Here is a 57,671-nt window from a genome sequence, read left to right as displayed (position 1 = left end):
AACGCCGTTGATACGTGCATAACTCCAAACTTAGCAATCTCAGAAATAGAAGCCCCTTTTAAATGATAAGCGATTGATAAAATATGATGCTCATTAATGTTTAAATCGTAAGGCTTAATCCACTGTTGCCAATCTTTCTCTACACATTTCCATAACGCTTTCGATAATTGAGCAATGCGTTGGCTGAAAATCATCGCTTCTTTTACCGAGTAATCTTTTTCTCCACTTTTCATTTACTCACCCACTTTAACATTCTTTTTCATTACTATCTATTATGCCAGTAAAATAAAAATTAATAAAGTCTTTTTGTGAGAATTGTGAAAATTTTTCGGAAAAATGACATTCTATACAAATCATGCATAACCATGGAAGCGTTTTATGAGTCGCGAATACATGTGTTGTCCATACATGTTAATTGATAACATATATTGTAAATGCATAAAAACACGGCATATCTGTGTGATATGCCGTATTAAGGTCAATTTATATAAAAAATATTTGTTATATGCAAAAAACTAAGCAGGAATTTGTTTACGCTTTTTCTGGAACAGCTTCTTGTAGTTTCTCAATTGATTTTTGAATGTCCAAAATCTCTCTCTCGATGTGTCGCTTGTTTTGAGAAATATCTTGCTTCCAGTTCGAAATTGTATCTTGCATATCTTCTTTTAATTCTTGAAACACTTCTTTACCTTCTGAAGCAGTTTCAACGATTTGACGTTTTAATAATTTTGTATCAGCTGTAATATCAGCTAAAGTCTTTTTAATATCATTTCCTTTTTCTTTTAACTTACCGCGCATTGCTTTGCCAGAAGAAGGAGTAGAGAAAAGAACGGCTAGTCCAGCAACTGCTCCGCCGCAAATGACGCCTGTAATAAAGGATTTAGCTTTTGACATAAAAGGAGACCTCCTTATTTTTTGTTCGTATTCATGATGTGAAAAAATATGCATATCTTTAAGACAAGGGAAAGAAAAGTGTGCGGTGCACATTCCCTAGCATCTTGAGTGAAGAAACAAGCCGTGCAATATTTAATCACGTTAGGAAATTGGCTTGTTATGTATTACTTCTTATTATAGTGTCACTATTTCACACTATTTGCAATTGTACTTGCGATGTTTTGTAAATTTTCCATTGTGTATTCATTTTGATGTGATTTCCAAACAGCACCGAAACCATCGTTTTCACCGTAGCGTGGAATTAAATGAAGGTGGAAGTGGAACACAGTTTGTCCAGCTTTCTCGCCGTTATTGTTAAGTAGGTTAAAGCCAACTGGATTAAACTCTGCTTTAATCGCATTTGCGATTTTCGGAACGACAGAAAAAATGTGTGATGCGATTTCTGGCGTTAACGCAAAAATGTCTTGTTTGTGAACTTTTGGAATAACTAGGGTATGTCCTTTTGTTACTTGACTAATATCTAAAAATGCAAGCACATGTTCATCTTCGTATACTTTTGAGCAAGGGATTTGCCCGTCAATAATTTTACAAAAAATACAATTATCCGCTGTATGATTCATTGATCTCATCCTTTCAAGTATCCTTAGCCGTATTTTACCATAATTACATAAGAGAACAAACACGAAAAACAGGAAGCTGACTCAGCTTCCTGTTTTCTGAAGAGGGATTGAAAAAGCATTATCGTAATTTACGTTTCGCAGACACCTCATTTATTTAAGAAATGCACGGTAAATCGGCTAAAGTTTCTGCCGCAGACACCCCATTTTCAAGTGAAATGAATTGCAATCTTTTATAAAATGAAATTGTTTATTTTTTAAAACAGTATATGCTCTTTCGGAGACACCCCGTTTCGAAAATGAAACAAATGATCTGGTTATGTGTAAATTTCTTTGTCCAACATGGACACCCCATTTCATGATGACTTCACTATGTTGTTGTACTCATCAATAGGTGGTTGCTTTTTCAATGTGTTCCTTCTTCAATAATTATGATGTCCGCTTTCGTAAAAATATATGCGAACAAATTTAAATTTTTTTTGAACGCATCGATACTATGTAGTACAGCGTAATTTTTGGTAAGATGAATATAGAACGAATATAAATGAAGAAAGTGGTGTCGTATGAGCGAGTTATTGCGTGTAGAAAATGTTACAGGAGGATATACGAAACGACCTGTACTAAAAGATGTTTCGTTCTCTGTTAATAAAGGCGAACTTGTCGGCTTAATCGGTTTAAATGGAGCGGGTAAAAGTACGACGATTAAACATATTATCGGTTTAATGGAACCGAAAAAAGGAGCTGTCACAATTAATGGAAAAACAATTCGTGACGATATGACAGCGTACCGTTCTAGTTTTTCGTTCATCCCAGAAACACCAGTATTATATGATGAGCTAACGCTAGAAGAACATTTGAAGTTAACAGCGATGGCGTATGGTGTAGATGAAAAACAATATGAAGAACGCGTAGGACAACTATTACAAGAATTTCGCATGAAAAATCGTTTAAAATGGTTTCCGTCTCATTTCTCAAAAGGGATGAAACAAAAGGTAATGATTATGAGTGCGTTTTTAGTGGAGCCATCTCTTTACATTGTGGACGAACCTTTCGTTGGGCTTGATCCGTTAGCAATTCAATCACTCCTTCAAATGATGGATCAAATGAAAAAGAGCGGCGCGGGCATTTTAATGAGTACACATATTTTAGCGACAGCAGAGCGTTATTGTGATTCATTCATTATTCTGCATCAAGGTGAAGTGAGAGCGAAGGGAACATTATCTGAACTGCAATCACAGTTTAATATGCCAGGTGCAACGTTAGATGATATTTATATTGCATTAACGAAGGAAGAAGATTATGAATAGCACAGCATTATGGAAAGAACGATTTCGTCACTTTCTAAAAGAAGTTCGTACATATAGTAAATACGTATTTAATGATCATTTAAAATTTATTTTCGTATTCATCATCGGCGCAGGAGCGTACTATTACCAGCAATGGTTACAAACGTTAACACCTTCGTTTCCGGCGGCGCTCGTTATGGCAGTGTTGCTTGGACTCGTATTAACGGCCGGATCAATCCAAACGTTATTAAAAGAAGCGGATCTCGTTTACTTGCTGCCAGTTGAACAAAAATTAAAACCATACTTTACAAAGGCGTTTCTTTTTACGTTCATGATTCAGTTATACATAGTCGCCATCGTAGCGGCAGCGCTTGCTCCGTTATACTTCCAGCAAATGAAGCAAACAGGAGCGGCTTACATATGGATTGTACTCGCGTTTGTCATTGTTAAAGCGTGGAACTTATTCGTAGCGTGGGAAAAGTCATTTTTAACAGACCAAAATATACAAAGAGCTGATTGGTTCATTCGTTTTATTTTAAACGGCTTATTTGTTTATTTCCTTGTAGAGCGTACTTCCGTTATGTTTATTGGTGGAATCGTCCTTCTCATGGTGTTATACCTCGTAGTACTGCATCAAATGGTGAAGGGAAAGCCGCTAAACTGGGAGTATTTAATTTCTGAAGAAGGTAAGAAGATGCTGCTGCTGTACCGCATCGCGAATATGTTCGTTGATGTACCAGCATTAAAAGAGAGAGTAGCACGGAGAAAATGGCTTGATTTCATTCTTTCGATGATTGGTGAGAAGCGTACATATTTATACTTATATACGAGAACGTTTCTACGATCTGGTAACTATTTCGGTTTATATGTGCGTTTGCTTGCACTTGGAGGAGTTATTTTGTACTTCATTCCGTTTTTATATGGACGATTTATCGTAAGCCTTATCTTCCTATATTTAATCGGTTATCAGCTATTAACTTTATGGAAACATCACCGCATGAAAATTTGGCTTGATTTGTATCCAGTAGGGGGAGAAGAGAAGAAGAAAGATTTTCTTACTTTATTAAATGCAATTCTTCTTACAGGTAGCGTTATATTTACAATTATATTTGCCCTTGCTACGAAAGATTTCATGATGACGGGAATTTTACTAGTCGTAAGCATAGTATTTAGTATCGGTTTCGTTTATCAATACGGGGCGAAACGTATTGAGCGTTTAAATTGAAGGGAATGAACCTATGATTACATATGAAGAAAAGGTTATAAAAGAACTGGAGCAGTGGAAAGCTACATTCATGAAAGATTCTTCTATGATGACACGGTTCTCAAAGAAAGTGCAGACAAAAGTACAACAGCTTATTCCGGCGAAAGTGCAAAAAGTATTAACGGAAACGATCCGGATGATGGTGCAAACGATTAGTGCCGGATCAAACTTTATAAAGCCGAAATTAAAAGAGACGAACTGGTCGTTGCAAAGACGAGACGATGAAGTACGTAAAAAAATGGATGAGTACAAAAAAATAGCAGCGGCAGAAGGGGCAGGGACGGGAGCTGGCGGTATTCTCCTTGGCCTTGCGGACTTTCCGCTTTTACTCGGCATTAAAATTAAATTTTTATTCGATGCAGCAACGTTGTACGGATTTGATACGAGCAACAAAGAAGAGCGCCTTTTTATCCTTCACGTCTTTCAGCTTGCCTTTTCAAGTGATGACCACCGAAAAGAAATATGGAAAGCAATCGAAACGTGGGACACAGAAGAAGAAAATCATATGGATTGGGAAAAGTTCCAAACAGAGTACCGAGACTATATCGATTTAGCGAAAATGCTTCAGCTCGTACCAATAATTGGTGCCCCAGTCGGTGCATATGCGAACTATCAACTATTGCAAAGACTCGGAGAAGTGACAATGAATTGTTATCGTATGCGATTGTTAAATAGGAATTAAAAAGAAAGCATCCTAAATTTTGATTTAGGATGCTTTCTTTAGAAGTTAATGCCGATATAGCTAACTCCGACTACAATCAACACGATAAAGAGTACAATGATGAATGGAAATCCGCTCTTACCAGCCTGTCCAGCTTCACCACCGCCAGTGCCGCCACTACCACCTTTACCACCAAGTCCCATAGGAATATCCTCCTTATTGTTATATGTTGCTTTTACTTTATCCCGCTTTAACGGGCAGTAAGACCCCCACCTCAAAATGCAGCGAAAGCAAAGAAGTTAGGTGGGGGGCGGGCTGCCCATAAAAGTCCGATTGGTGAGGGCTAATAATCAGTGGGGGATGAAGAAAACCCCCACTGATTAAAGTTTCACTTTATACTTTCTGTATTTACCAATAAATTCCTCCTGAAGAGCTAACTAACTTGCAAATCATTTCGTGTTATTTTACAATTTGCTTACCGACCGGTAAGTAAAAATAAGTGAGGTACAGCATGACAAAGAATTTACAAACATCGCAAAACATTGTAGAGGCATCATTTAAACTTATGGCAGAGCACGGTATTGAGAAGATGAGTCTTTCCATGATCGCGAAAGAGGTAGGTATTTCAAAACCGGCTATTTATTATCATTTTTCTTCTAAAGAAGCGTTGGTCGATTTTTTATTCGAAGAAATTTTTTCTGGGTATCATTTCGTGAGTTATTTTGATAAAGAACAATATACGAAAGAAAACTTTGCAGAAAAGTTAATTTCAGATGGTTTACATATGCTCTCTGAGTATGAAGGGCAAGAAGGAATATTACGCGTTATAAATGAATTCATCGTAACTGCATCGCGAAATGAAAAGTATCAGAAACGCTTATTTGAAATACAAGAAGATTTCTTAAATGGATTCCACGATTTATTGAAGCGAGGTGTGGAACTTGACGTTGTTTCAAAACATGGTACAGAAGAAAACGCGCATACGTTAGCGCTCGTGATCGATAATATGAGTAATTACATGTTAATGGGATTCGAGTTAAAGTATAAAGAAATTTGGATTCGAAATGTGAAAAACGTCATGAAAGGGGAATAAGGATGAAAATGCAAAAAAACTGGTGGCTCGGTTTTCTCGGATTTATTGGGGTGTATAAAATTCCAGGCATGATTGAAGCTTTTCAAACGGATGGAAGTTGGATGAAACTAATCGGTTTCATTTGGTTACTTTGGTTCGGATATTTTATTCCGGAGAAGAAAGAGAATAAATAATAAAATTTCAATTTTATGTAAAGTTATGTAAAATATAGATTGAGAGTATTCATATATTAGATTAATAGATTCGGAGTGGTTACATGGAGCCATTGAAAAATGAAATTCACCCTGACATGGTCAAGGTGTGGAAAGTTAGGGCTGTAATGGAGGAAGGGATCGGTATTCTCATCATTTTAGCTTACCTTTTCCTCATGATAAAGTTTGACTGGTGGGCGTGGATTTTGTACGTGTTAATTGGATTAACGGTTGCACTAGCACCATTGGAGTACTTCGTATTCCCGAAACTTCGTCAGCGTTATTATAGCTATCAACTAAATGAAGAAGAGCTTGAAATTCAGCACGGTCTTTTCGTTGTAAAGCGCGTATTAGTACCGATGATTCGTGTACAACACGTGACAATTGAACAAGGTCCGATTATGAGAAAATATGGCTTAGCAGAATTGCACATTTCAACAGCAGCAACTTCTCACAGTATCCCAGGCTTAACGATGTATGAAGCAGAAATGTTGAAAACGAAAATCGCAGAATTAGCGAAAGTGAGTGATGAGGATGTATAAGAGGCAACATCCAATCACAATGTTATTAGAATTAAAAATAACAGACTTTATCCCACTCATTATTTTCATGTTTAGCTTAAACGGAAAGTTCCCGTTTTGGTATTTAATTCCCGCTGCATTCGGTTTACTCACCGTTTTTTCAGCGTTTGAAAAATGGTATTACACAACGTATTGGGTTGAAAATAACGTATTACATGTGAAGCAAGGGCTCTTTGTGAAGAAGGAGAGCTACTTAAATAAAGAACGTGTGCAAACGATTAATACAAGTTCTAACGTGTTATATCAAATGCTTGGCTTAAAAAAGATTCAAATTGAAACAGCTGGCGGAGGCGACGATGCAGAAGTTAGCTTAGCTGGTATTACAGTAGAAGAAGCAACAGAGCTTATTGCCATGCTAAATGAGCCAACTCCAGAAGTGAAAGCAGAAGAAACATTAGAAGAAGTAGTAGAAAAAGAAATCATTACAGAAGAAAAACAAGCGACAGAATATAAACTAACTTGGAAAGAAATTTTATTAGCGTCTGTTACATCCGGTCAGTTTGGACTATTATTCTCGTTAATCTTCTTTGTGTATCATCAAGTAGATGAGTACATTCCGAAATGGATAGAGAATAGCGTCAAGTCGTATGTAATGGAACATGATATATATGGCTGGATTTTCATGATAGCTATTCTGCTCGTCCTTTCGTGGGTTATATCTACAATCGGTTATGCGCTAAAACATGGAGATTTCACAGTCAATCGAAGAAATGATGAAGTCCGCATTTCGCAAGGATTACTTGAGAAAAAGGAACTCGTCCTAAAATTGCACCGCATTCAAGGTATTACGATAAAAGAAAGTATTTTACGTCAGCCATTCGGTTATTGTGCTGTGCAAGTAGAAGTGATTCAAAGTAAAGGAATGGGTGACGAGAAAGAAAAAGTTACACTGCATCCTATCATTCGAAAAGATCGCGTACAACAGTTACTCGCACATTTACAACTACCATACGAACTGAATACAAACATTATTTCATTACCAAAAGCAGCATTACGCCGCTATCTTATTGATAGTTTCATTTTCTTCGCTATGCTAGCAATCCCGCTTACTGGAATAAGTATATACTTTGAAAAGTATTACATCATGTGGGCATTCATTCCGCTTGCGATCCTCTTTTTTACACTTGGATACGCAACATTTAAAACGAATGGTTACAGTGTAAACGAGGAGCAAATTACGCTTGTATATCGCAGCGTCGGCAAATATACAGGACTTGTTAGAAGAAGACACATCCAATCAATGGAAAAGACACAATCCTATTTCCAGTGCCGAGCGGATTTATGTACGTATAAATTTTCTAACGCATCATCAAATTATAAATTAGAGCATACGAGAGTAGAAGATGCGGAGAGAATGCAGGATTGGTATAAGAAGAGAATAAGTGAGAATTAACTTGAAAAAGCTTGCCTATTATGAAAGGCAGGCTTTTTTTGTTATAGGAAAATGAGGGGGTTAATCCATATATTAGTACAGCTCACATATATCTAAAAAAGTAGTATACTTCTATTTTAGGAAAATCTGTGGAATTTTTAATATAAATGGTATACTAATATAGAAAAATTATTAGGAGGCTATATATGATAAGTCAGTTAAAAAGAAAAGCACTTGATGCATTAAAAGGAAAATGGGGGTTAGCGGTAGGGACAACCCTATTAGTCGGAATCCTTATTGGAGCTGTTGAAATGCTAACCACAGGTATTTTCTCGATGTTTTGGGGTTGGGAAGAAGCAAATGAGTCGCTTACGGTAACTATTATTGCAATGCTTGTTATCGGTCCGTTAACAGTGGGTGCTTATTATTTTGTTTTAAATGTAATTCGTGGGACTAATGCTCGTATTGGTCATATATTTAGATGGTTTAACGATGGAAGTAAGTTTATGAAATCGTTTTTAACATATTTACTAATGAATGTGTACTTGATTCTATGGACATTACTTCTTATTATTCCAGGTATTATTAAATCATTTTCTTATTCTATGACATATTTTATTTTGAATGATCATCCAGAATATACAGCGAATCAAGCGATTACTGAAAGTCGTCATATGATGAATGGACATAAAATGGATTACTTTTTACTATGTTTAAGCTTCTTAGGTTGGTTCATTTTAAGTATTCTTACTTTAGGAATCGGTTTCTTATGGTTAGTACCATATTTCTACACGACATCAGCTACATTTTATGAAGAGATTTCAAAAGAATATTATAAAAAAGAAGACACTAATTTCTAATAATCGCCTGTCCCTTAAAGAATATAGGGCACAGATAGTTTAGATGTTCTGTTTACTCAGGATAAGGTATAGGTTTTTATATAGAAATTACGCCCTCTATGTTTTAGCATAGAGGGCTATTTTTTTATCCCTCATTAACGGGCAGTAAAATCCCCACCTCAAAATTCAGCAAAAGCAAAGAAGTTAGGTGCGGGTCGGGCTGCCCGTAAAAGCCCGATTGGTGAGGGCTGATAAATACCCCCACCGATTAAAGTTTCACTTTATGTGAAAATAATGAATAATATATGAGGAAGGAAAAGGAAGGTGAATGAGTGTGAGCAAATTTTTAATACCGTATTCATTTTCTATATTAAGTTCCTTTATTTCAGCAACGGCGCTTGATTTATTTGATAGGGTGGGAAGAAATGATGAGATGACTTCCCCGAACATAATTGGAAAGATAATTCAATCTACTGCGCAAATGGGAGTCCTTACATTGTATTTCGGAGTACCTATTATTTTAGGTGGCTGTCTACTTGGTGAGCTATTGTTTTCGTAACGGTAGGAATTCCAACTACATATGCAGATTCTAATACTTTTTTCATGGAAATCACTATGATTTGCGCTGTTACATTTTTTGTGGGCCGGAATATATGGGAGAAAAAATAAATGAATAATGGAGTGACAGGATGAAATATACATGTCTATGCTGCGGGTATAGAACAATAGAAGAAAAACCACCAGGTACATATGAAATTTGTAATATATGTTATTGGGAAGATGATGAGGTTCAGTTTAACAATCCTGACTTTGAAGGCGGGGCGAATGAAGTCTCGTTAAGACAAGCACAGAAAAACTTCATTGCATTTGGTGCTTGCGAGGAATGTTTTGTGAAATTAGTTAGAAAGCCGACTAGTGAAGATGTGAGGGATGCTAGTTGGAAGCAAATTTGTTAAATAAAAATGTTATTACTCAATTTAACAAGAGTAATAACATTTTTTTATGCCATGATGAAAGAATTAACGTCGTTTTATAAGATAAAACAATAAAATAGAAAAGAAATAAAGTTTTCGTTTTTGGAGATTATGAATTATTAATTTGATGATATAGCTGATTCCTTTTATGGAGTTATAAAAAAACAGTATGGTTTCTAGAGATGTGAACAGAGGATTTGAATTGATTTAAAGTTGATGGAACAAAATAAGACTAATTGAGCAAAAAAACTTGCAAAACTAAAAGGGGAGTTGTATATTAATTGACGTATCAAATGTTGATATGTCAATTAACGTTTGATAAGAAAGAAGGCGGAATTTCATATAAGCTACAAAGTTAAAGCAAAGATAGTATAAATTTGATATTAGTGAGTAGAGGGGGCAGAATAGTTTGGAAATCATCGCAGCTATTTTAGTCGGGATCGTAGCATTAGAACATTTATTTATCATGATCCTCGAAATGTTTTTTATTAATTCAAAAGTGGCAAAACGTGCTTTTCAATTACCGGAGCATTTAGAAGGAGATCGAAACGTAGCCATTATGTTTGCAAACCAAGGTTTATATAATGGATTTTTAGCCGTTGGTCTCATTTGGGGACTTATACTTGGTCTCAATTCAATTGGTTATATGGTTCAATTATTCTTTATAATATGTGTGGTAGTAGCAGCTCTGTTCGGCGGTTTCACATCTAATAAATCAATTATTGTGAAACAAGGGCTTCCAGCTATATTAGCGTTGATTGCCCTTTTAATTGTGATATAGAACCAAAGCGTTTTAATAAAAGAACTCATTTTTGAAAAATACGCTATTCTTTCTGCAGGCTTATAGGAAAGAATAGCGTATTTTTTTCATTTTTATATCCTTCAACTTAAGAAATTTATAACATCCGAAAATAATAACTTTGTACTTTTTCACTTAGAAATGTAAATTCCCTCTTTTTTGGGCGTAATTGTTATGAAAATACGTATTACATGAAGGATTGGAACAGGATTAACGCTTTAAAATATAGAAAGTGGGGAAAATAATGTAAAAAAATATTGTATGTTTAAAAACTTTGTGTTACATTTTTGTTACAATAAAGTTACGATATGTGACTTTTATTACGATTTGTTTTCTGATATTTTTCGGTATGTTACGGATTGAGGTTCGTATCCATCAACCGAGAATATATAAAGTTTAAAAACTACCAAAATAAAAATAGTTTTCCTATGTGTATAAGAGTGTGTGTAGTAAAGAGCCTGGTGAGAGCTTTACGCACATGATTAAAATTCCTTTCTGTCTTAAAAGAAGAAAACCAACTACCAACTATTTAGGAGTTTTAAGTAATGATAGTAAATGAAATGTACTTCCTTTCCCACACACAAAGTACATCTTTACTTGCAGTCTAATTACTACACAGATTTTTATACATATGACGTTATTGTTTTAGGAATACATAGGGGGAGAAACATTGAGGAAGTTATTAACGATAATTGGGATTACATTTTTCATGTTAGCAGGATGTAGTAATGGAGATTTTGAAAAAGAAATAGATGCAGGGAAGACAGCGTTAACGAATAAAGAATATAAAAATGCTTTATCATCATTTGAACGAGCGCTGGATGAGAAAAAAGACGATTCAGATGCAATAGTGCTTGTAGAACAAACGAAAATCATGATGGAAGCAGTAAAGTTAAAAGAAGAAATAAAGATAGAAGAATCAATTCAGTCATTTGAAAAAGTAGAGAACATGAAGGATGGAAATACTACGCTTATAAAGCAGGCCAAGGAAGAACGAACAGCATTACTAGCCATTTTAGAACAAAAAAAGAAGTATAGCGAGCAACTGACAAAAAGTGAAGAGTTAATAAATAAGAAAAATTATGCAGAAGCGAAAGAGACATTAAATAAGCTAGTTTCAGAAACAAAAAATAACAAGAATCTTGAAGAATATAATAAAAAAGCGGTAGGATTAGTTACTAAAATGAATGAAGAAGAAAAAAATGCAAAGAGTGAAGCTGCAGCGAAGGAACAAAAAACAAATGCAGTAATGAATCAAAAGGTAGCAACAGAAAAGAACCAAAGTGCATTTACTTTTGAGAAAGCGAAAGAATATATTAAAAATGAATATAAAGAAGACTATGATTACACGCTAGAAAATACGCAAGTAGAGAATGGAAAGAAATATTATCAAATTAGAGTGCGTACGACATATAAAATAGAAGGCGCAGCTGGATCAGGATTTACTGGCGTATTCAAAGTATTCGAAGATGGTACAATTATTGAAATGCACTAAATTGATGAAAAAGGTATCCTCAAAGTATATGAGGGTACCTTTTTTAACATAAAAAAAAGCATCTAGCAAAAGTACTAGATGCAAATAAAAACACAAGGGAAGATAAATATCTTCCCGTTTCCCGTAAGTAATTATATCAAAAAATTTATAAAAAACTAGCTTTATTTTTTATATAACTGATGTGTAAAGCTATGAAAGTATAAGATTACACTATTTTCATAGTGTTTTATTGGAAAAAGGAGCTGCGTATATGATTAATTTTAAACCAGAAAATTTAAACCAACTATTAAAAGTGATGCTAATTAGTGCGAATAAATCTTATGATGCGATTAAAGATTATGAATTTACGGGAGAAGCAGTAGTATTCCGTGTAGATTTCGAATATATTGACGTTTCTTTAATGATTGTAGATATGTTAGGAAGATCGGCTTCTAAATTTAACATTTTGCCATATGCTAAACCAGATACAAATGAAATAGATTACATTCAGTTTCAAGTGTATTCGATTAATGAAGGGAATTTCAAAGAAATAATCGATACGATGTAGATGAACTATAATTTTACAAAAATGTATAAACAAACTAATATGTAATTAATACATTCATATAATTGGAGTGATGAGATGCAGCCGTTAGAAAGAGAGATTCATTCTAATATGCTGAAAGTGTGGCGAATTCACGCTTTAATTGGAGCGGCAGTTATACTAGCAGTCGTAATTGCATATTTCTTTTTTATGATCAATTTTAATTGGTGGGGTTGGTTGTTTGGCTTATTAGTAACAGGCGCTATTGCATTTATCCCGCTTGATTATTTTGTGTTTCCAAATTTACGTCAACGTTATTATAGTTACAGATTAAATGAAGAAGAGATTGAGATTCAAAAGGGAATGTTCGTTGTAAAACGCGTACTTATTCCGATGATGCGTGTGCAGCACGTAACGATTGAACAAGGACCGATTATGAGAAAGTATAATTTAGCAGAATTACATATTTCAACAGCGGCAACTTCTCATAGTATTCCAGGCTTAACGAAAGAAGAAGCAGAGCAGCTGAAAAGACAAATTGGAGAACTTGCGAAAGTGAGTGATGAGGATGTATAAGAGGCAACATCCAATCACGATATTGTTAGGTATTCGAATTGCGACTTTGTTGCCTTTTATTTTTCTTGTTTTATTTAAATCAGATGGCCAAGTAAAACCTTGGTATTTCTTTCATCTCGTTCTTTTGGCTATATTATTTATTATGGCAATTTTCTCAGCGATAAAATGGTATTTCAAAGTGTACTGGGTTGAAAATAATATTTTACATATAAAGCACGGTGTGTTTGTAAAGAAAGAAAGTTACTTAAATAAAGAACGTGTGCAAAATATTAGTACATCTTCTAACATCATTTATCAAATACTTGGGCTTACAAAGTTAAACATAGAAGTAGCTGGCGGCGGTACTGAACCGGAAGTGATGTTAGCTGGCATTAGAGAAGAGGAAGCGAAGGAACTGATTGCTTTATTAAATAAAAAAAGAAGCGCTGCGAGTGAAGAAGTACACATGGCAGAAGAAAGTAAGACGATTTATCAGTTAACGATGAAAGAGATTTTAGTAGCTTCCATTACATCTGGTAGATTCGGATTAGTGTTTTCAGGATTACTTCTTATTTACACAGAGTTTAATCAATTTCTACCAGAATGGCTCATCAATAAAGTAGAAGCGTATGTGATGAATAACGGTGTATATGAATTAATCGTTATGGCCGCAATTTTAATGGCGATCTCGTGGGTCATTTCGACAGCTGGTTATGCGTTAAAATATGCGAACTTTAAAATAGAGCGAAAAGGAAATGAAATTCGCATCGTACAAGGGTTATTCGATAAGAAAGAGTTCGTTTTAAAACTACACCGTATTCAAGCGATCACTGTGAAAGAAGGAATTCTCCGCCAGCCTTTCGGTTATTGCTCTGTCGAAGTGGAAGTTATTCAAAGTATAGAAACAGCTGGAAATGAAGTGATGTTACATCCCTTTATGAAAAAGAAAGATGTCCAGCAGTTACTTACATATTTGCAGTTGCCGTATGAACCGGAAGAGAAAATCGTTCACTTACCGAAAGCTGCATTACGCCGTTACATAATAATGGGTTGGATTACAAGTGCGGTGCTTGCGCTGCCAATCATCGGTGCGAGTATATATTTTAAACAAAATATTGCGTTATTCATCTTGATACCACTATTTATCATGTTTACGTTACTTTCATATGCTCGGTATAAAAGTGGTGGATATGTGATACGGGAAAATCAATTAGTCATGGTATACCGCGGCCTTGCAAAATATACAGGAATCATGCGAAGAAGGCATGTTCAAGCAGTAGGATACAGTCAGTCGCATTTTCAAAAGAAAGACGAGCTATGTACAGCTGTCGCATCGGTAGCGGGGCATCCTTACAAAGTGAAGCATATGCAAAAAGAAGGTGCGCTTCGTATATATAATTGGTATAAAGAAAAAGGGAACACCGGTACGTAATGGTGTTTCCTTTTTTCTGTCGTGATAAGTCGATATATTGAAAAAATCGTCGATATAATTTCATGTACCGTATACCGGGAGGAACCACAGTACAAAACCCCTAAACTAACACATCAAAAGTAGTCACAAATGACGGGCGAGAGAAAATACTTTTCTGCTGCTCTGCATGTGGATGTGCTTGAGCCGGAGCCGGAGCTTGTCCTTCTGCTTGTGCAGGGCGTTTTTTATGAGCGTTTTCGAATGAACGTGATTCTGTCCAGTCTTTAAAGTTTTGTTCTGTTTCCCACATCGTTAAGATGACGTATGTATCGTTACTTAATGGGCGTAGAACGCGGATCGCTTGGAATCCTGGTTCGTTTTCAATAAGACCTGCGCGGTTTTTAAAACGGTTTTCAAATACTGGGCGACCTTCATCTGTTACAGAAATGTTGTTACAAACGATGTAGCCAGGTTGTCCTTTAAATTCGCCAACAGCGTCTAGTACATCATATTGAAGAGACCCTTCTACAGATTCTTCTGTATTTTCTTTATAAAACATATTTTTTTCATCATTTTTTGCAGTGAAATGTGCTTGTTCTAGAGGTGTTTCGTATGAAATAATAGCCTTCATTTTAATGCCCCCTTAATCGTTTGTTTCTATTATATCAACTCTCTTAAAAAACTTCGAAGATTATATACATAAAGATACTTCTTTTTCAAATAATAAATGTACCATCATTTGGAAAGAAGGCCGATGTATGAAGAAAGTAAAGTGGACTTTATTAGGTGGATTAGTAACGCTATTATTAGCGATTGTAATTTATAAACTTATCGTGTTAGCTGGTGGCTATATGATGGATGAAAAGCAGCTCGTTTTCCACTCTTCATCACGTATCGTTGACCAGAAAGGGAAAGAAATTACGAAATTATACGTAGAAAATAGAGATCTCGTACCAATCGAGCAAATTCCGAAATACGTGCAGCAGGCGTTTGTTGCGGTAGAGGATTCTCGTTTTTATGAGCATCAAGGAATTGATTACCCGTCTATATTCCGTGCTCTTTATAAAGATACGTTAGCTGGAGATAAGGTTGAAGGCGGTAGTACGATTACGCAGCAACTTGCTAAAAACGTCTTTTTAACTCGTGAAAAAACAGTTACGCGCAAGTTGAAGGAAGTCGCAATTTCTCTTCAATTAGAGCAAAAATATACGAAGCAACAAATTCTTGAAATGTATATGAATCATATTTATTTTGGCCATGGAGCTTACGGTATTCAAGCAGCAGCAAAATTGTATTTTAATAAAAATGTAGAGGATTTAACAGTAGAAGAGGGCGCAATGCTTGCAGGTCTTCCGAAGTCGCCAAACGGATATTCACCGTATTTTTCACCAGAGAAAAGTAAAGAGCGCCGTGATCTCGTATTGTCACTTATGCACAAACAAGGCTATTTGACTGCCGAAGATAGTGTGCGTTATCAAGGTAAGACAATTGCTTTATATAAAAACTTGGACGAAAATGAACTCGCATATATGCCGTATATTGATATGGTCATAGATGAAGCAGCACGTTTATACGGATTGTCTCATCAAGAAGTACTTCGAGGAGGATATACGTTTGTCGTACCGATGGATGAAAAGATTCAAAAGGTAGCGTATAACCAGTTTCAAGATGCAAGGAATTTCCCTGGTAAAGAAGAGGGGGCGCAAGGTGCTTTTTTATTAATGGATAATCGTACAGGCGGAATTAAAGCGGCGATTGGCGGAAGAAAGTATGTCCCGAGAGGGTTCAATCGTGTTTTTGCAAAAAGGCAGCCTGGTTCTGTTCTAAAACCACTTATCGTTTATGCGCCAGCACTCGAAACAAAAAAGTATAATCCGTATTCTTTATTAACAAATGAAAGACATTCCTTTGAAGGGTATGAACCTCGAAATTACAATCATGAGTATTCGAAAGAAATGACGATGTACGATGCGATTTTAGAGTCAGCAAACGTACCTGCAGTTTCTCTATTAAACGAATTAGGGGTTGAAGAAGGAAAGCAATATTTAGAGAAAGGTAATATTCATATTGCTGATGCAGGTTTAAGTACAGCGCTGGGCGGATTGAAAAACGGTGTTTCCCCATTTGATCTTGTGAAAATGTATCGTGCATTTTTAGCAAATGGTGATATTATTGAGCCGCACGTGATTGATAAAGTGTTAAATAGACACGGCGCAGTCATTGGAGAATCGCCAAAAGTAGAAACGAAAATTTTCTCGAAACAAACGGCTTGGTATATGACGAAAATGCTTGAAGGAGTTGTGAAAGAAGGGACGGCGAAAGCCGGTGTATATAACGGGGCGTTAGCTGGGAAAACAGGTACAACTTCCTTACCAAATGACGATAATGGAGCGAGAGATATGTGGTTCGTTGGCTACACGCCAAATCTAGTAGGCGCTGTTTGGATTGGTTATGACCGTACGGATCAAGAGCATCAGCTGCAAGGAGAAAGTGCATCAGCAACGAAATTGTTTAAGAAAATTTTAATGAAGGCAAATGTAGAACAGAAAGAGCAGTTTAGGAAGCCAGAAGGTGTGGAAACAATCGGTGCTCCGATTCGTCTGCGCAAAATTGAAGATGTGAAAATGAAATTAGCGTTTAGCCCTTTCGGTTTATTTAAAGCGAAACTAAGCTGGACACCACTTCCTGATGATAGGATTATGTATCGTATTTATAGAGTGGAAAACGGAGTCCATACGCATGTAGGCACTGTAAATGGTGCCGGAGAATATGAAGAAAAGTTCGTTAACATCTTTTCAAAACCGAGCTTTTATGTTGTGCCATATAACAAACAAACGAATCGCGAGGGAGAAAAGTCAAAAGTAGCTAAACCATAGTTTTTCTCTGTGTTATAATAAGAATGTTGTGAAAATAGTAAGCGTTTTTAAGAATGTTTGTGTCAATTTAATGAACAACGTACATAATATTATGCATTTTGTTTTTACAAGCTGTATAGTAAAAAAAGATAAATATCGAACGTATTCGAAGCATTGGTAAGGAAGGGAGCAAGGGTCTTGGTAAGAACTATAAATGAGACATTTTTAAAAGCATGTAGGGGGGAACGTACTGATTATGTACCAGCATGGTATATGCGTCAGGCAGGTCGTTCGCAGCCGGAATATAGAAAGATAAAAGAAAAGTATTCTTTATTTGAAATTACACACAATCCAGAGTTGTGTGCTTACGTGACAAAGCTGCCTGTTGATCAATATAACGTAGACGCCGCAATTCTTTATAAAGATATTATGTCACCACTACCTGCAATTGGTGTGGATGTAGAAATTAAATCGGGTATTGGTCCAGTTATTGATAATCCAATCCGTTCTTTACAAGACGTAGAAAAACTAGGGGAAATCAATCCAGAAGATGACGTACCGTACATATTAGATACGATTCGTTTATTAACGACAGAAATGCTAGACGTACCGTTAATCGGTTTTTCAGGAGCTCCATTTACATTAGCGAGCTATATGATAGAAGGCGGTCCATCTCGTAACTACCATAATACGAAAGCGTTCATGTATGCAGAGCCGAAAGCTTGGTTCGCATTAATGGATAAGCTAGCAGATATGGTTATTACATATTTAAAAGCGCAAATTAACGCAGGAGCAAAAGCAGTTCAAATTTTCGATTCTTGGGTTGGAACAGTAAATGTAGCGGATTACCGCGTATTTATTAAACCAGCAATGGAGCGTATTTTTGCAGAAGTTCGTACGATGGGTGTTCCAATGATTATGCACGGCGTAGGGGCTGCACATTTAGTAAATGAATGGCATGACTTACCGCTTGATGTAGTAGGCTTAGATTGGCGCTTACCGATCGAAGAGGCACGCGTACGCGGCGTTCATAAAGCGGTACAAGGTAATATGGATCCTTCATTCTTACTTGCGCCATGGTCTGTTATTGAAGAACATGTAAAAGGTATTTTAGATCAAGGGATGAAACAGCCAGGTTATATCTTTAACTTAGGACACGGTGTATTCCCAGAAGTAAATCCAGATACATTAAAACGTTTAACTACATTTATTCATGAATACTCTAAAGGGCAGTTAGCGAAGTAAAGGAGCATTGCTGTATGAAAAAGAAAATTGGTTTGCTTGTAATGGCATACGGAACGCCATATAAAGAAGAAGATATTGAACGTTACTATACACATATTCGTAGAGGAAGAAAGCCAAGTCCTGAAATGCTAGAAGATTTAACAGAGCGTTACCGTGCAATTGGTGGTATTTCTCCTTTAGCTACTATTACATTAGAGCAAGCTAAAAAGTTAGAGAAGCGTTTAAATGAAGTACAAGACGAAGTAGAGTATCATATGTATCTTGGCTTAAAACATATCGAACCGTTCATTGAAGATGCAGTGAAAGATATGCATAACGATGGTATACAAGATGCAATCGCACTTGTTCTTGCGCCGCACTATTCTACATTTAGTGTGAAGTCGTATGTAGGACGAGCACAAGAAGAAGCTGAGAAACTTGGAAACTTAACGATTCACGGCATTGATAGCTGGTATAAAGAACCGAAATTCATCCAGTACTGGGTTGATGCAGTGAAAGGTATATATAACGGTATGTCAGAAGCAGAGCGTGAAAAAGCAGTATTAATCGTATCTGCACATAGCTTACCAGAAAAAATTATCGCACTTGGTGATCCATATCCAGATCAATTAAATGAAACAGCTGACTATATTGCAAGAGGTGCTGAAGTAGCAAACTATGCAGTAGGTTGGCAAAGTGCAGGAAACACGCCAGATCCTTGGATTGGTCCAGATGTACAAGATTTAACGAGAGAATTAAATGAAAAGTACGGTTACACTTCATTTGTATACGCACCAGTTGGATTTGTTGCGGAACATTTAGAAGTTTTATATGACAATGACTTTGAGTGTAAAGTTGTAACAGATGAAGTTGGCGCGAAATATTATCGTCCAGAAATGCCAAATGCATCGGACGCATTTATTGATTGCTTAACAGACGTTGTATTAAAGAAAAAAGAATCTGTAATATAAGAAGAAAGGGGGAGCCTGCTTGAGGAAAAAAGTTGTAGTCATCGGCGGTGGTATCACAGGATTAACAACGATGTATAACTTACAAAAAGATATTCGTGACAAAAACTTGCCGATCGATACATTATTGATAGAAGCGTCGGGTAAACTTGGCGGGAAAATTCAAACCGTTCGAAAAGATGGATTTACAATTGAACGCGGACCTGACTCTTTCTTAGCACGAAAAGAAAGTGCAGCTACATTAGCGAAAGAATTAGGTTTTGGCGATGAACTTGTAAATAATAAGGCCGGTCAATCATTTATCCTCGTAAACAATCGGTTACATAAAATGCCGAGCGGATCAATGATGGGAATTCCAACGCAAATTACACCGTTTCTATTTTCCGGGCTATTCTCCCCAATTGGTAAACTAAGAGCTGGTTTTGATCTATTAATGCCGAGATCCAAACCAGTATCTGACCAATCACTCGGGCATTTTTTCAGGCATCGCCTCGGCAACGAAGTGGTTGAAAATTTAATCGAACCATTACTATCGGGTATTTATGCAGGAGATATTGATGAAATGAGCTTAATGTCAACATTCCCGCAAATGTATCAAATTGAGCAGAAACATCGCAGTATTTCACTCGGCATGCGTACGCTTGCTCCAAAAGAAGAGAAAACTGAACCGAAAAAAGGAATCTTTCAAACAGTGAAAACAGGTTTAGAATCTATCGTAGAATCTCTTGAAATGAAGATGCATGAAGGTACGATAATAAAGGGCACTCGCATTGAAAAAATCGCAAAACTCGGTGATGGTTATACGATTACTCTTAGTAACGGAAAAGAAATAGAAGCGGATGCAGTCGTAGTGGCAACATCACATAAAGTATTGCCATCTATGTTTGCGCAGTACAAGCAGTTTCGTTTTTTCCGCAACATCCCGTCCACATCAGTCGCAAATGTAGCAATGGCTTTCCCGAAATCAGCCATTCAGCGCGATATTGATGGCACAGGGTTTGTCGTATCTCGAAATAGTGATTACACAATTACAGCATGTACGTGGACACATAAGAAATGGCCACATACAACGCCAGAAGGGAAAATGCTACTTCGCTGTTACGTTGGACGACCTGGTGATGAAGCAGTTGTAGAACAAACAGAAGAGGAACTCGTTCAGCTCGTACTAGAAGACTTACGAAAGACGATGGATATTACAGAGGATCCAGAGTTTACAGTCGTAAGCCGCTGGAAAGAAGCAATGCCCCAATATACAGTAGGCCATAACGAGCGAATGAAGAAACTCACAACATTTATGGAAAAAGAGTTGCCAGGTATATACTTGGCAGGTAGTTCCTACGCTGGTTCTGGTCTTCCGGACTGTATTGATCAAGGTGAGAAAGCTGCAAAGCGTGTGCTAGCTCATTTGAAGAAAGTAATGGATACGGAATTAATCGCACAATAAAGTGAAACGCCTTCGATCACATTGAAGGCGTTTTGTTACTTATTCACCAATAAACATATATAAGTTATTTGGCTTTATAATGGCATCTCCTGCATAAATAACCCATTCTGTTAAGTTATCAAAATCTAAATGATAACTATTTCCTTCACTCATATCTTCTATAAAATATGGTTCGTTAATGAGTATTCCTTGAATGAAATCTTCTGTAATGTTTTGCATTTCAAACCACATATGTTCACTCTTTCCCTCTTCGTAGGAGACACCAAACTTAGCGAGGAAACGAAAATCTTCATTTGATTGTTCAATGTGAAAAATGTTGCTGAAATATCCGAAAGTATTCTTCGCATTGTAAGCCATACGATCAGTTTCACTATTTGTTTTATAGAACATAAGCCCTGTAGCTTCCTCGTGTTCTTTGAAAAAGCTTTCGATATATTCTTCTGAAGTATTAAATTGGAATAAGAGAACGGATGGAGATTGATGGTATTCATCTCGATCATCCATACCGCCTAAAAATGTATTTTGTGCATCAATTGGCTGTAACTTCACTTCCTCATCCTCGATTGAAGATAATTGATCCATACTCGTTTTATGCCCAATATAAGATAATCCTTTCTCCCACGGAACAGCTACTGTATGTATAGAACCTTGCTGACTATGTGCGATAACGATAGGTTCATTCATAGGGACTTGTCCATTCTCAACGGCATTATTCGCAAATGTTTGAAAGAGGTCACCAATGCCATAGTAGGAAGAAATGCGATTTGGAATAATTAATTCTATTTCTGTTACGCCCGCTCTTAAAAGGCCGTGTGTATGAAACCAATATTGCGTAGGCTCGCCTTCTTTATCATCTTCATAAACGGAATGAATAACGTATAAGTCAGGAATGTCAGGTAATAATTCATTTTCAACGTGATATTCAATATAGCTTCTAGATATCACTTTCATTGCGGCACTTGAATCAATCACAAATAACAAATCTGGGGCGAGGTTCCATAAAAACTGTAACTGCTGGAAAAAGCAGTCCAGTACATCGCCTACAAATAGCGTACGAGTGAAAATTTCAGTACCATAAGCAGCATCTTCAAAATGACGATCTACGATTGTAGCATCTTGTCTATTGTACATTTTATAGTCTTCTGGGTCATTCGCCTCATCAATATGCAGCTCATACGGTATGATTGTTTCATCCATATGTAACTCAACAATAAGGCTTGTCTCATCACTATAAACAATTTTTAATTCATCAACTTTAGTAGAGATAGTTTCTAGCCTCTGTTTTAACTGCTCAATTGTAATTCTAGTAGGTATAACAGCAATCATATCTGAAAAATGACGTTCTAATGTTCCATTCATAGCTGCGCGGTATGTTTCTGTTTGCACTTCCATCCAATCACTCCTATTCAAATGAATCCATTTTACATGCCAATGAAATATCGATATTTTCTGTTTTCTCTCTCTAACATTATAGAGCGCATTCGTAGAAGGTGTAAAATTATTATTTTGTATTATAGTTTGAAAACGAGTAAAATAGATTAATTTTTTGTAAAACTTGTCGAAATAACATTCTATATAACGAATCATTTGATATGATAGAAATGCTGAGAAAATATGAAATAGGGAGAGGGAAATGGCTGTGAAGAAATTGTTAAGTGTCTTTTTATCATTCATACTATTGCTTTCATTTACTGGAACTTTAGTGCAAGCAGAAGAAACTACTTCTATGTCAGTAGAAAAAGCAATTCAAGTATTTAAGCAGCAAGGAAAAACAAAGGGGACAGTGGAAGGATACATTGTTGGGTATACGCAAAGTCCTTCTAAATACACGAAAGATCCAGCTAAGTTTGATGATACAAACGTAGCAATTGCGGATTCGCCAAATGAAACGAATCCAGACAAAATCATGCCTGTTCAGTTGCCAAAAGGCGATGTGAGAGCAGCAGTAAACGTGAAGGATCATCCTGGAAATATCGGGAAGAAAGTTAGTTTAACAGGGACGCTTGAATTATATTTTAGTAGCCCAGGTTTAAAATCGGTAACAGCTCATAAGTTTCAAGGAGAAGGACAAAACCGTGTTAGTGATGTAGTTGCTTCGCCTAGTGGCGGAGAAGTTGCGAAGGGTACAGCGGTAACATTAACAACGAATACAGAAGGAGCAACAATCTACTATACGTTAGATGGCTCTAATCCTACAAATAAAAACGTTCGTTATAACGGACAAATTGTGGTGAATGAAAATAGTGTGATTAAAGCAATTGCAGAGAAAGAAGGGCTTACTTCTTCAGCGATTTCCACATTTTCATTTACTATCGTAAACAATGAACAGGTTCGTATTCATGATATTCAAGGTAAATCACATATTTCTTCTTATAACGGGAAGAAAGTCTACAATGTGGAAGGCGTTGTAACAGCGCTTGATAAAAATGGTTTTTATATAGAAGATAATCAGCCAGATAATGATCCAGCTACTTCAGAAGGTATGTATGTGTACAAAAAGGATGCGAATGTAGCAGTAGGAAATCTTATTCAAGTTGATGGAGTAGTAGAAGAATATGTTGGACCTGGATATGCAGAAAGGTTTGACACAGACTTAACGACGACGGAAATTAAAGCGAGCCGCGTTGCTGTAATCGCAAAAGATCAACCTTTACCAGCACCGATTATCCTTGGAGAAAACAGTGTGAAAATCCCTGATCAAATTATCGATAATGATGCGTTCGGTTTATTTGATCCAAATGAAGATGCAATCGACTTTTATGAAAGTATTGAAGGTATGCGCGTTACGATGCCAACGCCAAAAATTATTGCACCTCAGAAAAACGGGAATTTATATGTAACAGTAGCAAATGGCGGAAATAAAGTTGTAACGAAATATGGCACACCTGTATTAGATGAAAACCAATTAAACCCAGAACGTCTTTCTGTAAAAGTACCTCGTGATTATGTAGCAAAAGTAGGAGATACTTTCACTGGAGATATAACAGGGGTAGTCGGATATGATTACGGTTCGTTCCGTATTTCGCCAATAACGGAATTACCATCTGTAGTAGACGGTGGATTTAAGCAAGTAGGCGCAAATATTCAGCCTCGTCTTGATAAGTTAACAGTTGCTACATATAACATTGAAAACTTCTCAGCGAATAAAAAAGAAACAACAGATGAAAAAGTAAAAGCGTTAGCATATTCTATTAAATACAATTTAAAAATGCCAGATATTATCGGTGTAGAGGAAATGCAAGATAATAATGGATCAATTAATGACGGTACAACAGATGCTTCATTAAGTGCAAAACGTATCATTGATGCAGTGCTAGAAATTCGTGGGCCAAAGTATGAGTATGTAGAAATTGCTCCGCATAATAATTTAGACGGAGGAGCACCAGGAGCGAATATTCGCGTCGGTTTCTTCTACAACCCATCACGCGTGAAATTAGCAGCAGTACCGAAGTTACTTGATAAAAATGTCATTCGCATTGGAGACGAAAATCCATTATTTGAAAGTACACGTAAACCGCTTGCGGCAGAATTTACGTTCCAAGGACAAAACGTTGTGGTCGTTGCCAATCACTTAAACTCAAAACTAGGAGATGCAACGCCATTTGGAAAAGTTCAGCCGCTCGTATTAAAGAGTGAAGAAAAACGAGTTCAATTAGCACAAGAAGTAAACAATTTCGTACAAGGTATTCAGAAGAAGAATACGAATGCACCAGTTGTTGTGTTAGGGGATATGAACGATTTCGAATTCGCTAAACCATTAAAAACATTAGAAGGAACAATCTTAAAAAATATGTTAAACACAGTGCCGAAAGAGAACCGCTACACATACATCCATGAAGGAAATGCACAAGTGTTAGATCATATTTTAGTAACAAACAACATCGCACCATACACAATTGTAGATCCAGTACACTTAAACTCAAACATTATGAAAGAACATGGACGTGTAAGTGACCACGACCCAGTACTTGCTCAAATTGACTTGAAGAAAGCTTCTTAAAATCGTTGTAAAAGAACGCTTAGAAATATACTGAGCGTTCTTTTTCTGTAAAAATCATGTTAAAATTAATTAAAAATTCAGTTTTTTATAATAAGGAGGTTAAAGATGCAAGCATGGTTAAATGGAAAATTAATAAATCAGCTTGCCATTTTTTTTAGTACGATCGTCATGCTCCAATTTGTAGCTGATGTAACAGGACTTACTCAAAATTTAGACCTTACGTATAACTTAATACATACAGCCTTGTTCTATGTAACATTTAGTTTTGCAGTTGTTTTTACTTTAATAGGTGCAAAGAGAGAACGAAGTAAATATGCAATTATTTCATTATGTTTAGTTGTAGGTATTAAAGCGATTTACTTTGTAGCGGTTGTTATTTTATGGGGATTGGCAGGTACGCCGTGAAGGGACAGATAATAATAAGAGCGTAATTCCCTAAACTAACTTAGGGAATTACGCTCTTATTCATTCAACGATTTAGTCTGAAATTGCTTGAAACGATTTCCTGCACCGTTCTCTTTTTTGCAGTCTTCTTCTATATTTTTTTCTATCTCGCTTTACTCCTTGTATATACATAAGTAAGCTAACGAAAAGGAAGAAAGCACATTGCATCAATAAAATGTATGGTGACATGCCTTGCAATGGTTGCTTTGGGTCATATAAATGAATAGGGGCTCCGCCTATTGAAGGAAGTATTGTATTTAGCAGGACGTACGGGATGGAGGCAGCTGCGAATGGAAAGAGAATCGCCATATAGTCTTTTTGGGACCATACAGATGCAGCAAGTCCTAAAAGAGCCATTAAACCTGCAAATAAAAAATTAATTCCGATATATACAGTAATGTAAGCGAGAGGCGCATCTAAATATAGGTTTGCGAACATTCCATCATCATTTATGATGCCTGAACCAGCTGTAGGTGTTCCGTCTGGAATGGTTAATTTGCAAAATAATAACGATAAGATGAATGGAAGTGTATAAAGAAATCCCCCGCAAAAAAACGTAACGATATATTTCGCTACTGAATAAGGAAACATAGAAATCCCCTTACTCACAAACGGTTTAAAACCATCTGACTTATCCGAATTGTAACTTGTACTAAAGGGGAAACTCGCAATAACTGGCATTAATAATAAATAAACATCCATTTCATTGTCGCGAAACCCAATCCATTTTAAATCTGTTGATATAGGACCATTTGCTGCGTCTCCTAAATAACGAATGACATAGTAATAGTGGTAAATACAAATAAGAACGAATCCACTAAACATCATAATTAAAGAAATACGACTACAAAAAGCTTGCTTTATATTTAAACGAAGCGCACGCATCATCATGACTGAAAAAGCCTCCACTGTTTTGATAAAGTGAAACTTTAATCAGTGGGGGGGGGCTTCATCCCCCACTGATTATTAGCCTTCACCAATCGGACTTTTATGGGCAGTTGATTCCCCACCTAAATTCTTTGCTTTTGCTGCATTTTGAGTTGGGGGTCTTACTGCCCATTAAAGTCGGATAAACTTGTCTATTTTCTATATTACTATTAAATGTAAAGATTTTCTTGTTTTTTTATTTGATTATTTGAAAAAAGGAAATTTGCTGTTGTTAAGTAAGGTTTAATGGAAATTATATTTTCTAAAATATGGTTGACAATTTAGTATTACATTTGTAATCTTAATTGTAGATTACAAATGTAATACTAAGGGGTGAACTATACTATGACAAATCAATTACCTAAAATATCTGAAGCTGAATTAGAAATTATGAAAGTACTTTGGTCTAACTCACCACAAACAGCGAATGAAATTATAGAAGAACTAGAAGATGCAATGGACTGGAAACCGAAAACAATCCGTACATTAATTAATCGGTTAGTACAAAAAGAAGCCGTTTCTTATCATCAAGATAAAGGGCGTATGTACGCTTACTATCCGTTAGTATCACAAGATAATTATTTACAAGTTGAAACGAAATCTTTGCTAAAGCGTTTTTGCGGCGCAGCGTTTAAACCATTACTTGTTAATTTTTTAAAAGAGGAAAAATTGTCTTCAGAAGATATTAATGAACTGAAACGCATTTTAGATGAGAAGACAGAGGAGAATAAGAGGAAGGATAGATAACAATGATAGACATGCTTATAAACGTATACCTTTCTCATTTTTTTGATTGGCTTATAGAAACGTCACTTATGGCCAGTATACTAGTTGGATTTATTTTATGTATAAAAGTTCTATTTAGAAATAAGTTAACGCCCCGGTGGCAATATATGCTGTGGATCGTACTGATGATAAGACTCCTTTTACCATGGTCACCGGATAGTTCTTATAGTATTTATTCATTATTCTCCTATAGTTCTAGTGTGTCGGAAGTTATTCAAAAAAATACACCTTTACCTGAGAATACAGTGAATAACGAGATAAAAAAGACAGTAGAATTAGAATCAAATTCTGAAACTGTGACAAAAAATAGTGAACAGAAAGTAAGTACGAGTGAGGAACAACAGACTACATTGTCTTTATACAAAATTTCTCTATATGTTTGGTTAGCTGGGGTAATTCTATTAGCAGTCATAACGTTTATTACAAATAGACGTTTATATGCTTACATAAAGAAACAACCGGATATTACGGACGAACAGGTCACTACAGTGTTTAATCGCTGTAAGCAGTCTATGAAAATGAAAAAGGCAGTTTCATTACGTCTTGCAGGAAAGATTGCAAGTCCAACGGTTTTTAGTTTCTTTCGCCCGAAAGTATTACTATCAAAAAAACATATGAAAGTATTAAATGAGCAACAATTACAATATGTCTTTTATCATGAGTTAGCCCATATTAAGAGAAACGACGTAGCGGTAAATTGGATTATGTATAGCTTACTCCTATTAAATTGGTTCAATCCGATTCTATGGTACGCCTATTTCTGTATGCGAGAAGATCAAGAATTAGCTTGTGATGCATATGCGCTTACATTTATAGATAAAGAGGAGCAAATTGCATACGGTCATACAATTATTACCCTCCTAGAACATTATTCCTATCAAGCACCAAGCCTAGCAAGTTTAAGTAGAAATAAACGAACACTAAAAAGGAGAATCGTTATGATTAAAAAGTTCCAAAAGAAATCGTATCGTCTGTCTTTAATCGGGGTTATTGCTATAGCAGCTATAGCAGGCGGTTTTTTATTGAATGCAAGGATAACCGAGGGAGATGAAAGACAGAAGGAAAAGGTTGTAGAAAATAAGCAATCTAAAGCGGCATTTGAAAAAGCGATAGAAACAGTATATGGTACACCAGAGAATGCAAGTAGAGAATGGGGTATGTCGATAAAGTCATATAAAAGAGATACAGATCTTTTGTATTTGGCAGAAAAGAATTTTACAAAAAAAGAATTTGAACAATATGTCCAATTATTTAAAGAGGCTAGTGAAATTCAGAAACAAGCAATGGTTAAGAAAAATGTGCCTGAGAATTATGATGGAGATACAAAGGAAATTAATCTTGAACGTTTGAATAAAAATGATCAAGAAAAATTAGCTAGTATTCAGAAGAAATTAAACCCTTTTAATGATAAATTGCAGAAGTCTTTAACATATACTATGGAAGAAGCAAAAGAACATGTACCGTATCAAATTAAGGAGCCAACTTATATACCTGAAGGTTATGAATTAAAGAGAGAATGGGCTGATTCATATTTTGGAAGAGATGTAGAATTAGTTATTAAATCAGAATATACAAAAGGGAAATATGGTTTTACAATTTACCAGTCAAGGATGTATATGGATGGTAATGTTAATGGTGGTAAGGATCCACTACACTACATGATGCCTGGAGGAGAGAATCTAGAAAGTTATAGTTTAGACGGGAAAGAAATGGTCTATAATAAATATTCTCAAGGAGAGAGTAAGTTAAAAGGACTCAAAATGTTTGTACCAGCACAAGGTAAGAATAGTGATTATCAAATTGTCATAGTAAATGATATTTTTACAAGAGATACAAAGATATACGAAGAGATAATTGATGATGATCTAACTAAGAAAGAGATGGAGAAAATATTACTTTCTATGTCAAAATAATAGACAGTGTTCTTAAACCTTTGGTTTTAAGAACACTGTCTATTTTATTGAATTTCTAGTGGGATCTAGCCAGCAATTATTATGAATATATTCTAGCTTTCCATACAAGTATACTTTTTGATACACTATGGACAGTATGATATAACTTGACTGGAATTTTTTATGCTGGAAATAATAAAAAAGAGAACTTGTATACAATGTAAGCGTGTGGTAATATCAAAGATGTACTGATTGACTATATTATCCAATTGGTCATTTTTGGAGGTGACGATGTGGCAATAGATCGAAAACGTTCTATTATTGAAGCTGCAACAAAGTCTTTTTCAGCGTTCGGCTATAAAGCAACAACGATGGATCAAGTAGCGAAATTAGCGAATGTAGGAAAAGGAACGATTTATACTTTTTTCAAAAATAAAGAAGAGCTATTTGGTGAAATTATTTCTAATTTAATTACAGAAATGAAGCAAGTTGCAGAAAATGCAATTCGTTCAGATGTTTCATTTTTTGAAAATGTACATAGAGCATTATATAGCATATTAGAATTCAGAAAAGAACATCAGCTCATGATTAAGTTAATTCAAGAAGAGCGCGATATGGGAACAAAAGAAGTACAAGAAGTGATGCAACAAGTAGATGTGGAAATCGTTTCTTTCATCCAATCGTATTTAAAGATTGCGATTGAAAAAGGTGAAATTAGCAAATGTGATCCAGAAATTACAGCATTTATTATGCTTCGTTTATACGTATCGCTTATTTTCGATTGGGAAAAAAATCATGAACCGCTAGAAAAAGAAAAAATCGCAGAATTATTTGAACTTTATTTATTAAGAGGATTGTCAAACTAAGATAATCCTTTTATTATTATAAAAAAGTGACCAATTGAACAAAGTGGTCATACATTTATTTTAGGGAGGGATAATAGAAATATTCATTTCATAGTAAGGAACAGTTGCATAGTATAAATTCGGGGATAAGGCATATGTATGAATAAGTATAGCCTTTTTGTTTGGTTAAAAATGACCGGATGAACATTTCGGTCATTTTAATAAAGGGGGAGAAATGATGAAAGGAAATCAGTTACTTCGTAAAGAGTTCACACAAATTATAAAAAGTAAAAAAATATTAATTCCAATTATCGCAGTTTTATTCGTACCGATTTTATATGCAGGTATGTTTTTATGGGCCTTTTGGGATCCGTATAAACAGTTAGATGATTTACCAGTGGCGGTAGTTAATTTAGATAAAGGTGCAGTATTTGATGGGAAACCAATTGAGGTCGGAAAAGGGCTCGTTGATAATTTAAAAGATAATACAAGTTTCAAATGGGAATTTGTAAGTGAAAAAGAAGCGAAAAAAGGAATGGAAGATAGGAAGTATTACATGTTAGTACGCATTCCAGATGACTTCTCAAGTAACGCTACAACGTTATTAAAAGATGATCCAAAACCATTAAACTTAGAATATATTCCGAATGAAAGTTTAAACTTCTTATCTTCACAAATTGGCGGAACAGCCATTGAAAAAATTAAAGGTGAAGTATCAAGTACGTTAACGAAAACATATGCAGAGAAAATGTTTGATTCCATTCAAGACGTCTCAAAAGGATTAGCAGATGGGGCGGAAGGAGCAAGTAAACTACACGACGGATCAAGTGAGCTGCATGATGGTTCAAGTAAAGTGACGGACGGCCTTCATACACTTCAAGGGAAGTCTGGGGAGATGAAGGATGGAGTTCAGAAATTAGCAGATGGATCTAATAAGTTACAAGATGGTTCTGGAAAAGTGACAACAGGTTTAAATACGTTAAATGGCAAAACCGGTGAAATGCAGATAGGTATCGGGAAATTAGTAGACGGCTCAGGCAAAGTAACAGATGGTTTACACGTATTAAATAGCAATGCAGGTATCGGAAAATTAGTAGACGGATCAAGCAAAGTAACAGATGGTTTACATGTATTAAATAGCAATACAGGTATTGGGAAACTAGTAGATGGATCAGAGAAAGTAACAGATGGTTTACATGCATTAAATAGCAATGCAGGTATCGGGAAATTAGTAGACGGCTCGGGCAAAGTAACAGACGGTTTAAATACGTTAAATAGTAAAATGGGTGAATTGCGTGATGGATCTGAGAAAGTGACCGGTGGCTTGAACAAATTAGTAAGTAAATCTGGTGAATTAAAAACAGGAACAACTGACTTATCAAATGGTATGGGAAAACTTGTTGAAGGGCAAAGTCAATTAGAGGAAGGTTCTCAAGCGATCCAAAAGGGATTACAAGATTTAAATAGTAACGTACAAAATTCAGCTGCAGGCTTAGAGGAAATGCAGTTGAAAGTTCCTTCTATATTAAATACAGTAAATGAGAAAATAGATGAAGCTGGAGAAAATGTAAATCAGTTACATGAACTTACGCAATCAACAGCAGGAGATGCAAAAAATGCTGCGCAAGAGGTAGCGAATTTACAAAAGCAAATTGAAAGTTTACCAAAAGAATATCAAGAGCAGTTACAACCATTCATAACAAGTGCTGTAAAAAGTACAGCGACAGTTCAGCAAAAAGCTGCCGGAGTAGCAGGTGGAACAAATAAATTAAATGAAGAAGTAAAACAAGTAAAAGGCGAAATACATCAAACAACAAATGGATTGCAAAACAAATTACCGAATCCAGCAGAGATAAAAACTCTGGCAGGTGGTATTGAAAAACTAACGAACGCACAAAATGAATTTGTTAGTAAGTTTCATGGATTTGGTGAGGGGTTAGATAATGCAAAAATAGGTGCCGATAAATTAAAAGATGGATCAGTTCAATTAATTGATGGAGTAACGCAATTACAAAGTGGCTCTGGAAAAGTGACAGCAGGATTAGGTCAATTATCTGCAGGAGTAAATCAATTAGCAGATGGCTCAGGTCAAGTAACAGGCGGATTAGGAACATTATCTGTAGGAGTATCCAAATTAGCAGATGGCTCAGGTCAAGTAACAGGCGGATTAGGAACATTATCTGTAGGTGTAACGAAATTAGCAGATGGCTCAAGCCAAGTAACAGGTGGTTTAGGTACATTATCTGCAGGAGTAAATCAATTAGCAGATGGTTCAGGTCAAGTAACAGGTGGTTTAGGTACATTATCTGTAGGAGCAAACCAAATGGCAGGTGGAGTAAATCAATTAGCAGATGGCTCAAATCAAGTAACAACAGGTCTGGGCGATCTAAATGGTGGCCTAAACAAAATGTCAACAGGCTCAACCCAGCTAATCGACGGAGTAAATAAACTAGCAGACGGATCTGGTAAAGTAACGGATGGCCTCGTAAAAGTAAATGATGGTTCAGGTGAACTTGCTGAGAAACTTGGCGAAGGGGCAGAGAGAACTGGTGAAGTAAAAGGAACCGATAAAACGTATGATATGTTTGCAAGTCCTGTAAAAGTGAAGACGGAGAAAATGGCGGAAGTTCCAAACTACGGAACTGGATTTACACCGTATTTCTTATCACTCGGTTTATTTGTTGGGGCATTACTATTATCTATCGTATATCCATTACGTGATACAGTTGGTGTTCCGAAATCAGGATTTAGTTGGTTTATTAGTAAGTTCGGCGTATTACTATCAGTCGGTATTATTCAAGCGGTAGTAGCGGATGTTATATTACTATTTGGATTAGGTGTAGAAGTACAAAGTATTCCGTATTTCATACTCTTTAGCATTGTTACAAGCTTATCGTTTATCGCATTAATTCAATGTTTAGTAACAGCATTCGGTGATGCAGGGCGTTTCATCGCCATTATCACATTAATTATTCAGCTTACAACGAGTGCCGGAACATTCCCGCTAGAATTGATTCCGAAGTTTTTACAACCATTCAATGCTTGGTTGCCGATGACATACTCTGTATCAGGATTGAAAGCAGTTGTATCAAGCGGAGACTTTAACTTCATGTGGCAAAACATAGGAATACTGATGATTTTCATCGTTGCATTATCACTTGGAACAATTGCTTCCTTAACTTGGATGCACAAACGACAATTTAGAAATATTGCGGAAAACCAATCGATTGAAGCATAGAAAAAAGCACCTTTTTGGTGCTTTTTTTATCCCGCATTAACGGGCAGTAAGATCCCCACCTCAAAATTCAGCGGAAGCAAAGAAGTTAGGTGGGGGATCAACTGCCCGTAAAAGCCCGATTGGTTCAACTAATAATCAGTGGGGGATGAACAAACCCCCCACTGATTAAAGTTTCACTTTATTAGCTTTGTTTTATTGGTTGAGAAAGTTCATTTGTTTTTCTATTTTTACGGAAGAAGTATATAGCAATACTTATAAGAATAATTGTAGCTACAATCCAAACAAATGGACCATATTTTTCAGCAAAAGTATATAGTTTCATGTTGCTGGCAATGTCCTCTTTTGTTTTTCCTATTAGAATTTCAGAGCCACTATAACCTTCAAGTGTATCTCTTTTTTTTATGCCAAAAATAAGAACGTCTGATTTGTTTTCTATTCCGGTGTATCGGTATCCTTTACCTTTAATTGTTAATTGGGTATCATCCTTTTTTAGTGAATAGTCTTCGGCAGAAATATCTTTTCCTGAAAGTGTAATTGGTTCCATCGAAAAACGGATTTCTTTTAATGCAGGAAGAACCTCATTGTTTAGTAAGAGATGCTTTGCAATATGTTTCTCTGTATCAATGTTTATCCAATTTGCTTTTCGTCGTTTATACGTATTAATTTCAAGGAGTGCGAATTCTTTATTTTGAAGTTTTTCCTCTGTAATAGGTTGCGCAGTAGTTAATGCTCCTTTTAATAAAATCACACCGTCTTTTGCAGATTGAAATGAAGAGACTTCTTTCGTTTCTTTTAATGTATTGATAGCACTTCTATAATCTTCTTTTCCTAAAAGAACAGCTCCTGTATGTACGGTTAAAATAAGATATAGAATGCTTACTACTATAATAGCTTTTTTCACTATGTACCCTCCAAAGTATGTATAAGTTAATTATAACATAATTTACCATATTGAATTTATTAATTTGAATAAAAAGTTACAGACGTAAAAGTAATAAATAAATTAAGAGAAGTGTAGATGAGTAAAAATGAAATACATTTGTAAGAAAGATGTACAACTGTACTTAAAGTGGATAAAATATTTTCTTCATAATGTAATGGTTGTTTTGTATCCCTTTTTCTCCTTAATTTCATCATATTTCATGTGTAGCTAAATAAAAGGACAGGAATTACAACAATTTACAGAGAAACATAGAGTAGAGGGGCTGATATGATGAAAGGAAATCTTACTTATTATTTTATCTTAAATCCGCTAATCATCTTTCTTGTTTACGCCCTTTCACCTATCTTGTTTCATAAAGAAAAATATATAAATATGAAAGATGCACTAGGAATACTTGTAGTTTACTATGTGCTAATTAGTGGGTATTATTTTATGGATGTTATTAGTAAAAGAATGAAGGAAAACGGTAAAGACAAATAAAGAGTTTTAGTACATAAAAATCGATGGAGGATAAAAAAATGACTGAAAGTGAAATGAAATTCAGGGATACGACCATTCGTAACTTTTTTGATAAAGAGGGCCGTCTAAAATCGATTCCAGGTCAAAAGAAGAAAAAACTAGTATTGTTAGAGCATTTAATTAGTAAGTTAAATGCGGAGAATCAGTATACGGAAAAAGAAATCAATGCATTCATCAAACAATATCATAACGATTTTTGTACGATTAGACGCGAGTTTATTGTGCAGGGGTTTATGGACAGAGAGGATAATATGTACCGTATAAATGGGAGAGAAGTGTGGACGAAGTGGGAGGAGCTATGAGTGTAATGAGGAAGGGGGATTTTCTTGCAAGCTAGTAGTCTTATACGTGAAGAGATTTCAGGGAAACCATCAATTTTGGGGATGTTTACTTCACCAACACTGCAATTCAAAAGGATGAAGAATCAAAGAAATATATTTTTACCACTCGCTCTTTTAATAGTATTCATTATAGTTTCAAGTGCGTTAATGTCTTGGAATACTTTAAACAATCCTGCGCTTAGTATGTTTCATGATAAAACGGGATTTACTGTACCAAAATACATAACTTTCTTTACCACATTTGGGATTTCTACAGTCAGTGGAATCGTAGCCTTATTTTTTGCGCCTATATTCTATAAAAATATTATGATTTTTTTCGGGGTGGATATTATCTATAAAGAAACCTTTCCTATCATTATTTATGCTTCATTTGTATTACGATTAGGGATGATTTTAAACGGATTAATTGCACTGTCTCTAGGTGGTTATGAGATATCTTATACAAGTTTAGGAACGATAGCAACGGATAATATGGTTTTACATACAATCGCTCAAAGAATAGATATATTTAATATTTGGTATTACATTTTATTAGGTATAGGTTTAAAAACGATTACGAATTTAAATAAAGATAAACTTATTCCTCTTATTATTGTACTTTTCGTTTTTACTAGCTTATTAGCGAGTATGGCTGGATTTATGCAGGAAATATCAAAGCCGTAAAGATAGAAATAAAAAGGTGGTTTGGAAATAGACCAAACCACCTTTTTTTCATTTTTTACACTAAAACTTTTGTCTCCAATCTTTCTTTCTGACGAAGATGATGTGCAAAATGCATAGAAATAAGCTGGAACCATTCTGCTGCATGTAAGTAACCAAGCCCAGGGTGCTTTACTTTACAATCACTTGGAATAGAAGAAAGTGTTGGCTCAATGTCTTTAACAACTGTAATTAATTCTACAATACGTTTTTGTATTTCTTCTTTATTAGAGGGGTTTTCAGGTGTATATCCAGGATGATTTGGTACTTTGATTTGTATATTTGGAAAAGCACCAAGTTTATATACTTTTTCACCCATATCCGTTTTCTTGTTTGTTGCTGATGGTGTTTCAGTTTTACATTTCGCAATGGCATCTAACTGCATATATGTAGAGGCAATTAAATGATTATACATTTGACCAAGAGACCATTCTTCGCTAGACGGCTTCGTCCTAAATTGTTCTATAGAGTACTTTTCTAATTCCTCTATGTAGTACGTTGCTAACTCTTCAAATTTCTTCATATCACTAACTCCTTTTTATGAAAATGTATTTGTTACTACCTACTATAAAGAAGTAATGCTGACAACATTATGTCAGTAGTAAAATGCAAAAATTAAAGTTGTAACATTTTCTTTGCTTCATCACGGATTTTTTCAGATAGAACGTTTGGCTCAAGTACTTGCACTTGGCTTCCCCAGCTCAATACCCATTGAAACACTTCATCTATGCTTCTTGATTTTAAAAAGACGTGAAAACCATCATTTCTATGTTCGTATGAATCTATAAAAAAGTAGCGAGATTCAATAATCTTATGTGCAATATGAGATGGGAATAATAAATGAATCATCACAGTGCGATTGCTTTCAGGCTTGTAGTTTTGTAAAGAAAAGTCTTTCGGTTTTGTGAAGAATTCTTGCTCTTGTTGTAATGTCTCCATACGATCTAAACGAAAATTACGTATTTGTTTTCGCAGTAAACAGTGGGCAACGATGTACCAAATTCCTGAAATATTGACTAAGCCGTAAGGATGAACGGTCCGTTTTATTTTTTTAGTTTCTCTCGGTTTCAGATAAGAAAAAGAGATAGCCTGTTCTTTTTGAATAGCTTCTTGCAATAGGAGAATTTGATTTTCCAGCTTCTCTTGTTCCGATTGTTGATGTGAAAATATAGGAGAAAGGAAACGAAAAGTTCCTCGTAATTCCTGGGCTTTCTTTTGTTGATCAGCAGGGAGAACAATTTCAAGTTTCTCTTTTGCTGATCGTGCATGTACAGAAAAAGAAGAAGTGAAAGTTTTCTCGATATAATCACCGCCTAATAAAAGAGTAACAGCCTCTTCAGGCGTAAGTTGAATGGGTGGTAAGAAATAACCATCCATTAATGAGTAGCCGTGGCCGGGCATGGCAAAAAGTGGGACACCAGATTCACTAAGTGCATCCATGTCTCGATAAATCGTTCTTATACTTGTCTCAAATTTTTCCGCTAAGCTTTGTGCTGTAACAGTTTGTCTTCTTTGTAATTCAATTAATATAGCTAATAAACGATCGGTCCGATTCATGAAATATCTCCTTTTATCTTTAATAAATATGCCTCCTGTAAACTTCTAAAACTAATATAAAATTCCCTCCCATTAACATACTTTTCCCTATGTATAATATTAATATAGTAAAATCATAACAACCGATATTGCAGTTTCCAATAATATACTATATAATCAATTTAAGAAAACGTTTTCATGCAAAGGGGGAGAATTTCGTGTCGACTATAGAGGACGTGGCGAAATTAGCGGGGTTATCAAGGACAACGGTTTCTAGGGTGATTAATAATCATCCATATGTTTCAGATGAGAAGAAAAAAAGGGTTCAATTAGCAATGAAGCATTTAGGCTTCGTTCCTAATTCTGCGGCGAGAAGGCTTCGTAAACAAAAGACGGAAACAATTGCGGTGCTAGTTCCAAGGATTACAAATCCTTTCTTCAGTAGATTTATCGAAGCAATCGAGATTGCTGCTTCTGAACATAAATATAAACTGATTATTTGTCAAACAAGATATTTACCGGAAAAAGAGATGGAGTATTTACAATTATTATCTACGAAACAAGTAGATGGGATTATTCTATGTTCACTAGAAAATCAATGGGAAGATGTAGAGCCATACTTACAGCACGGTCCAATCGTGTTATGTAATGAATATATTGAGGAAGCAAATGTTCCAACAGTGAAGTTTGATCATGCGCAAGGAGCATACATAGCTGCTAAGCATGTGTTAGAACAAGGATATCGTAATCTTATTTTTTGTCGTGGAAACGAAACCAAAGTGGTGAGTCAACAGCGAAAAATGGGCTTTTTACGTGCCATAACGGAGAAGAGCCGCCAAGTAGAAGCGATTGACTTTCTTGAAAACGCTTTCTCTTGGGAGGACGGAAAGCGCATATTCCATGAAGTATTAAAGGACAAAAAAAATCCTACCGCGATTTTGGCAGGAGGCGATGAAGTAGCAGCTGGAATTATTTCAGAGGCGAAACGCCATAACTGGAGTATTCCAGATGATCTTGCTGTTATCGGTTTTGATAATCAAATTTTATCACAGATTACAGAGCCAGGTATTACGACAATTGAACAGCCAATCGATGAGATGGCCCGAAAAGTTGTCGACCTGATGATGGATAAAATCCATACGAAAAATTATCGAAAAAAAGAACTGTATGAGTTTGAACTGGAGCTCTTGGTGAAAGGTTCAACGATGAAGGATACGATGTTATTAGCCTAGTAGACTATGTCTGCTAGGTTTTTTTCTGTTCACAAACTACTATTCTTCGTGAACGCAGTCATCACATTTGTTATGGTATGCTTCGTGCTGCTCATCAATTTCTTTCCCGCAGTGCGCACAAGTTTTCGTCGGTAAATTTCTGAAAAACTCCATTGGTTGATCGATCATGTCAATCCCTCCATTTCCATTTCTTACTATCATTGTATTAGTACAAAAAATAAAAGTCAACAACTGTTTTATAACAAAATTGAAAATTAATGAAAAAGTTTAGGAAATGGATTATAGTTAACAATGTAGAATGTAAGTGAAACATGCATTCCTACTCGGTTTTAGAAAGGATGGATACATATGAAAATGACTGTTGTCGGCTTTTGGGGCGGCTTTCCAGAAGCGGGAGAAGCAACGTCGGGGTATTTGTTTGAACACGATGGTTTTCGTTTACTTGTAGACTGTGGTAGTGGTGTACTAGCACAGCTTCAAAAATATATAACACCGTCTGATATAGATGCAGTTGTACTGTCGCATTATCATCACGATCATGTTGCAGACATTGGGGTATTGCAATATGCGAGATTAATTACAAGTGCGACAAAAGGGCAACTACCGGAATTACCAATATACGGTCATACGTTTGACGAGAATGGATTCCATTCTTTAACGCATGAACCACATACGAAAGGAATCGCGTACAATCCAGAAGAAACACTTCAAGTTGGACCGTTCTCGATTTCATTCTTAAAAACTGTTCATCCTGTTACATGCTTTGCGATGCGTATTACAGCTGGTAGTGACGCTGTAGTATATAGCGCTGATTCCAGTTATATTCCTGAATTTATTCCATTCACAAAAGATGCTGATCTTTTCATTTGTGAGTGTAATATGTATGCACATCAGGAAGCGGCGAAAGCAGGGCATATGAATAGTACAGAAGTGGCAAGTATTGCGAAGGATGCGAATGTAAAAGAACTTTTATTAACGCACTTACCGCATACAGGCAACCCATCTGATTTAGTAACAGAAGCAAAACAAATTTTCAGTGGCCATATTACGCTAGCGCATAGTGGCTACGTATGGAACTCATGAGGTGATACGATGTTATTTATTGATAATAAAGGAATTACAGATCCTAGAATAAACTTAGCAATTGAAGAATATTGTGTGAAGAATTTAGATATTAACGAAACATATTTACTGTTCTACATTAACGAACCTTCTATTATCATTGGTAAAAACCAAAACACAGTAGAAGAAATTAATGCTGATTACGTAAAAGAAAAAGGGATTCATGTCGTTCGTCGTCTATCAGGCGGAGGCGCAGTATATCACGATTTAGGAAACTTAAACTTCAGCTTTATTACGAAAGATGATGGAGACAGTTTCAGCAACTTCAAAAAATTTACAGAGCCTGTAACGAAAGCGCTTGGTAAATTAGGCGTAAATGCAGAACTAAGTGGTCGTAACGACATTTTAGCTGAAGGTAGAAAAATTTCAGGTAACGCGCAGTTCTCAACGAAAGGTCGTATGTTCAGTCACGGTACGTTACTATTTGACTCTGAAATCGATCACGTCGTATCAGCGTTAAAAGTAAAAATGGATAAGATTCAATCAAAAGGTATTAAATCAATCCGTAGCCGCGTTGCGAACATTACAGAGTTCTTAAGCGAAAAAATGACGACTGAAGAGTTTAGACAGCTTCTTCTAGAAACAATTTTCGAAGAGGAAACAGAAATTCCGACGTACGAATTAACAGAAGAGGATTGGAAAGCAATTCATAAACTTTCTGAAGAGCGCTACCAAAATTGGGACTGGAACTACGGAAAATCTCCGAAGTTCAACTTACAACATTCACACCGCTTCCCGGTTGGACAAGTTGACGTTCGTCTTGAAGTGAAAAAAGGAACTGTAACAGAATGTAAAATTTACGGTGACTTCTTCGGTTCATTAGATGTGCATGATATTGAAGAGCGTCTAACAGGTGTACAATTTGATAAAGATGCATTCACTGCAGCTTTAGAAGGCGTAGATATTAAACGCTACTTCGGTAATATTACAACAGAAGATTTCTTACATTTATTCTTCTAAAAATGAGAGAGGTTGTCATAAAAGGCAGCCTCTTTTTTGCGTAAATCGTCACGGTTTGTCGGTAAGTCGATATATTTTAAAAATCATTGATATAATTTCATATACCATAAAATCACAGTACATTTGCCTCTTATAAAGGAATATATATATTCAAAAGGAGGCGGATTGAAATGAGAAGGGTAATGTACGTTGTATTACTGCTCAGCTTCGTCATCGGAATGACAGCCTGTAACGATGAAACTTCCTCAAGTCGCATACTTTTATCTATTGGAAAACCAGCGAAAGATCATGTTATATATTTTACGCATACAGATAACAAACGAAAGATAGATGATATACAAACTATGTTTCAAAATAAGAAGTGGAAAAGAAATGAAACGTTTAGTACGGTGAATAAAACGCCAGATCTTATCTTGTCGATAGATGAGGACAATACTGGGTTACCGACGTTATATGTTACATTGTTTTTTCATGAAGATGGAGCGGACGTTCTTAACTTGTACGGGGAGTATACGAGCTTAAATAAAGAAGAATTTGAAATGCTGAGAGAAATGCTGAGAGAAAAGATGAGTGCATATTATCCTGAAATGATTTTAGCACTTGTTTCATAAGGTGCTAACAAATGAAATTCCCTTATCCTTCCAAAGTAAACTAAGAGAAGGTGATCTGTGTATATGCAGTTAATGGAATAACACTTGCCACTTTAATTTTCTTTTAATATAATTAATTTAGAATTTTTAAATATTCTAAATTTTATAAAGGTGGGGTTTGTGTGAATCTCGTTCAATCTTTGGCTGAAACGGCGAAAAAGAAGGGGGATAAACCGGCTTATATATTTATGGATCAGTCGGTCTCATATGACCAATTAAACAAAATGGTCACAAGGTTTTCTAGCAATTTAGCAGCAATGGGCATTGGAAAAGGGGACAATGTCGCATTAGTTGTTGGAAACTCACCACATTTTTTGGTCGGTTTATATGGAACAATGAAGACTGGAGCAACTGTCATTCCAGTTAATCCAATTTATACAGCAGACGAAATGCATTATATTTTACAAAATGGAGATGTAAAAACAATCATCATACTCGACGTCCTTCTACCTGTTATACAATCTCTTGCAACAAGACTTCCTTCACTTGAAAACATCATCATATGCGAAACCTCATCAGATTTTAACCAGACAGAAACCGAAAAAATGAAAACGTTTACGACAATGATAGGGACTGGAGATGTAACTTACGAAGGCCCAGAGCTAGATGAAGAAGATGTAGCGGTTATTCTATACACTTCGGGCACAACTGGAAAACCGAAAGGCGCTATGTTAACACATAAAAATTTATATAGTAATGCGAACGATGTGGCGTCTTATTTACAATTTACTGCCGATGATCGCGTCGTTGCGGCACTGCCGATGTTCCATGTATTTTGTTTAACAGTGGCGGTCAATGCACCGATTGTGAACGGGGCGACTATTTTAATGTTACCGAAATTTAGCCCGAAAGAAGTATTCCGTATTTGTCGCACGTACGAACCAACGATTTTTGCTGGCGTACCGACGATGTACAATTATTTATATTTATTCGAAGAAGCGAGCGCGGAAGATGTGAAGACACTTCGCCTTTGTATTTCAGGTGGTGCGTCAATGCCTGTTGCTCTTCTGCAAAACTTTGAAAAACGTTTTGACGTTATTGTTTCAGAAGGATACGGTTTATCAGAAGCATCACCAGTTACTTGTTTTAACCCGCTAGATCGTCCGCGTAAACCAGGATCAATCGGCACAAATATTTGGCATGTAGAAAACAAAATTGTAAACGAACTTGGGGAAGAAGTACCTGTCGGTGCAGTCGGTGAATTAATTGTTCGCGGGCCTAACGTTATGAAAGGATATTATAACGCACCGGAAGATACAGCAGCGACATTAAAAGACGGGTGGCTGTATACAGGAGACTTAGCGAAAATGGATGAAGAAGGTTACTTCTATATCGTTGATCGTAAAAAAGATATCGTCCTAGTTGGCGGTTATAACGTATACCCTCGTGAAGTAGAGGAGGTATTGTACACACACGAATCTGTAGCAGAAGTTGTTGTAATCGGTGTTCCTGATGAAAACTTAGGAGAAGCAGTGCGAGCTTACGTCGTTTTGAAACATGCTAACGTAACAGAAGAGGAACTTATGCATTATTGCACATTACATTTAGCGAAATATAAAGTACCAAAGAGTATCGAGTTTTTAACAGAATTGCCGAAGAATACAACGGGTAAGTTGTTAAGAAGAGCATTGAGAGAAAAAGCGATGCAAGTATAAAAATAGGGGCAACCATCTTTATGAAGATGGTTGCCTTTGTAATTTTTAGAATTGGTTAAGCTATAACCCCATATATTTAAAACGTAATATGACTAATGTTGAAGAAATAAGGTGGAACTGTAATCAGTGAGGGACGATCCTCACTGATTTTTATTTGTGAAGAAAAAACAAAATCCAAGTTGACACATATGAATTGCGGAATTAAAATGAAAAGAAATCGAATAGAATAAAATACATGAGAAGCTAATCAGATAAACTGAAGGCGCACAATGTTCACTTTTGTGAATATATTGTGTGCCTTTTTCTATTATATAAACTAAGGGGGATTAACAATGAAAAAGTGGGGTAAGACAGCGTTTATGAAAAGTACAGGTATTGTATTATCAGCAGTTGTGCTTTTATCAGGGTGTGGTTCGGCAACATCCACTAGTAATTCTGAAGGAAGTGGAGATAAAAAAACAGTTGAGATTTTAAATGTTTCGTATGATCCAACTAGGGAATTATATCAAGACTTCAATAAAGAATTTGCGAAGTATTGGAAAGAAAAAAATGGGCAAACGGTAAATATAAAACAATCACACGGAGGATCTGGAAGTCAGGCACGTTCTGTTATTGATGGTTTAGAAGCCGATGTTGTTACGTTAGCGCTTGCTTATGATATTGATGCGATTAGCAAGAAGAAACTGTTAGCAGAAGACTGGCAGAAGCGATTTGCGGATAATTCGACTCCGTACACATCAACAATCGTATTTCTAGTGCGAAAAGGAAACCCGAAAGGAATTAAAGACTGGGATGATTTAACAAAAAAAGGTGTGTCTGTTATTACACCTAATCCGAAAACATCAGGCGGAGCACGTTGGAACTATTTAGCGGCGTGGGGATACGCACTGAAAAAATATAATAATAGTGAAGATAAGGCGAAAGAATTTGTTGGGCAAATTTATAAAAATGTGGAAGTACTGGATTCAGGAGCGCGCGGAGCAACGACAACATTTGTTGAAAAAGGAATTGGAGATGTATTAATCGCGTGGGAAAATGAAGCGTTGTTATCACAAAAAGAGCTTGGAAAAGATAAATTTGAAATTGTAACCCCGTCTATTAGTGTACTTGCGGAACCACCAGTAGCGGTTGTAGATAAAGTCGTTGATAAAAAAGGAACGAAAAAAGTAGCAGAAGGATACCTGGAATATTTGTACTCAGAAAAAGGGCAGGAAATCGCAGCGAAAAACTTTTATCGTCCGCGTAATGAAAAAGTAGCAGAAAAGTACGCATCTCAATTTCCGAAGATTCAATTATTTACAGTGGATGAACTATTTGGTGGCTGGAAAAAAGCACAGGAAAAGCACTTTAATGACGGCGGCGTATTCGATAAAATGTATCAAAAATAATGAGCGCTGCTAAAGGGGTATGAGGTGAAAGAAGATGAGAAAGAAACGTGTTTTACCAGGGTTTGGACTATCTCTTGGATTTACCATGCTGTATATGAGTTTATTCGTACTTATACCACTCTCTATCGTATTCATTCAAACTTCACAGCTAGGTTGGAAGAAGTTTGCTGGGGTTATAACGAACGAGCGTGTGTTACATTCCTATCAAGTTAGCTTGACAACTTCATTTGCAGCGGCCGTTGTAAATGCCATTTTCGGCTTATTAATCGCTTGGGTACTTGTCCGCTACACATTTCCAGGGAAACGACTACTGGATGGACTTATTGATTTACCGTTTGCCCTGCCTACAGCTGTAGCCGGTATTACACTTACGACCCTATATGCGGAAAATGGCTGGATTGGAAAAATATTAAGTGTGTTTCATATAAAAGTAGCATTCACACCACTTGGAATAATCGTTGCGCTTACTTTTATTGGTTTACCATTTGTCGTTAGGATGGTGCAACCGGTACTGCAAAATATTGATAAAGAAGTAGAGGAAGCGGCCTCGAGCTTAGGGGCATCACGCTTTCAAATATTTGTGAAAATCATTTTACCAGAAATTTTTCCAGCTCTTCTGGCGGGTTTTTCACTCGCATTTGCACGAGCATTAGGAGAATACGGATCTGTCGTTTTCATCGCAGGGAATATGCCGATGAAAACAGAAATTGCACCACTAATGATTATGACAAAACTAGAACAATATGATTATGCGGGCGCAACAGCTGTAGCGACTGTAATGCTTATTGTTTCTCTCCTTTTCCTTCTTCTTATCAATATGATTCAAAGCTGGAGTAGAAGGCATGAACTGAAAAGCGAATAGGAGGGGAGAAAATGGAACCAACATTACTAGAAAAGAAAATAGTAAAAAGCTTGTCAGCTAAAAAAGAATCTAAACTTGTACCGAGTATATTAATTGTGATTACAGTTTTATTTTTATCTCTCTTTCTATTATTGCCGCTCATAACGATTTTTCTAAAGGCTTTTGAACGAGGGGTGGATGTATACGTTGCAGCCGTAACAGATCAAGAAGCATTTTCGGCAATTCGGTTAACACTTCTCGTTGCGTGTATCGTCGTACCGCTTAATACGATATTTGGGATAGCGGCCGCGTGGCTTATTACCAAATTTCAGTTTAAAGGAAAACAAATACTGCTTTCTCTTATTGAATTGCCATTTGCTGTGTCACCAGTTATCGCAGGATTAGTATTCGTTTTACTTTTCACACCGAGGGGTGCTCTTGGCGGATGGTTACTCGAACATGGAATCAAACTCATTTTCTCTGTCCCAGGTATTATTATCGCAACGATTTTTGTAACGTTTCCGTTCGTTGCCCGTGAACTAATTCCGATTATGCAAGCGCAAGGAAAAAGTGAAGAAGAGGCAGCTCTATCACTTGGCGCAAGTGGCTGGAAAATGTTTTGGCGCGTTACACTTCCCAATATAAAATGGGGTCTTTTATACGGCATGATCCTATGTAATGCCCGTGCTATCGGTGAATTCGGAGCAGTTTCTGTTGTATCAGGTCACGTGCGTGGTGTTACGAATACGATGCCGCTTCACATTGAAATTTTATACAATGAATATCAATTTTCAGCAGCGTTCGCTGTGGCGACTTTAATGTCACTCATCGCTGTTCTTACGCTAGTTATAAAAAACTGGATTGAATGGAGAATGGAAAAACGACAATAAGGGGGGATTATGGTGAGTATTCAAATTCAAAATGTATCAAAACAATATGGTACATTTCAGGCGCTAACAGATATTTATTTGGATATTCCAAAAGGCGAACTTATCGCCTTACTAGGCCCGTCAGGTTCTGGGAAAACGACGTTATTACGAATTATTGCCGGATTAGAAGAAGCGGATGGCGGCTCTATATCATTTGATGGGGAAGACTTAACGAGCATTCATGTGAAAAATAGGCAAGTCGGATTCGTCTTCCAGCACTATGCGCTCTTTAAACATATGAATGTATTTGAAAATGTCGCTTTCGGCTTAAAGGTAAGAAAGAAAAGCTTAAGACCGTCAGCAGAAGTGATAGAAGAAAAAGTAACAGAACTATTGAAACTAGTAAAAATGGATGGTTTCGCCAAACGTTACCCAGCGCAACTATCTGGCGGACAACGACAGCGTATTGCACTAGCGCGGGCACTTGCAGTTGAACCGAAAATTTTATTACTCGATGAGCCGTTTGGTGCACTTGATGCAAAAGTGAGAAAAGAATTACGAAGATGGCTCCGGAAACTACATGACGAATTTCAAATTACGAGCGTATTCGTAACGCATGATCAAGAAGAAGCACTAGACGTTGCGGACCGCATTGTTGTCATGAATGAAGGTCGCATTGAACAAATGGGAACACCAGAAGAAGTATATGAAAACCCAGCAAGCCCGTTCGTGTATGACTTTTTAGGAAATGTAAATTTATTTCACGGCCGCGTCCATAAAGGAAAGCTAAATGTAGGATCGGTCGAACTAGAAGCACCAGAGCATAAGCACGTTTCAAACGTAGACGGAGTAGCTTACGTAAGGCCGCATCACCTATCCATCTCTCGTACGAAACAAAGCGTAGATGCAATCCCTGCAAAAGTATCCTACTCTCACGCAGTTGGACCTGTCGTATATGTAGAATTAAAACGAGACGGAACAGATGAGTATTTAGAAGCAGAAATAAGTAAAGAACAGTTCAAACAGCTCAGCATCCAAGCGGGTGATATTGTATACGTGCAGCCGAAAGAAGTGAAGGTGTTTATTCCAGAGGATTTTGTGATTTAAGAGAGTTAAAATCAGCAATCTATTAATAAGAGGAAGCCTCCAAAAATATATTTTTGGAGGCTTCCTCTTTGTTTGTAGTGACAACCTTTTCTCATATGAAATATAACAAAAAGAGGGTTATCGTGTTCTAACAGTTATTAAGGAATATATTCTTATTATCTTTTATAAATAAAGGTATTACAGTTAAGGGAGGCACATTTACACTAAGAATATGAAGTTAAGTATATTAGCTTCATTGAATGCCAGAACAAAATTGAAAGTGAAAATAAAAAGTTAGTTAAATAATGTTCATATTATGTCCCTAGCAAACAATAATAGATACAATTATTGTTAATCTTTAAATATATAATAAAAACAGTTATCTGTAATGATATTTATAAAATTGTTGTTAAATTTTCGGATTTTGTGCACGAAATCTTCAAAACTTTAAAACTATATTTACTTTACTCTTTCATTTGTTTACATTGTGATATGTAACATTATATATGTTAAAAATATTTCAGCGAGGTGAGTTTATGGAAGCAAAGAAATGGTATAGGTACTTAATCCAACTTATCGTAGTTGCATTAATTGTTACCTCCGTACCACTAAATGGATTGGCAGAAACGGCACCACCGTTTACACCATCTCCAAATTCAGAACAAAGTCCAGAAGTAGAAAAGAAAGAGGAGCAGGAATTACAAGCTCCACATCCAGATCAATTAAAGAAGGATAAGGCTAAAGCACAAGCGAGTCCGACTGAGATTGTAGAAGAAAGAACGGAAACAGAGAAAGTTTTCGATAATAATGATGGTACATATACGAAAAAGGTATATACGGAACCGATTCATATTGAGAAAGATGGAAAGTTAGAAGAGGTTTCACCGAAATTAGTAGAAGCACCAAATGAAAAAATTGTAACGGAAAATACAACATTAGAACCAGAATTTGAAAAGTCAGCACAAGATGGAAAGTACGTTCAATTTAAAGTAAAAGATCATGCGATTCAGTACAAATTAATGAGTGCAAATGGTGAAAAAGGTGAATTGAAGCCATCACCAGTCACTGCGACGCATGAAAAGAATACAGTATGGTATAAAGGGATCTTCCCAAATATAGATTTAAAGAGTACGACGTTTAACGAAAATGTAAAAGAAGATTTTGTACTACGCGAGTATACAGGACATCATATTTTTACTTTTGCATTAGAAACAGATTTAACACCGAGCTTACAGGAAGATGGTTCTATCGACTTCCAAAATGAGAAAAAAGAAAAAGTCTTCACATTACCGAAACCGTATATGAATGATTCAAATGTGGATCAACAATCAGGTGAGGCTGTAACGTCAGATGCGGTTCGTTACAATATTGAGAAGACAGCTGAAAAAACATATACACTAACTGTTACTGCAGACCCACAGTGGTTACAAGCACCAGAGCGAAAATATCCGGTATATGTTGATCCTTCTGTTGAACTAGGTAACTTTGAAAATGCATACGCTGCAAGTGCCTATCCAACTGTTAATTATTCAGGAGGAAAACTTTGGGATTCCGGTCAAAATGCTTACACGTTAAAAGTAGGGTATTATGATGGATCATCTGGAACAAACTTTGCATTTGTTAAACCGAATGTTTCAAATTTAAAAGGTGCAAAGATTGAAGGTGCTACATTCCATGCCTATACAGTTTGGCATTATTATGCGAATCAACCAAATGGTGTTTGGTTAGATGAAGTGACCGGTAGTTGGAATGTTGGCGGAGTGAACTGGAATAATAAACCGAACTCTGCAAATATTGCGCATGCTGATGTAACAAGAGGACAATGGGCAAAATTTAACGTAACAAATACAGTAAAAGCATGGGTGGAAGGTACAAAACAAAATAACGGCTTTAAGCTACATGCAAACGGAAATGGACAAAACCATTGGAAGAAATTTATTGCAGCTGAAAACGGAGCCAATGCACCGTACTTAGAAGTGAAATATTCTTACGCAAAACCGAATAAGCCAAGAGTACAAACTTACTCAAATGGTAGTGGTAGTGGTTCAGGTCACTTCAATGTACAATGGGATGCAGTTCCAGGAGCAACAGGTTATAAAGTTGCTATTTTTAATGGGTATGATTATGAATATATTCCTGTTGGGAATGTGACTAGTTGGACGACAAAAGATAAAAAAATCTTCCCGACGCCAGCAGAAATTGCACAAGGGGAATTTGAGTTCCATACAGATGGTACAAGTAGTGGTGGAGAAGCACCAGTTAATCCAGGGCCAATTTATAAAAATGCTCATTTAGCAGGTAGCCCGTATGGAGATTATAGCGGGAGACGTGGTTATTGGATTCGTATTGTTGCGACATATCCATTTGGCGATAGTCCGCTTTCAGATGAAGTAGTTCCATTTATTCCATTAGAGCAAGTGAAAAAGCCAGATGGCTCAGCATATATTAATGCGACTGATAAGGCAACAGGATATGTGACAGTGAAATGGGACCCAGTTCCTGAAGCATCTGGATATAAAGTTTGGATATATAACGGAAAAGATTATGAAGCGTTCGATGTCGGAAATAAAACGAATTGGACAACGCAAAATGAAAAGATTTGGCCGACGAAAGATGAAATTGCAAAAGGTCAATATTTACTTCATCATGATAAAAAAGGGACAGAATTAGCAGTTGATCCATCACCTGTGTATAAGAATTCTGGTGGAATCTATGCAGGTGCGCAAAACTATTGGTTCCGCGTAACAGCGTATAGTACAGCAGGGCATGCTGAAAGTGAAATTTCACATGAGTTTGTACCTAGATTCTCCCAAGATTCTGGATTTATAGGAATGTTTGATTACTGGGCATCAATTCCTGTGTTAAATGGTAAAGTAAATGCTACAAATGGTAACTTTATCATGAGTGAGAAAGATATTACGTTATCAGGGCGCGGACCGGATGTATCAGTAGAAAGAACGTACAATAGCCAAAGTAAAAAGGTAGGTTTATTTGGTACGGGTTGGTCTAGTGGATTAGAGGAAAGAGTTTGGGCCGATGGAAATGGAAACTTACTTTTAATTTCTGCTGACGGTGCGAATATTACCTTTACTAGAACAGGAGATAATAAGTACCAAGCTCCTACTGGTATATATTTAGAGATTAAGCAAGTATCAGGCGGATATGAAATAAAAGATAAAGACCAAACAGTTACTTTCTATAAATCTGGAGATGCACAAGGACGTATTGAGTATACAAAAGATAAATACGGAAATACGACGACGTATGAGTATGATGGTGCATCCCGTTTATCAAAGGTAAAGAATGCTTCTGGTAAACAGTTAGTCGTACAATATGATGGTAATAATAAAAAAGCAGCAAGAGTAATCGGTCCAGATAACAAGACGATTACCTTTAATTATGATGGAGATCTACTCGTTTCTTCTATAACACCAGAAGGAAAAGTATATAAATACGGATATGATAATGGGGTACTAACATCTATCTATGACCCGCAACATACAGATGCCAAACCATATAAAACATCGTATGCATATGAGAATGATAGATTAGTAAAAGTGACGGATTCATTAGGGAAAGCTACGACATTAGCATATAATACAGGTTCGAAGGAAGTTACGTTAACGAACCCTAAAGGACGTAAGACTGTTTATACGTATAACGATGCTGGAAATCCAGTGAAAACAGTTGAAGATGTGGGGCGTCTGAATTTAACGACATCGTATGAATATAATGCAAATAATCTAGTAAAAACAACAACTCCTAAAAATCAAACAGAAACAGCAACCTATGACGGAAATGGGAATGTAACTTCTGTTACTGATGAAATGGGAACAGAAAAGTTTGAGTACAATAAAGATAATGGGATTGTTAAAGCGACAGATAATGAGAATCGTGAAACAACAGTTGCTTATAAGGCTGCAAATACAGAAGTATCTGAAACAGACCAAGCAGCAAATACATCATCTTTCATGCAGTATGATCAGTTTGGAAATCCAATTGCAACAACTAGAGAGCTAGGAACAGGAGAAAACCTGATTCAAAATCCAAGCTTTGAAATGAATAACACTGAGAGATGGAATGAAGAAAAAGGAAATAGCCTAGGATCGTTGAAAAAAGATGCAATATTCGCGCCAGGTGGATTGGGCGGATCTTCATCTTTACAAATGATAGTAAAGGCGCAAAACGCTGGTTGGGGATACCATAGTGCAATTCAGGATGTGGTAGTAGAACCAAATACAACCTATACATTAAGTGGGATGATGAAAACAGCATTAACGCACGCTGGTGCATTTTTTAATGTTCAGTTATTAAAAGAAGATGGAACCCCTCTTGGTAGTGGAAATAACTGGTTTGATACACGTCATAATAGGATAGAAGGCGAGAAAGATTGGACAAATCGCCAAGTAACCTTTAAGACAACAGATCAAACAAAAAAAGTTAGAATATATCTACAAGTTGATTATAATCGAGCGGATTCAAGTGGTTCAGCATGGTTTGATAAGATTCAATTGGAAAGAGGAGAAGTGTCTTCCAGCTTTAACCCAATTGAAAATAGTAGTTTAGAAAATATGGCAGGAAATGGCTGTATGCCAGGTTGGATTCGAGGAGATGGAACAAGCTGTGATCCAAAAGATGTTTCTCAGCAAGAGAGCTTTACGGGACATTCATCTATTGTATTAGAGCGTAGCCAATATGGTGGTTCAGATGTAGGATATGGTAAGCATATCACTATAAATCAGAAAAAAGCAGAACCAATTACGCTAACAGGAATGTCTAAATCAGAAAATGTAGAAAATACTGCACCAGATAAACTCTCTCGAGATTACTCTATTTGGGCGGATGTACATTATCAAGATGGTAGTGGGGAAAATTTCCAAGCGAAATTCCCAAGTGGGACAAATGATTGGAATCGTAGTGCGGTTGTAATCCCTGCCACTAAACCAATTAAACGTATGGAAGTTTATATGCTCTTTAGAAGAGAGAATAAAGGGAAAGTTTGGTTTGATGATATACGCCTATTAGAAGGAAACGCTCTTATTAAAAACGAGTACGACAACGACGGAAATGTTGTTGCGACGTATGATGAAGAAGGACAGAAGAATACATTCACATATGATGCATCAGGAAATAAAAAGAGCGAAACAGATGAAAAGGGAAATACAAAACTATATGATTACAACAAAGATAATCTATTAACAAAGGTGACATTAAAGAATGGTACCTCTGTAAATTATCGTTATGATCATAATGGAAACACAACAGAGAAATCTGTCATGTTTGGTGGGAAAACACAAACACACAAATATGAATATGATGTAGATAATAAAAATACAGTGTATATCGATGCGTTAAACCGTCGTATTGAACATACGTATGATGAAAATGCAAACAAGATTAAAACGAAAATGCCAAATGGCTCTATTTTAGAATCTGTATATGATACAGCAGACCGTGTCATTGGTGAAAAACGCAATGGGAAAGATTCGTTTACATTCGAACGCGATCAAAATGGACAAGTTACGAAAGTGAAAGATCTTGTCAATGGCGTAGAACGAACAAAAACATACGACAAGGCAGACCGCGTCACAAGTGCAACAGATAGCCGAGGCGGAAAAGTTGACTGGGCATATCACGACAAAGCAAACAGTAAGACAGAAAAACTAAAAGAACAAACAATTACGCAAGGTGGATACACAAATAAAGTATCGTATGACTACAACACGTTAGATCAAAACATTCGTGTGACAGACGGTTCTCAAACGTATCGCTTTGATTATGACGATCAAGGAAATGTTCGTACGTATACAGCTGGCAATGGTTCAGGTTCTACCTTTAACTATGACCATGCGAACAAAATTAAAGATTTAGTAGTAGGTACGTCAAATAGTATTCTTCTTTCTGAACGATATGAATATGACCAATCGGGTAACCGTACGAAGATTAAACATGAAGGTGCGGGCGGGAAAGTAACAGAGACAAACTTTGTATATGACCCGATTAACCAATTATTAAATGAAGCACTACCAAACGGAACAACTAAATCATACACATATGATGGATTTGGAAACCGTACAAGTGTGAAAGTTGTAGAGAATGGAAAAGAAACAAAATCTATAGCGGCAACATTCAATGAAGGAAATCAACTTGTCAAATTCGGAAATGAATCGTTAACGTATGATGCGAATGGAAATCGTACATCTGATGGGAAGTATAAGTATACATGGAATGAAGACGACCAAATTGTAGCTATCACAAAACAAGGTGAGAGCAATGCATTTGCGACTTATAAATACGATGAAAATAACCGTCGTATTGAAAAGAGTGTAAATGGTCAAGTAACACGTTATTTCTATGATGGAGATAGTATTAATCCGTTATATGAGACGGATGCTAGTGGAAATGTTCTTCGTCAATATGTATACTCAACAAGTGGCGCGCGTCTAGCGATGAAATCAAAAGGACAAACGTTATACTACCACTACAACCCTCGTGGCGATGTCATTGCGATGACAGATCAAAATAGAGAAGTTGTAGCAACGTATGAATATGATTCGTGGGGTAACGTATTAAAAAGTGATACAAAAGGTATCGCAGCAGACAATCCATTTGGATATGCGGGATACATGTATGATAAAGAGATTGGTATGTATTATCTGATTGCACGTTATTACAATCCAGACCATGGTGTGTTCTTATCGGTGGATCCCGACGTAGGTGATGCAGATGATCCGGTTACACAGAATGGATATACGTATGCTGATAATAATCCATTGATGATGATAGATCCAGATGGAGAATGGGCAAAAGCAGTAGTCATAGTAGTTGTAGTTATTGGATATAGAGGATATAAAATTTATAAAAAAGTTCAAAAGGTAGAGAAGAAGTTACCATCTAAATCGCCATATGGACATTTAAAGGACCCAAAATCTGTAGGGAAAGGAAAGAATTTTACAGCTAAGCAAAAACAAAATATAATAGCAGAGAATATGAAACGAAATGGTGGAGTAGTTAAATCAGATTTATCTGGTAAGACGCTTTGTAAACCGAAAAAAAGTAAAAAAGGAGTCACACCTTGTCCAAATGAATGGCAAATTGATCATATAAAACCTAAAAGTAAAGGTGGAACAAACAGTTATAAAAATGCTCAAGTGTTATCTCGTTCGGAAAACAGAAAAAAATCGAATAAATATTAAGTGTAAAGGGGATATAAAATGGTAACGAAAAAATTAGATATAAATAGAATAGATTTATGGAAGAGCAGTATCTTTAAGTCAATTGCACATGCGATTAATATGGCACATTATCCTGAATTATCCTATGAAAGTTCTTGGGATAACTTTAATTACAATTTACAAGATGGAGAAGGTGCTAGAGGAACAATAACATTTCATCCTGATTTTTGTATAGCTGCCTTCCAAGATTTGAATAGTGAGAGAAGTGAACAAGTAAAAGACCCTTTATATTATCTTGAAGGGGCATCTGATAATGTGAAGGAAGTTGCTCAGCAGGAAACTTTTCAGTATTTACTAGAGGATGTTGAAGGAGAAACAATGCCATTAATAACGTCCGCATTTTGGATTGAAAATGGTGATACGTATTCAATTGACACATTTGAAGAGTTTCAAGAACATGGTGGTTTTTTATTAGAGATGCAGTTAGAGGATATTCCATCTTTAATGGAGATTTTGGAAGAAGAGTATGAAATGACGGATCCACAATTAAATCTACTACAATTAATTTTTGAAAAGAAAATAAAATCACCGGAAGAAAAAATTATACTTTCTGAAGTGGAAATTGATATGATCGGAATTAGTGATGAAGAAGGACGAGAAGAAAGTGAAGAATCATTCAAAGAGTTAAATATTATTTGGGATATTTCATAATAAGTTATAGCTTTATATATATATAAAATAGAGTGTTTTCAAAAGAAAAAGGGTATAAGTATAAACCCTTTTTCTTTTAGTTTCTAAACTTTTATGCAAATGATTTGCATGGGGAATTGTGTAAATACTATCGATTAAATTATGATGACCAATCGGGTAACCGCACGAAGATTAAACATGAAGGTGCGGGCGGAAAAGTAACAGAAACAAACTTTGTATATGACCCGATTAATCAATTATTAAATGAAGCACTACCAAACGGAACAACTAAATCATACACATATGATGGATTTGGAAACCGTACGAGTGTGAAAGTTGTAGAGAATGGAAAAGAAACAAAATCTATAGCGGCAACATTCAATGAAGGAAATCAACTTGTAAAGTTCGGAAATGAATCGTTAACGTATGATGCGAATGGTAATCGTACCTCAGATGGAAAGTACAAGTATACATGGAATGAAAATGACCAGATTGTAGCTATCACAAAACAAGGTGAGAGTAATGCATTTGCGACTTATAAGTATGATAATGATAGTCGTCGTATTGAAAAGAATGTAAATGGTCAAGTAACGCGCTACTTCTATGATGGAGACAGCATTAATCCGTTATATGAGACAGATGGAAATGGGAATGTCCTTCGTCAATATGTATACTCTACAACTGGCGTACGACTAGCGATGAAGTCAAAAGGACAAACGTTATACTATCACTATAATCCTCGTGGTGACGTCGTTGCGATGACGAATCAAGACAAGGAAGTTGTAGCAACGTATGAATATGATGCATGGGGTAACGTAGTAAAGAGTGATACGAAAGGTACCGCAGCAGACAATCCATTTGGATATGCGGGATACATGTATGATAAAGAAATTGGTATGTATTACTTGATTGCGAGATACTATAATCCGGAGCATGGTGTGTTTTTATCGGTGGATCCTGATCCGGGTGATGAAGATGATCCTGTTACGATGAATGGGTATACGTATGCGGATAATAATCCAGTTATGATGACGGATCCAGATGGTTATTTTGCTTGGATGGTATTGAACGCAGGTTTTGCGGCTTATGATGGTTATAAAGCGTATAAAAAGAATGGATGGAAAGCAGCAGCGGTAGCTGTCGGAGCTGGATTAGTTGGTGGAGTAGCATTTAAGGGTGCTAGACTAGCCTATAACGCATATAAAGCTGGGAAATTCACAAAAAACTTATCGTTTAGCAAACAAAGTATCAAAAAAGTATGGTGGAACCCTCGAGAGAGCTAGAGGAAATGGCTGGGTAGTGACTATTCCTCAAGGAAAAAAACATAATTACACTGTAAGGGTTATGAACGCTGGTTCAGGAAATAGGCTCAAACCGTACTACCGAGTAAGTCATACAAAATATGGAGCATTTGATAAGTATGGCAATACAACTAATGACAAAGGCAAATCACATGTTAATTTATCAAGAAAGTCTTACAAGGAAATACGTCATACATTAAATAAAAAACGTTAGAAAAGGATGAAAAGCTACATGAATAGTAGTAATATACAGTCTATATTAGATGATTTATGGGGCGCCACCATTTTAGATACACATATAGATTTATTAAATGATAGTATTAAATTTACATTACAGGTAATTGATAATGGCGTTATAAAAGATTTTAAATTAGTATTTATAGAAGTTTCATCGTTTTATTATGTTAAAGATGATGAAAAGCGTAGGTTTGCATTCTATGATAGAGAAAAAGTAGATTATTTAGAATTGACAACGATTTATTATGAAGATCCAAATCTGAGTGAAGTTAAATTGAATTTACAAAATGAGAAAGAATGGAGTAGCAAATATTCCACAGGAGTAAATATTATAATAGAGATTTGGGATTCTATTTTGTTAGTGGAAGCAAAACAATTTTCTCTTAATGGTGAAGTGATTAATCTTAAAATGTAGTTGTTGAAGTTCATTATACGTTGAAAAGGCGAAGTCTCTTGGAAGACTTCGCCTTTGTTTATATAGGGCATGGATGCTTTCAATGCCTTTTATGTAAAATGATAATAATGTTATTGAGTGTTTTTGTCCATCTCCCGAAAAGGGGAATTAGAAAAAAAGCAAACTTTCCTCTTATAAACTATCCTGCTATCAAATAGACACTAAAAAAGTCTATTTGATAGGGAATTTCTTGTATAATTAGGGTACGTATTGCCCACATTTTAACAAAAATATACGCTAAGCAAATCACGTGGTGACGTAGTAGCGATGACAGATGCGGATGGGCGAGTTGTCACAAACTATGAATACAATGCGGGGGATTGTTCGCAGGAGGATAAACAATGGAAGGAGGTCATACGGTGGAAAGAAGAAAAGAACTTGAGATGGTATTCTTAGGGGACGAAAAAAAGATAACGATTGCATCATTTGGCTCTATGTATCCAAATGATGATGAGCTGTATTTATGTGATTTACAACTGAATTTCTTAGCTGTATCCTCGAATAATATTCATTATGAGTGTGAAGGGCGAAAAAACAAAGAGAAAAAACGTTTAAAAATTCAACGAAAGCGAAACTTATGAAGATTTCGAATGCAGTAGGAAGACGTAAATAAAGAGAGGTTAAAAGTGCTTATAGAAATTTTAGAATTTGCTGCTATCTTGGCTTTAGAATGTGTATTAATATTGATTGTTTTATTTCAAGAAAGTAATGTAAGTAATATTAAAGAAAGTATTACTAATAGTAGGATTTTGTTTATTATTCAAATCACACGTATTTTAATAGGAATATGGATAG

At 36.1% G+C, this 57,671-nt stretch carries 51 protein-coding genes and 2 pseudogenes (1 of these 53 running past the window's edge); 42 read left to right on the top strand and 11 right to left on the bottom strand.

Annotated features, from left to right (window positions below):
• From Q9B79_RS20235 to Q9B79_RS20225, 3 genes are all read right to left on the bottom strand, one after another.
• Positions 1–233 carry the beginning of an HTH-type transcriptional regulator Hpr gene (locus Q9B79_RS20235; protein ID WP_000834920.1) on the bottom strand. The gene continues 325 nt to the left of window position 1, outside the view, so 233 of the gene's 558 nt are visible here — the first part of the coding sequence; it begins with the start codon at positions 231–233; the stop codon falls past the left edge of the window.
• A 298-nt stretch (positions 234–531) separates the two neighbouring features.
• A complete protein-coding gene (locus tag Q9B79_RS20230) occupies positions 532–894 on the bottom strand; it encodes a YtxH domain-containing protein (RefSeq protein ID WP_306187058.1) in 363 nt (120 codons plus the stop codon).
• 185 nt (positions 895–1,079) lie between these two features.
• Entirely contained in the window at positions 1,080–1,514 is a 435-nt protein-coding gene (locus tag Q9B79_RS20225) for an HIT family protein (RefSeq protein WP_001016840.1), read from the bottom strand.
• A 560-nt stretch (positions 1,515–2,074) separates the two neighbouring features.
• Between Q9B79_RS20225 and ecsA the strand changes: the two genes are divergently transcribed.
• Genes ecsA through ecsC form a run of 3 tightly spaced genes read left to right on the top strand, consistent with a single transcriptional unit; the run spans position 2,075 to position 4,743 of the window.
• On the top strand, positions 2,075–2,818 hold the full coding sequence (gene ecsA, locus Q9B79_RS20220) for an ABC transporter ATP-binding protein EcsA (RefSeq protein WP_306187055.1): 744 nt from the start codon (positions 2,075–2,077) through the stop codon (positions 2,816–2,818).
• Positions 2,811–4,022 (top strand): ABC transporter permease EcsB, encoded by a 1,212-nt coding sequence (ecsB, locus tag Q9B79_RS20215; RefSeq protein ID WP_306187052.1) that lies wholly within the window; start codon positions 2,811–2,813, stop codon positions 4,020–4,022. The genes ecsA and ecsB overlap by 8 nt, the downstream gene beginning before the upstream one ends.
• 13 nt (positions 4,023–4,035) lie before the next feature.
• The gene (ecsC, locus tag Q9B79_RS20210; RefSeq protein ID WP_000634133.1) at positions 4,036–4,743 is read left to right on the top strand and encodes an ecs operon protein EcsC; all 708 of its coding nucleotides are present in this window, start codon (positions 4,036–4,038) and stop codon (positions 4,741–4,743) included.
• 38 nt (positions 4,744–4,781) lie between these two features.
• On the opposite strand, the gene yjcZ is transcribed toward ecsC, so the two are convergent.
• On the bottom strand, positions 4,782–4,925 hold the full coding sequence (yjcZ, locus tag Q9B79_RS20205; protein WP_306187049.1) for a sporulation protein YjcZ: 144 nt from the start codon (positions 4,923–4,925) through the stop codon (positions 4,782–4,784).
• Between the two features lie 308 nt (positions 4,926–5,233).
• On the opposite strand from yjcZ, the gene Q9B79_RS20200 reads away from it, so the two are divergent.
• The 12 genes and pseudogenes from Q9B79_RS20200 to Q9B79_RS20145 all read left to right on the top strand — a co-directional run bounded on the left by Q9B79_RS20200 (position 5,234) and on the right by Q9B79_RS20145 (position 14,576).
• Positions 5,234–5,815, top strand: a complete 582-nt coding sequence (locus Q9B79_RS20200) for a TetR/AcrR family transcriptional regulator (RefSeq protein WP_306187047.1) — start codon at positions 5,234–5,236, stop codon at positions 5,813–5,815.
• A gap of 2 nt (positions 5,816–5,817) precedes the next feature.
• Positions 5,818–5,988: a hypothetical protein gene (locus Q9B79_RS20195; protein ID WP_306187045.1), complete on the top strand. Its 171-nt coding sequence runs from the start codon at positions 5,818–5,820 to the stop codon at positions 5,986–5,988.
• 83 nt (positions 5,989–6,071) lie between these two features.
• Positions 6,072–6,548 (top strand): PH domain-containing protein, encoded by a 477-nt coding sequence (locus Q9B79_RS20190; RefSeq protein WP_306187043.1) that lies wholly within the window; start codon positions 6,072–6,074, stop codon positions 6,546–6,548.
• Positions 6,541–7,980 (top strand): PH domain-containing protein, encoded by a 1,440-nt coding sequence (locus Q9B79_RS20185; protein WP_306187040.1) that lies wholly within the window; start codon positions 6,541–6,543, stop codon positions 7,978–7,980. Before Q9B79_RS20190 ends, Q9B79_RS20185 begins: the two co-directional genes overlap by 8 nt.
• 185 nt (positions 7,981–8,165) lie before the next feature.
• On the top strand, positions 8,166–8,819 hold the full coding sequence (locus Q9B79_RS20180) for a DUF975 family protein (protein WP_306187038.1): 654 nt from the start codon (positions 8,166–8,168) through the stop codon (positions 8,817–8,819).
• Between the two features lie 313 nt (positions 8,820–9,132).
• Positions 9,133–9,467: pseudogene (locus Q9B79_RS20175) on the top strand (hypothetical protein).
• Positions 9,468–9,487: 20 nt separating this feature from the next.
• Complete coding sequence (locus Q9B79_RS20170) at positions 9,488–9,754, top strand: CPCC family cysteine-rich protein (protein ID WP_306187036.1); 267 nt, start codon at positions 9,488–9,490, stop codon at positions 9,752–9,754.
• Between the two features lie 427 nt (positions 9,755–10,181).
• Positions 10,182–10,553: a DUF1304 domain-containing protein gene (locus Q9B79_RS20165; protein WP_306187034.1), complete on the top strand. Its 372-nt coding sequence runs from the start codon at positions 10,182–10,184 to the stop codon at positions 10,551–10,553.
• Between the two features lie 688 nt (positions 10,554–11,241).
• Positions 11,242–12,066, top strand: a complete 825-nt coding sequence (locus Q9B79_RS20160) for a hypothetical protein (RefSeq protein ID WP_306187032.1) — start codon at positions 11,242–11,244, stop codon at positions 12,064–12,066.
• Positions 12,067–12,316: 250 nt separating this feature from the next.
• The gene (locus tag Q9B79_RS20155) at positions 12,317–12,613 is read left to right on the top strand and encodes a protoporphyrinogen oxidase (protein WP_306187030.1); all 297 of its coding nucleotides are present in this window, start codon (positions 12,317–12,319) and stop codon (positions 12,611–12,613) included.
• A gap of 75 nt (positions 12,614–12,688) precedes the next feature.
• Positions 12,689–13,165, top strand: a complete 477-nt coding sequence (locus tag Q9B79_RS20150; protein WP_306187028.1) for a PH domain-containing protein — start codon at positions 12,689–12,691, stop codon at positions 13,163–13,165.
• On the top strand, positions 13,158–14,576 hold the full coding sequence (locus tag Q9B79_RS20145) for a PH domain-containing protein (protein WP_306187026.1): 1,419 nt from the start codon (positions 13,158–13,160) through the stop codon (positions 14,574–14,576). Before Q9B79_RS20150 ends, Q9B79_RS20145 begins: the two co-directional genes overlap by 8 nt.
• A gap of 100 nt (positions 14,577–14,676) precedes the next feature.
• Here the strand turns inward: Q9B79_RS20145 and hmoB are convergent, their stop codons facing one another.
• Positions 14,677–15,186 carry a heme-degrading monooxygenase HmoB gene (gene hmoB, locus Q9B79_RS20140; RefSeq protein WP_306187023.1) on the bottom strand — a complete coding sequence of 170 codons (510 nt, stop codon included), beginning with the start codon at positions 15,184–15,186 and terminating at the stop codon, positions 14,677–14,679.
• 127 nt (positions 15,187–15,313) lie between these two features.
• On the opposite strand from hmoB, the gene Q9B79_RS20135 reads away from it, so the two are divergent.
• From Q9B79_RS20135 to hemY, 4 genes are all read left to right on the top strand, one after another.
• The gene (locus Q9B79_RS20135; protein ID WP_306187021.1) at positions 15,314–17,431 is read left to right on the top strand and encodes a transglycosylase domain-containing protein; all 2,118 of its coding nucleotides are present in this window, start codon (positions 15,314–15,316) and stop codon (positions 17,429–17,431) included.
• A 177-nt stretch (positions 17,432–17,608) separates the two neighbouring features.
• On the top strand, positions 17,609–18,655 hold the full coding sequence (gene hemE, locus Q9B79_RS20130) for a uroporphyrinogen decarboxylase (protein WP_306187019.1): 1,047 nt from the start codon (positions 17,609–17,611) through the stop codon (positions 18,653–18,655).
• A gap of 14 nt (positions 18,656–18,669) precedes the next feature.
• Positions 18,670–19,605 carry a ferrochelatase gene (hemH, locus tag Q9B79_RS20125; RefSeq protein WP_306187017.1) on the top strand — a complete coding sequence of 312 codons (936 nt, stop codon included), beginning with the start codon at positions 18,670–18,672 and terminating at the stop codon, positions 19,603–19,605.
• Positions 19,606–19,624: 19 nt separating this feature from the next.
• Positions 19,625–21,046: a protoporphyrinogen oxidase gene (gene hemY, locus Q9B79_RS20120; RefSeq protein ID WP_306187014.1), complete on the top strand. Its 1,422-nt coding sequence runs from the start codon at positions 19,625–19,627 to the stop codon at positions 21,044–21,046.
• A gap of 39 nt (positions 21,047–21,085) precedes the next feature.
• Here hemY and Q9B79_RS20115 read toward each other — a convergent pair whose 3' ends face one another.
• Positions 21,086–22,438, bottom strand: coding sequence for a DUF4026 domain-containing protein (locus Q9B79_RS20115; protein WP_306187012.1), 1,353 nt, complete (start codon positions 22,436–22,438; stop codon positions 21,086–21,088).
• Positions 22,439–22,679: 241 nt separating this feature from the next.
• Between Q9B79_RS20115 and Q9B79_RS20110 the strand changes: the two genes are divergently transcribed.
• Both Q9B79_RS20110 and Q9B79_RS20105 read left to right on the top strand, forming a co-directional pair.
• Positions 22,680–25,046, top strand: coding sequence for a DUF6359 domain-containing protein (locus tag Q9B79_RS20110; RefSeq protein WP_306187010.1), 2,367 nt, complete (start codon positions 22,680–22,682; stop codon positions 25,044–25,046).
• A gap of 105 nt (positions 25,047–25,151) precedes the next feature.
• Complete coding sequence (locus tag Q9B79_RS20105) at positions 25,152–25,451, top strand: hypothetical protein (RefSeq protein ID WP_306187008.1); 300 nt, start codon at positions 25,152–25,154, stop codon at positions 25,449–25,451.
• 72 nt (positions 25,452–25,523) lie between these two features.
• On the opposite strand, the gene Q9B79_RS20100 is transcribed toward Q9B79_RS20105, so the two are convergent.
• The gene (locus Q9B79_RS20100; protein WP_306187460.1) at positions 25,524–26,378 is read right to left on the bottom strand and encodes a hypothetical protein; all 855 of its coding nucleotides are present in this window, start codon (positions 26,376–26,378) and stop codon (positions 25,524–25,526) included.
• Between the two features lie 384 nt (positions 26,379–26,762).
• Between Q9B79_RS20100 and Q9B79_RS20095 the strand changes: the two genes are divergently transcribed.
• The 4 genes from Q9B79_RS20095 to Q9B79_RS20080 all read left to right on the top strand — a co-directional run bounded on the left by Q9B79_RS20095 (position 26,763) and on the right by Q9B79_RS20080 (position 33,178).
• Complete coding sequence (locus Q9B79_RS20095; protein ID WP_000184503.1) at positions 26,763–27,164, top strand: BlaI/MecI/CopY family transcriptional regulator; 402 nt, start codon at positions 26,763–26,765, stop codon at positions 27,162–27,164.
• A 2-nt stretch (positions 27,165–27,166) separates the two neighbouring features.
• Entirely contained in the window at positions 27,167–29,116 is a 1,950-nt protein-coding gene (locus Q9B79_RS20090) for a M56 family metallopeptidase (protein ID WP_306187005.1), read from the top strand.
• Between the two features lie 272 nt (positions 29,117–29,388).
• Entirely contained in the window at positions 29,389–29,961 is a 573-nt protein-coding gene (locus Q9B79_RS20085) for a TetR/AcrR family transcriptional regulator (protein WP_000963372.1), read from the top strand.
• 217 nt (positions 29,962–30,178) lie between these two features.
• Complete coding sequence (locus Q9B79_RS20080) at positions 30,179–33,178, top strand: YhgE/Pip domain-containing protein (RefSeq protein ID WP_306187003.1); 3,000 nt, start codon at positions 30,179–30,181, stop codon at positions 33,176–33,178.
• A 181-nt stretch (positions 33,179–33,359) separates the two neighbouring features.
• Here Q9B79_RS20080 and Q9B79_RS20075 read toward each other — a convergent pair whose 3' ends face one another.
• Complete coding sequence (locus Q9B79_RS20075; RefSeq protein ID WP_306187001.1) at positions 33,360–34,079, bottom strand: hypothetical protein; 720 nt, start codon at positions 34,077–34,079, stop codon at positions 33,360–33,362.
• Positions 34,080–34,388: 309 nt separating this feature from the next.
• Here Q9B79_RS20075 and Q9B79_RS20070 point away from each other — a divergent pair, with 309 nt between their 5' ends.
• Genes Q9B79_RS20070 through yknW form a run of 3 tightly spaced genes read left to right on the top strand, consistent with a single transcriptional unit; the run spans position 34,389 to position 35,644 of the window.
• The gene (locus Q9B79_RS20070) at positions 34,389–34,601 is read left to right on the top strand and encodes a hypothetical protein (protein WP_306186997.1); all 213 of its coding nucleotides are present in this window, start codon (positions 34,389–34,391) and stop codon (positions 34,599–34,601) included.
• A 38-nt stretch (positions 34,602–34,639) separates the two neighbouring features.
• Positions 34,640–34,942: a DUF2087 domain-containing protein gene (locus tag Q9B79_RS20065; protein WP_306186995.1), complete on the top strand. Its 303-nt coding sequence runs from the start codon at positions 34,640–34,642 to the stop codon at positions 34,940–34,942.
• 24 nt (positions 34,943–34,966) lie between these two features.
• The gene (gene yknW, locus Q9B79_RS20060; protein ID WP_306186993.1) at positions 34,967–35,644 is read left to right on the top strand and encodes a YknW family membrane protein; all 678 of its coding nucleotides are present in this window, start codon (positions 34,967–34,969) and stop codon (positions 35,642–35,644) included.
• Positions 35,645–35,699: 55 nt separating this feature from the next.
• On the opposite strand, the gene Q9B79_RS20055 is transcribed toward yknW, so the two are convergent.
• Both Q9B79_RS20055 and Q9B79_RS20050 read right to left on the bottom strand, forming a co-directional pair.
• Positions 35,700–36,203 carry a DinB family protein gene (locus Q9B79_RS20055; protein WP_306186990.1) on the bottom strand — a complete coding sequence of 168 codons (504 nt, stop codon included), beginning with the start codon at positions 36,201–36,203 and terminating at the stop codon, positions 35,700–35,702.
• Positions 36,204–36,295: 92 nt separating this feature from the next.
• Positions 36,296–37,237, bottom strand: coding sequence for a helix-turn-helix transcriptional regulator (locus Q9B79_RS20050; protein ID WP_306186987.1), 942 nt, complete (start codon positions 37,235–37,237; stop codon positions 36,296–36,298).
• Between the two features lie 197 nt (positions 37,238–37,434).
• On the opposite strand from Q9B79_RS20050, the gene Q9B79_RS20045 reads away from it, so the two are divergent.
• The gene (locus Q9B79_RS20045; RefSeq protein WP_306186985.1) at positions 37,435–38,448 is read left to right on the top strand and encodes a LacI family DNA-binding transcriptional regulator; all 1,014 of its coding nucleotides are present in this window, start codon (positions 37,435–37,437) and stop codon (positions 38,446–38,448) included.
• 39 nt (positions 38,449–38,487) lie between these two features.
• On the opposite strand, the gene yhfH is transcribed toward Q9B79_RS20045, so the two are convergent.
• On the bottom strand, positions 38,488–38,616 hold the full coding sequence (gene yhfH, locus Q9B79_RS20040; protein ID WP_000567010.1) for a protein YhfH: 129 nt from the start codon (positions 38,614–38,616) through the stop codon (positions 38,488–38,490).
• A 180-nt stretch (positions 38,617–38,796) separates the two neighbouring features.
• Here yhfH and Q9B79_RS20035 point away from each other — a divergent pair, with 180 nt between their 5' ends.
• The 13 genes and pseudogenes from Q9B79_RS20035 to Q9B79_RS19975 all read left to right on the top strand — a co-directional run bounded on the left by Q9B79_RS20035 (position 38,797) and on the right by Q9B79_RS19975 (position 57,457).
• Positions 38,797–39,531, top strand: a complete 735-nt coding sequence (locus Q9B79_RS20035; RefSeq protein WP_071758331.1) for an MBL fold metallo-hydrolase — start codon at positions 38,797–38,799, stop codon at positions 39,529–39,531.
• Between the two features lie 9 nt (positions 39,532–39,540).
• Positions 39,541–40,530 carry a lipoate--protein ligase gene (gene lplA, locus Q9B79_RS20030; protein WP_306186981.1) on the top strand — a complete coding sequence of 330 codons (990 nt, stop codon included), beginning with the start codon at positions 39,541–39,543 and terminating at the stop codon, positions 40,528–40,530.
• 170 nt (positions 40,531–40,700) lie between these two features.
• Positions 40,701–41,141 carry a hypothetical protein gene (locus Q9B79_RS20025; RefSeq protein WP_306186979.1) on the top strand — a complete coding sequence of 147 codons (441 nt, stop codon included), beginning with the start codon at positions 40,701–40,703 and terminating at the stop codon, positions 41,139–41,141.
• 161 nt (positions 41,142–41,302) lie between these two features.
• Positions 41,303–42,835, top strand: coding sequence for a fatty acid--CoA ligase family protein (locus tag Q9B79_RS20020; protein WP_306186977.1), 1,533 nt, complete (start codon positions 41,303–41,305; stop codon positions 42,833–42,835).
• A gap of 332 nt (positions 42,836–43,167) precedes the next feature.
• Entirely contained in the window at positions 43,168–44,223 is a 1,056-nt protein-coding gene (locus Q9B79_RS20015) for a sulfate ABC transporter substrate-binding protein (protein ID WP_306186975.1), read from the top strand.
• A 34-nt stretch (positions 44,224–44,257) separates the two neighbouring features.
• Entirely contained in the window at positions 44,258–45,085 is an 828-nt protein-coding gene (gene cysT, locus Q9B79_RS20010) for a sulfate ABC transporter permease subunit CysT (RefSeq protein WP_306186973.1), read from the top strand.
• Between the two features lie 11 nt (positions 45,086–45,096).
• A complete protein-coding gene (gene cysW, locus Q9B79_RS20005) occupies positions 45,097–45,954 on the top strand; it encodes a sulfate ABC transporter permease subunit CysW (RefSeq protein ID WP_306186971.1) in 858 nt (285 codons plus the stop codon).
• Between the two features lie 12 nt (positions 45,955–45,966).
• A complete protein-coding gene (locus Q9B79_RS20000; RefSeq protein WP_306186969.1) occupies positions 45,967–47,040 on the top strand; it encodes a sulfate/molybdate ABC transporter ATP-binding protein in 1,074 nt (357 codons plus the stop codon).
• A gap of 515 nt (positions 47,041–47,555) precedes the next feature.
• Positions 47,556–54,215, top strand: coding sequence for a DNRLRE domain-containing protein (locus tag Q9B79_RS19995; protein WP_306186966.1), 6,660 nt, complete (start codon positions 47,556–47,558; stop codon positions 54,213–54,215).
• Positions 54,216–54,233: 18 nt separating this feature from the next.
• Positions 54,234–54,905, top strand: coding sequence for a hypothetical protein (locus Q9B79_RS19990; protein WP_306186964.1), 672 nt, complete (start codon positions 54,234–54,236; stop codon positions 54,903–54,905).
• A gap of 146 nt (positions 54,906–55,051) precedes the next feature.
• Positions 55,052–55,942 (top strand): annotated as a pseudogene (locus Q9B79_RS19985) (RHS repeat-associated core domain-containing protein); the annotation flags it as partial.
• Positions 55,943–56,417: 475 nt separating this feature from the next.
• Positions 56,418–56,837 (top strand): YxiG family protein, encoded by a 420-nt coding sequence (locus Q9B79_RS19980; RefSeq protein WP_306186962.1) that lies wholly within the window; start codon positions 56,418–56,420, stop codon positions 56,835–56,837.
• Positions 56,838–57,217: 380 nt separating this feature from the next.
• The gene (locus Q9B79_RS19975; RefSeq protein WP_306186960.1) at positions 57,218–57,457 is read left to right on the top strand and encodes a hypothetical protein; all 240 of its coding nucleotides are present in this window, start codon (positions 57,218–57,220) and stop codon (positions 57,455–57,457) included.
• Positions 57,458–57,671: the final 214 nt, after the last annotated feature.

Source organism: Bacillus sp. MHSD_36, assembly GCF_030757775.1.
Lineage (GTDB): Bacteria > Bacillota > Bacilli > Bacillales > Bacillaceae_G > Bacillus_A.
Note: the sequence above shows the minus strand (reverse complement) of the source record. Positions and strands in the feature narration are given on the sequence as shown.

What these genes read in the sequence shown, in the direction of transcription:
- Q9B79_RS20135 (WP_306187021.1), top strand. Translation starts at nt 15,314, where the DNA reads ATGAAGAAAGTAAAGTGGACTTTATTAGGTGGATTAGTAACGCTATTA.
- Q9B79_RS19995 (WP_306186966.1), top strand. Translation starts at nt 47,556, where the DNA reads ATGGAAGCAAAGAAATGGTATAGGTACTTAATCCAACTTATCGTAGTT.
- Q9B79_RS20145 (WP_306187026.1), top strand. Translation starts at nt 13,158, where the DNA reads ATGTATAAGAGGCAACATCCAATCACGATATTGTTAGGTATTCGAATT.
- cysW (WP_306186971.1), top strand. Translation starts at nt 45,097, where the DNA reads ATGGAACCAACATTACTAGAAAAGAAAATAGTAAAAAGCTTGTCAGCT.
- hmoB (WP_306187023.1), bottom strand. Translation starts at nt 15,186, where the DNA reads ATGAAGGCTATTATTTCATACGAAACACCTCTAGAACAAGCACATTTC.
- Q9B79_RS20230 (WP_306187058.1), bottom strand. Translation starts at nt 894, where the DNA reads ATGTCAAAAGCTAAATCCTTTATTACAGGCGTCATTTGCGGCGGAGCA.
- lplA (WP_306186981.1), top strand. Translation starts at nt 39,541, where the DNA reads ATGTTATTTATTGATAATAAAGGAATTACAGATCCTAGAATAAACTTA.
- yjcZ (WP_306187049.1), bottom strand. Translation starts at nt 4,925, where the DNA reads ATGGGACTTGGTGGTAAAGGTGGTAGTGGCGGCACTGGCGGTGGTGAA.
- Q9B79_RS20065 (WP_306186995.1), top strand. Translation starts at nt 34,640, where the DNA reads ATGACTGAAAGTGAAATGAAATTCAGGGATACGACCATTCGTAACTTT.
- Q9B79_RS20200 (WP_306187047.1), top strand. Translation starts at nt 5,234, where the DNA reads ATGACAAAGAATTTACAAACATCGCAAAACATTGTAGAGGCATCATTT.
- Q9B79_RS20190 (WP_306187043.1), top strand. Translation starts at nt 6,072, where the DNA reads ATGGAGCCATTGAAAAATGAAATTCACCCTGACATGGTCAAGGTGTGG.
- Q9B79_RS20105 (WP_306187008.1), top strand. Translation starts at nt 25,152, where the DNA reads ATGCAAGCATGGTTAAATGGAAAATTAATAAATCAGCTTGCCATTTTT.
- Q9B79_RS20015 (WP_306186975.1), top strand. Translation starts at nt 43,168, where the DNA reads ATGAAAAAGTGGGGTAAGACAGCGTTTATGAAAAGTACAGGTATTGTA.
- Q9B79_RS20025 (WP_306186979.1), top strand. Translation starts at nt 40,701, where the DNA reads ATGAGAAGGGTAATGTACGTTGTATTACTGCTCAGCTTCGTCATCGGA.
- Q9B79_RS20150 (WP_306187028.1), top strand. Translation starts at nt 12,689, where the DNA reads ATGCAGCCGTTAGAAAGAGAGATTCATTCTAATATGCTGAAAGTGTGG.
- Q9B79_RS20050 (WP_306186987.1), bottom strand. Translation starts at nt 37,237, where the DNA reads ATGAATCGGACCGATCGTTTATTAGCTATATTAATTGAATTACAAAGA.
- Q9B79_RS20080 (WP_306187003.1), top strand. Translation starts at nt 30,179, where the DNA reads ATGAAAGGAAATCAGTTACTTCGTAAAGAGTTCACACAAATTATAAAA.
- Q9B79_RS20035 (WP_071758331.1), top strand. Translation starts at nt 38,797, where the DNA reads ATGAAAATGACTGTTGTCGGCTTTTGGGGCGGCTTTCCAGAAGCGGGA.
- Q9B79_RS19980 (WP_306186962.1), top strand. Translation starts at nt 56,418, where the DNA reads ATGAATAGTAGTAATATACAGTCTATATTAGATGATTTATGGGGCGCC.
- Q9B79_RS20090 (WP_306187005.1), top strand. Translation starts at nt 27,167, where the DNA reads ATGATAGACATGCTTATAAACGTATACCTTTCTCATTTTTTTGATTGG.
- Q9B79_RS19990 (WP_306186964.1), top strand. Translation starts at nt 54,234, where the DNA reads ATGGTAACGAAAAAATTAGATATAAATAGAATAGATTTATGGAAGAGC.
- Q9B79_RS20155 (WP_306187030.1), top strand. Translation starts at nt 12,317, where the DNA reads ATGATTAATTTTAAACCAGAAAATTTAAACCAACTATTAAAAGTGATG.
- ecsA (WP_306187055.1), top strand. Translation starts at nt 2,075, where the DNA reads ATGAGCGAGTTATTGCGTGTAGAAAATGTTACAGGAGGATATACGAAA.
- Q9B79_RS20225 (WP_001016840.1), bottom strand. Translation starts at nt 1,514, where the DNA reads ATGAATCATACAGCGGATAATTGTATTTTTTGTAAAATTATTGACGGG.
- Q9B79_RS20070 (WP_306186997.1), top strand. Translation starts at nt 34,389, where the DNA reads ATGATGAAAGGAAATCTTACTTATTATTTTATCTTAAATCCGCTAATC.
- yhfH (WP_000567010.1), bottom strand. Translation starts at nt 38,616, where the DNA reads ATGATCGATCAACCAATGGAGTTTTTCAGAAATTTACCGACGAAAACT.
- Q9B79_RS20185 (WP_306187040.1), top strand. Translation starts at nt 6,541, where the DNA reads ATGTATAAGAGGCAACATCCAATCACAATGTTATTAGAATTAAAAATA.
- ecsC (WP_000634133.1), top strand. Translation starts at nt 4,036, where the DNA reads ATGATTACATATGAAGAAAAGGTTATAAAAGAACTGGAGCAGTGGAAA.
- Q9B79_RS20170 (WP_306187036.1), top strand. Translation starts at nt 9,488, where the DNA reads ATGAAATATACATGTCTATGCTGCGGGTATAGAACAATAGAAGAAAAA.
- Q9B79_RS20100 (WP_306187460.1), bottom strand. Translation starts at nt 26,378, where the DNA reads ATGATGCGTGCGCTTCGTTTAAATATAAAGCAAGCTTTTTGTAGTCGT.
- ecsB (WP_306187052.1), top strand. Translation starts at nt 2,811, where the DNA reads ATGAATAGCACAGCATTATGGAAAGAACGATTTCGTCACTTTCTAAAA.
- Q9B79_RS19975 (WP_306186960.1), top strand. Translation starts at nt 57,218, where the DNA reads ATGGAAGGAGGTCATACGGTGGAAAGAAGAAAAGAACTTGAGATGGTA.
- Q9B79_RS20195 (WP_306187045.1), top strand. Translation starts at nt 5,818, where the DNA reads ATGAAAATGCAAAAAAACTGGTGGCTCGGTTTTCTCGGATTTATTGGG.
- hemH (WP_306187017.1), top strand. Translation starts at nt 18,670, where the DNA reads ATGAAAAAGAAAATTGGTTTGCTTGTAATGGCATACGGAACGCCATAT.
- Q9B79_RS20055 (WP_306186990.1), bottom strand. Translation starts at nt 36,203, where the DNA reads ATGAAGAAATTTGAAGAGTTAGCAACGTACTACATAGAGGAATTAGAA.
- Q9B79_RS20115 (WP_306187012.1), bottom strand. Translation starts at nt 22,438, where the DNA reads ATGGAAGTGCAAACAGAAACATACCGCGCAGCTATGAATGGAACATTA.
- Q9B79_RS20095 (WP_000184503.1), top strand. Translation starts at nt 26,763, where the DNA reads ATGACAAATCAATTACCTAAAATATCTGAAGCTGAATTAGAAATTATG.
- Q9B79_RS20110 (WP_306187010.1), top strand. Translation starts at nt 22,680, where the DNA reads ATGGCTGTGAAGAAATTGTTAAGTGTCTTTTTATCATTCATACTATTG.
- Q9B79_RS20180 (WP_306187038.1), top strand. Translation starts at nt 8,166, where the DNA reads ATGATAAGTCAGTTAAAAAGAAAAGCACTTGATGCATTAAAAGGAAAA.
- cysT (WP_306186973.1), top strand. Translation starts at nt 44,258, where the DNA reads ATGAGAAAGAAACGTGTTTTACCAGGGTTTGGACTATCTCTTGGATTT.